Annotated in this window: 50 protein-coding genes and 1 pseudogene (1 of these 51 running past the window's edge); 24 read left to right on the top strand and 27 right to left on the bottom strand. The window is 69.8% G+C overall.

What is annotated here, in order from left to right; genetic code table 11:
- On the top strand, window positions 1-2,144 hold the 3' portion of the coding sequence (locus KBX34_RS20555) for a hypothetical protein (RefSeq protein ID WP_210926356.1). It extends 79 nt beyond the left edge of the window; 2,144 of the gene's 2,223 nt are visible here — the last part of the coding sequence; its start codon lies beyond the left edge, outside the window; it ends in the stop codon at window positions 2,142-2,144.
- A 2-nt stretch (window positions 2,145-2,146) separates the two neighbouring features.
- On the opposite strand, the gene KBX34_RS20550 is transcribed toward KBX34_RS20555, so the two are convergent.
- Window positions 2,147-2,926 carry an SDR family oxidoreductase gene (locus KBX34_RS20550; protein WP_307871450.1) on the bottom strand — a complete coding sequence of 260 codons (780 nt, stop codon included), beginning with the start codon at window positions 2,924-2,926 and terminating at the stop codon, window positions 2,147-2,149.
- Between the two features lie 96 nt (window positions 2,927-3,022).
- On the opposite strand from KBX34_RS20550, the gene KBX34_RS20545 reads away from it, so the two are divergent.
- The 3 genes from KBX34_RS20545 (at window position 3,023) to KBX34_RS20535 (ending at window position 5,944) form a co-directional block, all read left to right on the top strand.
- Complete coding sequence (locus KBX34_RS20545) at window positions 3,023-3,667, top strand: class I SAM-dependent methyltransferase (RefSeq protein WP_210926354.1); 645 nt, start codon at window positions 3,023-3,025, stop codon at window positions 3,665-3,667.
- Between the two features lie 287 nt (window positions 3,668-3,954).
- On the top strand, window positions 3,955-5,100 hold the full coding sequence (locus tag KBX34_RS20540; RefSeq protein WP_210926352.1) for an ice-binding family protein: 1,146 nt from the start codon (window positions 3,955-3,957) through the stop codon (window positions 5,098-5,100).
- 139 nt (window positions 5,101-5,239) lie between these two features.
- Window positions 5,240-5,944, top strand: coding sequence for a hypothetical protein (locus tag KBX34_RS20535; RefSeq protein ID WP_210926350.1), 705 nt, complete (start codon window positions 5,240-5,242; stop codon window positions 5,942-5,944).
- A 52-nt stretch (window positions 5,945-5,996) separates the two neighbouring features.
- On the opposite strand, the gene KBX34_RS20530 is transcribed toward KBX34_RS20535, so the two are convergent.
- Window positions 5,997-6,596, bottom strand: a complete 600-nt coding sequence (locus KBX34_RS20530) for an adenylate kinase (protein WP_307871449.1) — start codon at window positions 6,594-6,596, stop codon at window positions 5,997-5,999.
- 99 nt (window positions 6,597-6,695) lie between these two features.
- Here KBX34_RS20530 and KBX34_RS20525 point away from each other — a divergent pair, with 99 nt between their 5' ends.
- Entirely contained in the window at window positions 6,696-7,883 is a 1,188-nt protein-coding gene (locus tag KBX34_RS20525) for an RNA ligase RtcB family protein (protein ID WP_210926348.1), read from the top strand.
- Window positions 7,880-8,515 (top strand): peptide chain release factor H, encoded by a 636-nt coding sequence (gene prfH / locus KBX34_RS20520; protein ID WP_210926346.1) that lies wholly within the window; start codon window positions 7,880-7,882, stop codon window positions 8,513-8,515. The genes KBX34_RS20525 and prfH overlap by 4 nt, the downstream gene beginning before the upstream one ends.
- A 9-nt stretch (window positions 8,516-8,524) precedes the next feature.
- On the opposite strand, the gene KBX34_RS20515 is transcribed toward prfH, so the two are convergent.
- Entirely contained in the window at window positions 8,525-9,427 is a 903-nt protein-coding gene (locus tag KBX34_RS20515; protein WP_307871448.1) for an alpha/beta hydrolase, read from the bottom strand.
- A gap of 229 nt (window positions 9,428-9,656) precedes the next feature.
- On the opposite strand from KBX34_RS20515, the gene KBX34_RS20510 reads away from it, so the two are divergent.
- The 3 genes from KBX34_RS20510 (at window position 9,657) to KBX34_RS20500 (ending at window position 12,589) form a co-directional block, all read left to right on the top strand.
- Window positions 9,657-10,487, top strand: coding sequence for a PIG-L family deacetylase (locus tag KBX34_RS20510; RefSeq protein WP_210793433.1), 831 nt, complete (start codon window positions 9,657-9,659; stop codon window positions 10,485-10,487).
- A 342-nt stretch (window positions 10,488-10,829) separates the two neighbouring features.
- Window positions 10,830-12,023, top strand: coding sequence for an endo-1,4-beta-xylanase (locus KBX34_RS20505; protein ID WP_210793432.1), 1,194 nt, complete (start codon window positions 10,830-10,832; stop codon window positions 12,021-12,023).
- A gap of 224 nt (window positions 12,024-12,247) precedes the next feature.
- Window positions 12,248-12,589: a helix-turn-helix transcriptional regulator gene (locus tag KBX34_RS20500; protein ID WP_088947102.1), complete on the top strand. Its 342-nt coding sequence runs from the start codon at window positions 12,248-12,250 to the stop codon at window positions 12,587-12,589.
- Window positions 12,590-12,605: 16 nt separating this feature from the next.
- Here the strand turns inward: KBX34_RS20500 and argS are convergent, their stop codons facing one another.
- Window positions 12,606-14,324, bottom strand: coding sequence for an arginine--tRNA ligase (gene argS / locus KBX34_RS20495; RefSeq protein WP_210793431.1), 1,719 nt, complete (start codon window positions 14,322-14,324; stop codon window positions 12,606-12,608).
- Between the two features lie 342 nt (window positions 14,325-14,666).
- On the opposite strand from argS, the gene KBX34_RS20490 reads away from it, so the two are divergent.
- Window positions 14,667-15,431: a hypothetical protein gene (locus tag KBX34_RS20490; RefSeq protein ID WP_210793430.1), complete on the top strand. Its 765-nt coding sequence runs from the start codon at window positions 14,667-14,669 to the stop codon at window positions 15,429-15,431.
- Between the two features lie 33 nt (window positions 15,432-15,464).
- On the opposite strand, the gene KBX34_RS20485 is transcribed toward KBX34_RS20490, so the two are convergent.
- Entirely contained in the window at window positions 15,465-15,845 is a 381-nt protein-coding gene (locus KBX34_RS20485) for a hypothetical protein (protein ID WP_210793429.1), read from the bottom strand.
- A gap of 314 nt (window positions 15,846-16,159) precedes the next feature.
- Between KBX34_RS20485 and KBX34_RS20480 the strand changes: the two genes are divergently transcribed.
- Complete coding sequence (locus KBX34_RS20480; RefSeq protein WP_247672030.1) at window positions 16,160-16,588, top strand: DUF6223 family protein; 429 nt, start codon at window positions 16,160-16,162, stop codon at window positions 16,586-16,588.
- A gap of 7 nt (window positions 16,589-16,595) precedes the next feature.
- Here KBX34_RS20480 and KBX34_RS20475 read toward each other — a convergent pair whose 3' ends face one another.
- The 3 genes from KBX34_RS20475 to KBX34_RS20465 all read right to left on the bottom strand — a co-directional run bounded on the left by KBX34_RS20475 (window position 16,596) and on the right by KBX34_RS20465 (window position 20,382).
- Window positions 16,596-17,258 carry a response regulator transcription factor gene (locus KBX34_RS20475; protein WP_088947097.1) on the bottom strand — a complete coding sequence of 221 codons (663 nt, stop codon included), beginning with the start codon at window positions 17,256-17,258 and terminating at the stop codon, window positions 16,596-16,598.
- Complete coding sequence (locus KBX34_RS20470) at window positions 17,255-18,400, bottom strand: sensor histidine kinase (RefSeq protein WP_210793428.1); 1,146 nt, start codon at window positions 18,398-18,400, stop codon at window positions 17,255-17,257. The genes KBX34_RS20475 and KBX34_RS20470 overlap by 4 nt, the downstream gene beginning before the upstream one ends.
- 92 nt (window positions 18,401-18,492) lie before the next feature.
- The gene (locus tag KBX34_RS20465; RefSeq protein WP_210793460.1) at window positions 18,493-20,382 is read right to left on the bottom strand and encodes an ABC transporter ATP-binding protein; all 1,890 of its coding nucleotides are present in this window, start codon (window positions 20,380-20,382) and stop codon (window positions 18,493-18,495) included.
- A 312-nt stretch (window positions 20,383-20,694) separates the two neighbouring features.
- Here KBX34_RS20465 and KBX34_RS20460 point away from each other — a divergent pair, with 312 nt between their 5' ends.
- Both KBX34_RS20460 and KBX34_RS20455 read left to right on the top strand, forming a co-directional pair.
- Window positions 20,695-21,087, top strand: a complete 393-nt coding sequence (locus tag KBX34_RS20460) for a hypothetical protein (RefSeq protein ID WP_210793427.1) — start codon at window positions 20,695-20,697, stop codon at window positions 21,085-21,087.
- Between the two features lie 40 nt (window positions 21,088-21,127).
- Window positions 21,128-23,521 carry a DUF4132 domain-containing protein gene (locus KBX34_RS20455; RefSeq protein WP_210793426.1) on the top strand — a complete coding sequence of 798 codons (2,394 nt, stop codon included), beginning with the start codon at window positions 21,128-21,130 and terminating at the stop codon, window positions 23,519-23,521.
- Window positions 23,522-23,525: 4 nt separating this feature from the next.
- On the opposite strand, the gene KBX34_RS20450 is transcribed toward KBX34_RS20455, so the two are convergent.
- Window positions 23,526-24,017 (bottom strand): MarR family winged helix-turn-helix transcriptional regulator, encoded by a 492-nt coding sequence (locus KBX34_RS20450; protein WP_210793425.1) that lies wholly within the window; start codon window positions 24,015-24,017, stop codon window positions 23,526-23,528.
- 73 nt (window positions 24,018-24,090) lie between these two features.
- Here KBX34_RS20450 and KBX34_RS20445 point away from each other — a divergent pair, with 73 nt between their 5' ends.
- From KBX34_RS20445 to KBX34_RS20435, 3 genes are read left to right on the top strand one after another with little or no spacing between them, the layout of a single operon-like run.
- Complete coding sequence (locus KBX34_RS20445; RefSeq protein WP_210793424.1) at window positions 24,091-25,140, top strand: LLM class flavin-dependent oxidoreductase; 1,050 nt, start codon at window positions 24,091-24,093, stop codon at window positions 25,138-25,140.
- A complete protein-coding gene (locus KBX34_RS20440) occupies window positions 25,133-26,164 on the top strand; it encodes an LLM class flavin-dependent oxidoreductase (RefSeq protein ID WP_210793423.1) in 1,032 nt (343 codons plus the stop codon). The genes KBX34_RS20445 and KBX34_RS20440 overlap by 8 nt, the downstream gene beginning before the upstream one ends.
- Window positions 26,165-26,196: 32 nt before the next feature.
- The gene (locus KBX34_RS20435; RefSeq protein WP_210793422.1) at window positions 26,197-26,898 is read left to right on the top strand and encodes an NADPH-dependent F420 reductase; all 702 of its coding nucleotides are present in this window, start codon (window positions 26,197-26,199) and stop codon (window positions 26,896-26,898) included.
- An 89-nt stretch (window positions 26,899-26,987) separates the two neighbouring features.
- On the opposite strand, the gene KBX34_RS20430 is transcribed toward KBX34_RS20435, so the two are convergent.
- Window positions 26,988-27,653: a tetratricopeptide repeat protein gene (locus KBX34_RS20430; protein ID WP_247672029.1), complete on the bottom strand. Its 666-nt coding sequence runs from the start codon at window positions 27,651-27,653 to the stop codon at window positions 26,988-26,990.
- A gap of 263 nt (window positions 27,654-27,916) precedes the next feature.
- Here KBX34_RS20430 and KBX34_RS20425 point away from each other — a divergent pair, with 263 nt between their 5' ends.
- The 5 genes from KBX34_RS20425 to KBX34_RS20405 all read left to right on the top strand — a co-directional run bounded on the left by KBX34_RS20425 (window position 27,917) and on the right by KBX34_RS20405 (window position 31,771).
- Entirely contained in the window at window positions 27,917-28,366 is a 450-nt protein-coding gene (locus tag KBX34_RS20425) for an iron chaperone (protein WP_210793421.1), read from the top strand.
- A gap of 157 nt (window positions 28,367-28,523) precedes the next feature.
- Window positions 28,524-29,039 carry a hypothetical protein gene (locus KBX34_RS20420; RefSeq protein WP_210926342.1) on the top strand — a complete coding sequence of 172 codons (516 nt, stop codon included), beginning with the start codon at window positions 28,524-28,526 and terminating at the stop codon, window positions 29,037-29,039.
- Window positions 29,040-29,042: 3 nt separating this feature from the next.
- The gene (locus tag KBX34_RS20415) at window positions 29,043-29,849 is read left to right on the top strand and encodes an inositol monophosphatase family protein (protein WP_210926340.1); all 807 of its coding nucleotides are present in this window, start codon (window positions 29,043-29,045) and stop codon (window positions 29,847-29,849) included.
- A 144-nt stretch (window positions 29,850-29,993) separates the two neighbouring features.
- Window positions 29,994-30,398 carry a superoxide dismutase, Ni gene (gene sodN, locus KBX34_RS20410; protein ID WP_210926338.1) on the top strand — a complete coding sequence of 135 codons (405 nt, stop codon included), beginning with the start codon at window positions 29,994-29,996 and terminating at the stop codon, window positions 30,396-30,398.
- 62 nt (window positions 30,399-30,460) lie between these two features.
- Complete coding sequence (locus tag KBX34_RS20405; protein WP_099851767.1) at window positions 30,461-31,771, top strand: radical SAM protein; 1,311 nt, start codon at window positions 30,461-30,463, stop codon at window positions 31,769-31,771.
- An 18-nt stretch (window positions 31,772-31,789) separates the two neighbouring features.
- On the opposite strand, the gene KBX34_RS20400 is transcribed toward KBX34_RS20405, so the two are convergent.
- Window positions 31,790-32,704, bottom strand: coding sequence for an SDR family NAD(P)-dependent oxidoreductase (locus KBX34_RS20400; protein WP_210926336.1), 915 nt, complete (start codon window positions 32,702-32,704; stop codon window positions 31,790-31,792).
- A 101-nt stretch (window positions 32,705-32,805) separates the two neighbouring features.
- Between KBX34_RS20400 and KBX34_RS20395 the strand changes: the two genes are divergently transcribed.
- Window positions 32,806-33,471 (top strand): TetR/AcrR family transcriptional regulator, encoded by a 666-nt coding sequence (locus KBX34_RS20395; protein ID WP_141908564.1) that lies wholly within the window; start codon window positions 32,806-32,808, stop codon window positions 33,469-33,471.
- A 37-nt stretch (window positions 33,472-33,508) separates the two neighbouring features.
- Here the strand turns inward: KBX34_RS20395 and KBX34_RS20390 are convergent, their stop codons facing one another.
- The 7 genes from KBX34_RS20390 to KBX34_RS20360 all read right to left on the bottom strand — a co-directional run bounded on the left by KBX34_RS20390 (window position 33,509) and on the right by KBX34_RS20360 (window position 43,564).
- Window positions 33,509-35,074: a polysaccharide lyase family 1 protein gene (locus tag KBX34_RS20390; RefSeq protein ID WP_210926333.1), complete on the bottom strand. Its 1,566-nt coding sequence runs from the start codon at window positions 35,072-35,074 to the stop codon at window positions 33,509-33,511.
- Between the two features lie 498 nt (window positions 35,075-35,572).
- Complete coding sequence (locus KBX34_RS20385; protein WP_374223710.1) at window positions 35,573-37,966, bottom strand: RICIN domain-containing protein; 2,394 nt, start codon at window positions 37,964-37,966, stop codon at window positions 35,573-35,575.
- A 79-nt stretch (window positions 37,967-38,045) separates the two neighbouring features.
- Complete coding sequence (locus KBX34_RS20380) at window positions 38,046-38,897, bottom strand: sugar phosphate isomerase/epimerase (protein ID WP_210926331.1); 852 nt, start codon at window positions 38,895-38,897, stop codon at window positions 38,046-38,048.
- A gap of 7 nt (window positions 38,898-38,904) precedes the next feature.
- Window positions 38,905-40,086 (bottom strand): substrate-binding domain-containing protein, encoded by a 1,182-nt coding sequence (locus KBX34_RS20375; RefSeq protein WP_307871447.1) that lies wholly within the window; start codon window positions 40,084-40,086, stop codon window positions 38,905-38,907.
- 12 nt (window positions 40,087-40,098) lie between these two features.
- On the bottom strand, window positions 40,099-41,082 hold the full coding sequence (locus KBX34_RS20370; protein WP_210926329.1) for an ABC transporter permease: 984 nt from the start codon (window positions 41,080-41,082) through the stop codon (window positions 40,099-40,101).
- 2 nt (window positions 41,083-41,084) lie between these two features.
- Window positions 41,085-42,056, bottom strand: a complete 972-nt coding sequence (locus KBX34_RS20365; protein WP_088947080.1) for an ABC transporter permease — start codon at window positions 42,054-42,056, stop codon at window positions 41,085-41,087.
- Window positions 42,053-43,564 (bottom strand): sugar ABC transporter ATP-binding protein, encoded by a 1,512-nt coding sequence (locus KBX34_RS20360; RefSeq protein ID WP_210926327.1) that lies wholly within the window; start codon window positions 43,562-43,564, stop codon window positions 42,053-42,055. The genes KBX34_RS20365 and KBX34_RS20360 overlap by 4 nt, the downstream gene beginning before the upstream one ends.
- A 521-nt stretch (window positions 43,565-44,085) precedes the next feature.
- On the opposite strand from KBX34_RS20360, the gene KBX34_RS20355 reads away from it, so the two are divergent.
- Window positions 44,086-47,631, top strand: a complete 3,546-nt coding sequence (locus KBX34_RS20355; RefSeq protein WP_210926325.1) for a ThuA domain-containing protein — start codon at window positions 44,086-44,088, stop codon at window positions 47,629-47,631.
- 109 nt (window positions 47,632-47,740) lie between these two features.
- Here the strand turns inward: KBX34_RS20355 and KBX34_RS20350 are convergent, their stop codons facing one another.
- The 8 genes from KBX34_RS20350 to KBX34_RS20315 form a co-directional block, all read right to left on the bottom strand.
- The gene (locus KBX34_RS20350; protein ID WP_210926323.1) at window positions 47,741-48,721 is read right to left on the bottom strand and encodes an aldo/keto reductase; all 981 of its coding nucleotides are present in this window, start codon (window positions 48,719-48,721) and stop codon (window positions 47,741-47,743) included.
- Window positions 48,718-49,596, bottom strand: coding sequence for an amidohydrolase (locus tag KBX34_RS20345; protein WP_210926321.1), 879 nt, complete (start codon window positions 49,594-49,596; stop codon window positions 48,718-48,720). The genes KBX34_RS20350 and KBX34_RS20345 overlap by 4 nt, the downstream gene beginning before the upstream one ends.
- Complete coding sequence (locus tag KBX34_RS20340; protein ID WP_088947075.1) at window positions 49,593-50,354, bottom strand: SDR family NAD(P)-dependent oxidoreductase; 762 nt, start codon at window positions 50,352-50,354, stop codon at window positions 49,593-49,595. Before KBX34_RS20340 ends, KBX34_RS20345 begins: the two co-directional genes overlap by 4 nt.
- Window positions 50,351-51,376, bottom strand: a complete 1,026-nt coding sequence (locus tag KBX34_RS20335) for a zinc-binding dehydrogenase (protein ID WP_210926318.1) — start codon at window positions 51,374-51,376, stop codon at window positions 50,351-50,353. The genes KBX34_RS20340 and KBX34_RS20335 overlap by 4 nt, the downstream gene beginning before the upstream one ends.
- Window positions 51,377-51,481: 105 nt before the next feature.
- Window positions 51,482-52,705: a mandelate racemase/muconate lactonizing enzyme family protein gene (locus tag KBX34_RS20330; protein WP_099851741.1), complete on the bottom strand. Its 1,224-nt coding sequence runs from the start codon at window positions 52,703-52,705 to the stop codon at window positions 51,482-51,484.
- 1 nt (window position 52,706) lies between these two features.
- On the bottom strand, window positions 52,707-53,534 hold the full coding sequence (locus KBX34_RS20325; protein WP_088947072.1) for a carbohydrate ABC transporter permease: 828 nt from the start codon (window positions 53,532-53,534) through the stop codon (window positions 52,707-52,709).
- Window positions 53,534-54,514 (bottom strand): carbohydrate ABC transporter permease, encoded by a 981-nt coding sequence (locus KBX34_RS20320; RefSeq protein ID WP_172861986.1) that lies wholly within the window; start codon window positions 54,512-54,514, stop codon window positions 53,534-53,536. The genes KBX34_RS20325 and KBX34_RS20320 overlap by 1 nt, the downstream gene beginning before the upstream one ends.
- Before the next feature lie 4 nt (window positions 54,515-54,518).
- On the bottom strand, window positions 54,519-55,784 hold the full coding sequence (locus KBX34_RS20315) for an ABC transporter substrate-binding protein (RefSeq protein WP_210793407.1): 1,266 nt from the start codon (window positions 55,782-55,784) through the stop codon (window positions 54,519-54,521).
- Window positions 55,785-55,931: 147 nt separating this feature from the next.
- Here KBX34_RS20315 and KBX34_RS20310 point away from each other — a divergent pair, with 147 nt between their 5' ends.
- Window positions 55,932-56,702 (top strand): FadR/GntR family transcriptional regulator, encoded by a 771-nt coding sequence (locus KBX34_RS20310; RefSeq protein ID WP_088947070.1) that lies wholly within the window; start codon window positions 55,932-55,934, stop codon window positions 56,700-56,702.
- Window positions 56,703-56,801: 99 nt separating this feature from the next.
- On the opposite strand, the pseudogene KBX34_RS20305 reads toward KBX34_RS20310, so the two are convergent.
- Window positions 56,802-57,671 (bottom strand): annotated as a pseudogene (locus tag KBX34_RS20305) (glycosyl hydrolase); the annotation flags it as partial.

The following is a 57,671-nucleotide window of genomic DNA, read 5'->3' as shown; positions in this document are numbered from 1 at the left end:
TCGACCTTCAGCAGACGGCACAGGTCGCGGGTGACCGCAGCGGTGGCTTCTACCGGCCGCGGCCCCGGTGCGAGGACAGCACCGGCGCGCACGGGGTGACGCTGGAGGCGTACCGCTGGGGTGACCTGCCGTCCGGGACCGTGGCCCGCACCCTGGCAGTGGTCTTCCTGCTGCCCTTCATGCTGGTCAACGTCGCGATCTGGATGCGCCCGGCGAACCCTCGCTCCGAGGCGGTGGTCAAGTCGCTGTGCCGGCTGCTGGCGCTCACACTCACCGTGCTGTACGTGCTCGCCATCGCCGGCGTCGCAGTGGACCTGGTCGGCTGGAAATGCCTCTCCTCGCCGCGCTGCCTGGCCGGGCGCAGCTGGTTGTCCTGGCTGAGCGGACGACCGGTCGGACTGCGACTGGCGGTGCTCGCGCTGGTCCCGGCCGCCGCGATCGGCCTGATCTGGCGGATCAGCAACCGCCCGGGTCGAACGTTCGAGGCGTTTCGCGCACCTGATCGGGAGTTCTCCGGGTCGCGGCTCGGCACCGTCGGTCAGTGGGACGCCGAGCCGCTGGTGGGCCGGCTGCGCTCCATCCACGTCGCCGCCGCGTTCGCGACGCTGGACCTCACCCTGCTCCTGGCCCGGGCCGCGAGCGGCGCCACGGCGATCACGATCACGCTGACGGTTGTCACCGGAGTGGTCCTGGTGGTCTGCGCGGTGCTGCTCTGCACGCCACCGTTGATCGACCGGGCCGCCGGGGACCAGCGGCTCGACCGGGTCACCCGTACGCTGCGGACCGCCGCCGTCGTCCTGACCGTCGTCGTCCTGGCTCACCTGGCGACCGGTCCACCGCAGTGGCACGAGGGGCACGGACTGCCCGGCTACGAGACGCACCTGGCCGGGTTGTTCGTCGCACAGACGGCGCTGCTGGCCGCTCTGGGCGTGGTGCTGCTCTGCCGCCGGAATCGCGGTGCCACCCCGCTGTTCGGGCTGGGCGCCCTCGTGGTCGCGGCCACCGGGATCAGCCTGGCGGTGGCCTACTCCGCGGAGTTGGTCTACCGGGTGGCGGACTTCCTCGATCGCGACGTGCCGACCGGGGAGGGCATCGCGACCGGTCCGCCTCGGGCGTACACCTGGGCGATCTACGGCTTTTTCCGGGCCCTGCTGGCCACCCTGATCGTCGCCGGCCTCGTCATCGTGCTCTCCCGGCGCAGTCGGCGCCGAGCCGCGGCGGCGATCGTCGCCCACGACTACCCGGACGCCCCGGCCGAGGCCGGGCCGCGACTGCGGCAGGTCCGGGACGCGATCGCGCGGGCTCGCTTCACCGAGAAACTGGTGCCGCTGGCCGTGCTCTACGGCTGTCTCACCGGACTCGCCACGGCAACCACCACCGTCGGCCTGCTGGGGCAGTTCCCGGCCGACGTCATCGAGCGGAACCTCGGTCTGCCCGCGGACTCGGTCATCTTCGGCATCGCGTTCGGCAGCTGGGTGATCGCGGCGATCATCCTCGGCCTGCTCGTCGGGGGCACCTTCGCCTACCGGACCGTGCCGTTCCGTCGGCACATCGGTGTCCTCTGGGACCTCGGCACCTTCTGGCCTCGGGCCGCCCACCCGTTCGCGCCGCCCTGCTATTCCGAGCGGGCCGTGCCGGAGCTGGCCCGCCGCATCACGTACCTCGTCGAGCGCGGCGACGCGGTGCTGCTCACCGGGCACAGCCACGGCTCGGTCCTGCTCGCCGCGACGGTGCTCCAGTTGCCGCCGCACGTCGGCAGTCGGGTCGCTCTGCTCACCCACGGGTCACCGCTGCGCCGCCTCTACGCGCGGCTCTTCCCCGCGTACGTCGACGACGCGGCGCTGCACGAGATCGGCCACCGGGTCGGTTGGCGGTGGGTGAACCTGTGGAGTGACGCCGACCCCATCGGCGGCTGGATCTTCTCGGCTCACCGGCCGCACGCGCCGACCGGCGCCAGCGGCCCGGCCGCCACCGTGGATCGCCGGTATCGCGACCCTCGCGACGTGGTGACGCCGCCCAGCGACAGCGTCCCCCCACCCATCCAGGGACACTGGCCGGCCGAGTCCGACCAGCACTTCACCGAGGTGGTCCGGGAGTTGGTGCAGCGTCTCGGGCGAGCCGATCCGCCAGACACCCCGACGTAGCGTCAGCGACCGCCGGCCGTCCGGGCACGCCAGTCGTCGAGACGCATACCGGCGATGCGGGCGCCGTCGGTGGGAACGAGGGAGCGTTCGCCCAGCTTGGCGCCGAAGTAGCGGGCGTCGGGGTCGGCCACCACCGAACGAGGGTCCTGCCGGGCGGCGAGCATCGACCGGCCCAGTTCGTCGAGACGGAACTGCTCCGGGCCGGCGACCTCGACCACGGCGTTGGTTGGCGCTGCGACCGCGGCCTCGGCCACCGCGGCCGCGACGTCGTCCGCGGCCATCGGCTGGATGAGCACCGGCGCGAGGTGCACGGTGTCACCGTCCGTGCCGGCGTCGATGATGCCCTGGAGGAACTCGAAAAACTGGGTGGCGTGCACGATCGAGTACGGGGTTCCGGACGCGACGATGAGCTTCTCCTGGGCGACCTTCGCCCGCATGTAACCGCTGTCCGGGATCCGGTCACAACCGACGATGGAGAGCGCGACGTAGTGGCCCACCCCTTCGTCCGACGCGGCGGCGAGGAGAGTCCGGGTGGACGTCTCGAAGAACTCCAGCACGGCCTTTTCCTCGAACGACGGCGAGTTCGACACGTCCACGACGACCTCGGCGCCGGTGAGCACGTCGGCGACTCCCTCGCCGGTCAGTGTGTTCACGCCGGTCTTCGGCGAAGCCGGCACCGCCTCGTGGCCCTGTCCGGCGAGGCTGTCCACGAGCTTGGAACCGATGAGGCCGCTGCCTCCGATGACGACGATCTTCATGGTCGTACCACGTCCTGTCTGCACCTGGTCGAATCGTGCTGCCAACCAGTAAGACGGAAAGCGTGCGCCGATGCAGGACAATCGCGGGAGAACTGTTCCACCCGCTTCCCGGAGGTCGACGTGGCTTCGGTGTCCCACCCGGTGTTCGCCCGGGTCTACGAGCGGCTCAGCGTCGCCATGGACCGTGCCGGCACGGCGGAGTTCCGACGGGACCTGGTCGCCGGTCTGTCCGGCCGGGTGATCGAGGTCGGCGCGGGCAACGGGCGGATGTTCTCCCACTACCCGCCGGGGGTGAGCGAGGTCGTCGCGGTCGAGCCGGAACGCCGGCTACGGGCCGCCGCCGAGCGCGCGGCACCGACCGCGCCGGTTCCGATCACTGTCGTCGACGGTCTGGCCGAGAGCCTGCCGGCCCGCGACGGCGAGTTTGACGCGGCGGTGGTCGCGTTGGTGTTGTGCACCGTGCCCGATCAGGCGAGCGCGCTGGCCGAGATCGGCCGGACGCTACGCCCCGGTGGCGAGTTGCGGTTCTTCGAGCACGTCGCAGCGGACGAGGCCAGCAGGCTGCACCGGACCCAGCGGCTGCTCGACGCGACACTGTGGCCGAAGCTGTTCGCCGGCTGCCACACCGGCCGGGACACCATCGCCGCGATCACGGACGCGGGATTCGTGATCGAGGAGTTGCGCCGGTTCCATTTTCCGGCTGGCAGCAACAGCCCGTCCTCGCCCTGCGTACACGGGCGCGCGACCTGGCCGGCAGCCCGATAGTGGAGGCGGCCGACCGGAGGCCGTGAGATCGGGCGGCGCGAGGCCGACGCGGCACGGGTCGTCGTGGCAGTGGGCCGGGGCGCAAACGCGAGGCCGTCGAACGCGAACGTGAGACCCGATCCTCTTTGTACGGACGGCTGCGGTCGATTATTCCGTTTTGCGGGCATTCACTCGGTGTGCGTGATGTGGTGGTCAGCGCCGCTTGTCGGTGCCATATCGGCCGTATCGCGCGCAGGACGCGGCTCACGAGACGCGTTCCCGCGAGTAGTACCCACGGAGGATGTTCAGTGACAGTGAAACCGAGACTCGGCCTACGCCGGCGGGTGGTGTTGCCGGCGCTCGCGGCCGGAGCCGCCGCGACAGTCGCGGCGAGCCTACTGCTCTTCAGCTCGACTGCCGCCAGCGCGCAGGAAGCGCCGGTGAACCTCGGGACGGCGGCGAACTTCTCCGTCCTGGCCGGGGCCGAGCCCACCAACACCGGCGCCAGCTTCCTGGCGCAGAGCCTCGGGCGGTTCCCAGGAAACACCGCGGCCGGCTTCGAAACGGCGACCATCGGCGGCGAGATCCACCTCGGCGACGCGGTCGCTCTCCAGGCCCAGAGCGACCTGACCATCGCCTTCAACGACGCCGCCGGTCGAACCCCGTTCACCAACCTGCCCGCGGAACTCGGCGGCAACACGCTCAACGAAGGGGTCTACCGGATCGGGGCAGCCCAGCTCACCGGACCGTTGACCCTCAACGGGCAGGGCGACCCGTCGGCCGTGTTCATCTTCCAGGTCGACTCCTCATTGACGACGGCGTCGAACAGCAGCGTCGTGTTGATCAACGGCGCTTCGGCCTGCAACGTGTTCTGGAAGATCGGCAGCTCGGCGACGATCGGCACGGGGACGACCTTCGTCGGCACCATCATGGCGCAGGCGGCGATCACGATGGCCACGGGCGCGACCCTCCAGGGCCGCGCGCTGGCACGAACCGAGGCGGTCACTCTCGACACCAACGTCATCAGCGCACCGGTGTGTGCGGGACCGACCGGTCCGCCCGGACCAACTGGCCCCGCCGGCCCGTCCGGCCCGCCCGGCAGCCCAGGAGCACCCGGTAGCCCCGGAGCACCCGGCTCTCCTGGCGCGCCCGGCAGCCCCGGCGCACCCGGTAGCCCAGGAGCACCCGGCAGTCCCGGTGCACCGGGAGCGCCTGGCAGCCCTGGAGCACCTGGAGCACCCGGCAGCCCTGGGGCACCCGGCAGCCCTGGAGCACCCGGCAGCCCTGGAGCGCCTGGCAGCCCCGGAGCGCCGGGCAGCCCTGGTGGCAAGCGCCCCATCCTGCCGGTGACCGGCGGCAGTGTGGTCCCGGCCATGACGGGCGTTGGAAGTGTGATGGTCGTGCTGGGCGCGTTCGCGTTCTTCCTCGCGCGGCGTCGACGTCAGGAGTCCTGATCGGTGGTCCGGCCGGTGAACTGCCGGCCGGACCACTCCAGGCACTCTCCATTCTGCGCTGACGCCGGCGGTGCAGCCCAGCCGGCAGCCATCCATGGTTGATCTTGACGGGCATCCTGCGATGAATCATCGTGATCAGATGACGTCGCGGGTGTGGCTGCACAGGGACAAGGACTTCCGCCCGGGCGTGGAACTCTTCCGGAGCGACCGGCACTTCTCACTGTGGTCGTACTCGGCGACCCACGGGCAATTGCTCTTGCGGGCGGATCAGCTGCCCGGAGTCGAGGGCCGACTGCCCACGACCATCGAGGTGCTGTTCAGCCCAGTCGAGGCGATGCGGATGCAGAGCGACTACCGAGGTCTCGTCCTCCGCTGCGCCACCGAGGACGAGGCCGCGCGGGTCGCGCGGGACACCTCCCACCACAGCCCCGAAAACGCGCGCGTGCTCATCCTTGAGAGCGAAGGTGTGACCGGGTACGTGGTGACTCTCGGCGTCGGGTGGAGCGAGGGCGCGCTGTCGTACCTGGAGCCGTCACTCTTCAACACCTTCAGCCGATACGACCCCATCTGGCCGAGCAAGCCGCTCTCCGGCGTCGGCGGCGAGCTCGACATCGCCTCGCCGCAGGAGGTCGCCAAGGCGTTCCTGGCCGGACTCCCCGAGGGCGTACGCAGGCCGCGACGGCACACCGTGCACCTGCTCACCGCGAGCATCGAGGAGGACGGCCGCCGAAGCCGCCACAACGTCGGTGTCTTCCTCACGGAGGCGGACGCCGAGGAGGCCAAGCGGTTGGTCGAGGCACACACAGCGACCTGCTGGGTCGAACCTCTCCCGGTGGTTTTCTAGGGTCCGCCGACGGTCTGTGGCTGGCTGTCGTTGGTCGAGGGCCGGCGGGGCTTCAGTTCCGGGGCAGTTCGGCCAGCCAGTCGTCCAGTTCCGCCGGGGAGCGCAGCAACACCACGGGCGGCACGGAAGCGTCGCTCCGCCAGGCCCGCATCCGCCGTCGCGTCCGACCGAACGCGGTGGCGTGCCACAGCAGGATCGAGTCCCCGGACAGCACACTGCCCAACGACTCACGGTTGCCGTTGCAGATCTCCTCACCCGTCACCACCCGGCGTACGGTGCGCCGCAGCAGCTGCCAGAACGAGCGCCACCGTGGATAGTCCAGGCCGACCACCAGGTCGGCACGGGCCAGCGGAACGTCCCGCCAGCCGTGGTAGGCCCCGTCGATGATCCAGCGGTCCCGTCGGCAGACCTCCTCGATCCGGCCGCGCTGCTGGGCGACGGGCACCTCGACCCAGCCCGGCTGCCAGACCAGGTCGTCCACCGGATACCAGGGCAGCCCGAGGTGGTCGGCCAACCGCGCCGCGAGGGTGGACTTGCCGGAGCCGTACACGCCGTAGATCAGGATGCGACGCGGTGCGCTCATCGCGGCAGCGTACGACGCGAAGGAAAATCGTTTGTCGTACCCGGTGCGCTCGGCGAGAGTGGCGTCCATGACGTACTGACGGACTCCCTCCCCGCTCCGCCCCCGGTGACGCCTCCCGGCGGTGTGACGTCGTCCGTTTCCACCTTCTCAGCGAGAAGTGAGTACCTTTTGTCTGAGCACCACCCCCCTCGAATTTCCACGCCCTCCCCCACCTGCGCCTCGGTCACGGTGTTCGCGTCGGCCGCGAGTTGGATCGAGTCCGCTGCGCTCGCGCAGTGTCAGCAGGTGGCCGCCCTCGACGGCATGGTCCACGTTGCCGCGATGCCGGACCTGCACCCGGGCAAGGGCGCCCCCATCGGTGCGGCCATGGCGTCGACGGTGCTGTACCCGTTCCTGGTCGGATCGGACATCGGCTGCGGCATCGCCGTGTTCCCCATCAAGCTCAAGCGGGCCGTACCGGAGCGGCTGGCCTCCCGGTTCCCCGACCTCGACCGCGCCCTGGACCCGGAGCGGGACGCCGACGACCCGGCCTGGACCGTCGTTCAGGGCGACGTCCCGGCCGGTCACCTCGACGGCCTGGGGACCGTCGGCCGAGGCAACCACTTCGTCGAGCTGGCCCGTGTCGGCGCCGTCCTCGACCCGGGTCACGCGAGTCGGCTCGGGCTCGACGCCGGCGATCTCGTGCTGGTCGTACACAGTGGTTCGCGCGGTCTGGGCGAGCGGATCCTGCGGGCGCACACGGAGGCCCACGGCGCCGGTGCCGCCCCAGACCCCGCCGCCTACCTGGCGCGGCACGACGACGCTGTGCGCTGGGGTTCGCTCAACCGCCGGGTGCTGGCGGCCCGGGTCGCGTACGCGTTGGGGGCCGAGCCCACCGACCCGATCGTCGACCAGTGCCACAACCTGGTCGAGATCCGCGACGGGGTGTACCTGCATCGCAAGGGTGCGGCGCCGGGTGACGGCCGCGACGTCCTCGTCGCCGGGACGCGGGGGACGGCGTCCTACCTGGTGGCCGCCCACGCAGGGCCGGAGGCCAACCACTCCGTGGCGCACGGCGCCGGCCGCAAGATGTCACGCGCCGACGCGCTGCGCCGGGGCCGCGCCAAGCACACGGTCGAGGAGCTGCGCCGCACACCGGTGGGCTCGCTGGTGGTGTGCGGCGACCGTCAACTGCTCTTCGAGGAGGCGCCCACCGCCTACAAGCGCATCGAGCAGGTGATCGCCGACCTCGTCGAGCACCAGCTCGCCACGCCGGTGGTCACCACGATTCCCCTGGTCACCTACAAGACGCCCGACCTCGCTTCCACGGCGCGGTCCGACCGGCGGGGCCACCGCGGCAGGCGAGGCGGGTCGTGAGCACGCTCCTGCTGCTGTCCGCCGGACGCGGGCCGCGGGAATGCGCCTGGGCGCTGACCCAGCTCCTGCACCGCCTCAACGCCGACGGCAGCCGGCGAGGTCTCACCATCCGGCAGGTCAAGGCCGTGCCCGGTGACCGGGCCGGCACCTACCGGTCGGTGCTCATCGAGATCTCCGGCGCCGACGCGGAGACGTTCGCCGGGTCGTGGACCGGGACACTCTGCTGGCAGGCCCCCAGCCCCTACCGGACAAGCGTCGGTCGGAAGAACTGGTACGTCACCGCTCAGACGCCCCGCCTCGACGCCGCGCCGACGACGTTCTCGGAGGCCGATGTCGACATCGTCGCCTGTCGCACCGGCGGGCCCGGCGGTCAGCACCGCAACAAGGCCAGCACGGCGGTGCGGGCGACGCACCGTCCGTCGGGCATCGTCGTGGTGGTGGACGAGGAGCGGCAATTCAGCCTCAACCGGCGGATCGCCCTGCAACTGGTGCGGCAACGCATCGAGCAGGGCGACGAGACAGCGCGGCGTGCCGTCACGACCGCGCGGTGGCGCATCCACGACGAACTGGTACGCGGCGACCCCGTGCGGGTGGAACGTCCGGAGCCGCAGCGTCCGGGCCGCCGAGGCTGACGCGCCGGGTCAGACCTCCAGCACCGCGCCCGCGAATGCCTGCGGGGCCTCCTGCGGCAGGTTGTGCCCGACACCGCCGCCGATGGTCCGGTGCTCGTAGCGCCCGGAGAACTGCTTGCCGTAGACGCTGGGCTCCAGGTGCGGTGCGCCGTTGGCATCCCCCTCCAGGGAGATGCTGGGCACGGTGATCTTCGGCTTCGCGGCCAGGCGTTTCTCCACCTCGTCGTACTGCGGCTCGCCGGCAGCGAGGGCCAGTCGCCACCGGTAGTTGTGGATGACGATGTCGACGTGGTCGGGGTTGTCGAGCGCCGCAGCGCTGCGGTCGAACGTCGCGTCGTCGAACATCCACTGGGGGGATGCGGTGTGCCAGATCAGCCTGGCGAAGTCGCGCCGGTTCCTGTCGTAGCCTTCCCTGCCGCGCTCGGTGGCGAAGTAGTACTGGTACCACCAGGCCAGTTCCACCTTCGGCGGCAGCGGCACCTTGCCCGATTCCTGGCCGTCGATCAGGTAGCCGCTCACCGAGACCAGACCCCGGCAGCGCTCGGGCCACAGCGCGGCCACCACGTCCGCCGTACGCGCACCCCAGTCGAACCCGGCCAGCTTCGCGGTGTCGATGTGCAGGGCGTCCATGAGGGCGATGAGGTCGAGCCCCATGGCCGCCGGTTCGCCGTTGCGCATGGTGTCGTCGGAGAGGAAGCGGGTGGTGCCGTAGCCGCGCAGGTACGGGACGACGACCCGGTGGCCGGCGTTGGTGAGCAGCGGTACGACGTCGACGAAGCTGTGGATGTCGTACGGCCAGCCGTGCAGGAGGATCACCGCGGGCGCGTCCGGCGGCCCGGCGTCCACGTAGCCCACGTTCAGGACCCCGGCGTCGACCTGTTTCACCTCGGCGAACGACCCCGCACCGGCCACCGCGATCGACCTCTCCCCGCGTCCCGAACTGCTCCGACCTGCTGGCCCTGCCGAATGTAGGGGCCGGTGACGGGCCTGATGGCGCTTTGCGGCAAGGACCGCTGCACGGACGCCGAGCTGGGTATGATGCCGGCCCGAAGTCAGCCGGACGCCTGCCACGAACGCGGGACGCGAACCGGACGACGGTGGAGGTCGTGGGGCCGTCGGGGGATGACCGTAGGGTGAGTGCATGGCTGAGCGACCTCTGACCCTGATGGCGGTGCACGCCCACCCCGACGACGAGGCGACGAGCACCGGTGGCGTGCTGGCCCGCTACGCCGCGGAGGGCATCACGACGGTGCTGGTGACCTGCACCGACGGGCGGTGCGGCGACGGCCCCGGCGGGGTCAAGCCGGGCGACCCGGGGCACGACCCGGCCGCTGTCGTGGCGATGCGCCAGGCCGAGTTGGAGGCCAGCTGCGCGGTGCTGAAGGTGAGCCGCCTGGAGACCCTCGGTTACGCCGACTCGGGGATGATGGGCTGGCCGACCAACGACCAGCCCGGCGCGTTCTGGACGACGCCGGTCGCGGAGGCCGCGGGTCGGCTCGCGGAGCTGATCCGGCAGCACCAGCCGGACGTCATCGTCACGTACGACGAGAACGGTTTCTACGGCCACCCGGACCACATCCAGGCGCACCGGATCACCATGGCCGCCGTCGAGATGACCGACAGCCCGGCGAAGGTCTACTGGACCACCGTGCCGCGTACGGCGTTCGAGCAGTTCGGCCGGATCATGCAGGAGCTCGGCGTGGAGTGGTCCGAGCCGGACCCGGCGGCGGAGCCGATGCCGCAGCTCGGTCTGCCCGACGACGAGATCAGCACCTGGGTCGACACGAGCAGCTACGGCGGGCAGAAGTTCGACGCGCTGGCCACCCATGCCAGTCAGACCGAGAACATCTTCTTCCTGCAACTGGGCCGCGAGCGGTTCACCGAGCTGATGGGTGTCGAGACGTTCGTGCGGGTCCGGGACCGGACCGGCGCGCCCATCCCCGAGGACGACCTCTTCGCCGGTCTGCGCTGACCGCGCGGGTCTGCTCCCGTAACGCCACCAGGCATCGTCGGCCACCCGGTCGACGGTGCCTCGTTGCGTGGCAACAGCACGCTCACCGGCCTCCGAAAGTTTCGCCGACACACCAGGCGATCCCCCGCAGGTCATATGACGAATTTCCGGAAGTTTTCAGCGTTGACGCCCGGACATAGACGGCCTTAACGTTTCGAGCAGGTTTCCGGTCACCGACCGGAACTACCGGCCCCTCGCCCGGACCAGGGCGCTCGATTCCGAACCCCGCTCCCCACCCGCCCACACCGGACCCGCACCTTCTTGATCGACACTTGTCGATCAAGGGTCTGGAAAGGAAGGCACATGAAGCTGAGACAGTGGACGACCGTCGCCGTGGTCGCCGTCGCGACCGTCGCGGCGTTGAACACGGTGCCGGCCACCGCGAGCCGGCCCTACGACCCCACGGCGCAGAGCCTCGGCGCCCTCGGTCTGCGCCACGGCCTCCACGTCGGCACCGCGGTCAACATGGATGCCCTCAACGACGCCGGTGACCCGCAGTATCGCGCGCTGGCCTCCTCCGAGTTCACCTCGGTCACCGCCGAGAACGTGATGAAGTGGGAGGTCCTGGAGCCCACCCGCGGCACCTACAACTGGGCGGCGGCCGACCAACTGGTCGAGTTCGCCAAGCGCAACCGGCAGAGCGTGCGCGGCCACGTGCTGGTCTGGCACAACCAACTGCCCGCCTGGCTGACCGCCGGTGTCGCCGACGGCTCCATCAGCAAGCAGGAGCTGCGCGAGATTCTGCGCAAGCACATCACCACCGTCGTCAACCGTTACAAGGGCAAGATCTGGCAGTGGGACGTGGTCAACGAGGCGGTCAGCGACCCGTGGGACACCCCGTCGACCCTGCACTACAAGGGCTTCTGGGCGCAGAACCTCGGGCCCGGCTACATCGCCGACTCGTTCCGCTGGGCGCGGGCCGCCGACCCGAAGGCCCTGCTGTTCTACAACGACTACAACATCGAGGCGTTCGGCTCCGGCAACCCGGCGGACGACAAGACCCAGTTCGTCTACGACATGACCAAGGGGCTGCGCGCACAGGGTGTCCCGATCGACGGCGTCGGCTCCCAGGGCCACCTGGGCACGCAGTACGGCAACTTCGACACCCTTCAGGTGACCGCCGCGCTGAAGAAGTTCAGCGGGCTCGGCGTCGCCACCGCGTTCACCGAGGTCGACGTCCGCAGTCAGATGACGGCAGGTGTCCAGGCCGGCAACTCGGAGGAGATCAACCCTCGGCTCCAGGCGTCGGCCGCCAACTTCAGCGTGCTGATGAAGGCGTGCCTCGCGGTGCGCAGCTGCCTGTCGTACACGGTCTGGGGTTTCAGCGACAGGTACTCCTGGGTGCCGGACTGGTTCGACGACCCGCCGGAGGGCCTGGCCACCATCTACGACGAGAACTACCAACCCAAGCGGGCGTACCAGGAACTGAAGTCGGACCTGATCCTCGCTGGACCGCCGTACGTCCTGCCGCGCAGCACGCCCAGGCCCCGCCGCTGACCCGCGGGCCCGGCTGATCCGACGGCACGTATGCCGGCGTAGGGCCGTGTGGGGCGCGGCGGAGCCCCACACGGCCCGTACGTCACCACGGACGTCGAGGTTCGACTCACGTTCGGACGTACCGGGCGGCCATCCGGACGCCATCGGAGGACTGGTGCCGGTTCTACCGGCTTATTGATGGTGTTGGTGTCACTATGGCAGGCGTGGGAACTGCGAAAACTGCCATGCCTGCGATCTCGCCGCTCACCGGCGACCCGATCAAGCGGGCCGATGCCGAGCGGCTTGCGGGGGTGCTGAAGGCCTTCGCCGATCCGGCGCGACTCCGGCTGCTCAGCCTGATCCAGTCCGCCCCGGAGGGTGAAGCGTCCGTCAGCGACCTCACCGCGGCGCTCAACCTCTCCCAGCCGACAGTGAGTCATCACCTGCGGATCCTCACCGAGGCTGGCCTACTCGAGCGGGACAAGCGCGGGGTCTGGGCGTACTACCGCCTGGTGCCCGCCGCGATCGCGCAGATCGCCGATCTGCTGACGCCGCCTCGAAAGCGGGCCACGAAGAAGGCCCGCTGACCCGGCGGCTGCCCCGTCACATCCGCTCCAGGGTGCGGATGCCGAGCAGGTGCAGCCCCTGCCGCAGGGTCCGGGCCGTCAGCTCGGCCAGCAGCAGCCGACTCTCCCGCAGCTCGTCCGGCGCGCGCAACACCGGGCAGCGCTCGTAGAACGCGTTGAACGCGGTCGCGAGCCGATGCAGGTAACCGGCGAGCTGGTGGAAGTCGAGGCTCCGCTCCACCTCGGTGACCACCGCGCCGAAGCCGAGCAACTCGACAGTCAGCGCCCGCTCCGCCGGCTGCGCGAGCACGATGGGGGCGTCCCTCCGCGCCTCCGTGCCGGCACGCCGGAACACCGACCGGATACGGGCGTACGCGTACTGGAGGTAGGGCGCGGTGTTGCCGTCCAGGGAGAGCATCCGCTCCCAGTCCAGCACGTAGTCCTTCCTCCGATCGGTGGACAGGTCGGCGTACTTGACGGCGCCGATACCGACGGCCCGCCCGATCTCGGCGGCGGCCTCGGCGTCCAGCTCCGGGTTCCTGCTCCGGGCCAGGTCGGTGGCGCGGGCGACCGCTTCCTCCAGCAGCCCGACCAGCTTCACCGACTCGCCGGTCCGGCTGCGCAGCATCCGCCCGTCGGCGCCGAGGATCGACCCGAAGCCCAGATGCTCGGCCCGGACCGGCGGGCACAGCCAACCGGCCGCCTGGGCGACGGCGAACACCATCGCGAAGTGCTGCCGCTGCGGTAACCCGACCACGTACAACAACCGGGTCGCTCCCAACTCACCGGTGCGCTGCCGCAGCGCGGCCAGGTCGGTGGCCGGATAGCCGTACCCACCGTCGCTCTTACGCACGATCAGCGGCAACGCTTCGCCGTCCCGCCCGGTGAACCCGGGTGGGAAGACGCAGTCGGCCCCGCCGCTGGAAACCAGCAGCCCCAACCGGTCCAGGTCGTCGACGACGCCCCGAAGCAGGTCGTTGTAGGCGCTCTCGCCCCGAAAATCGTCCTCGGACAACGTCACGTCGAGCAGGTCGTACACGGTCAGGAAGTACCGCTCGGACTGCTCCACCAGCAGCCGCCACAACCGCAGCGTCCGCTCGTCGCCGCCCTGCAACGCGACCACCCGCAGCCGCGACCGTTCCCGGAACGCCTCGTCGGCGTCGAACTTCACCCGTGCCGCCCGGTAGAAGCCGTCCAGGTCACCCATCGACAACTCGTGCGCCGCTTCGGCTTCACCGAGGTCGGCGAGGTGCGCGATCAGCATCCCGAACGGTGTCCCCCAGTCACCCAGGTGGTTGACCCGCACCACCCGGTGCCCGAGCCAGTCCAGCAGCCGCACCGCCGCGTCGCCGATGACGGTCGAGCGCAGATGCCCGACGTGCATCTCCTTCGCCACGTTCGGCGCCGAATAGTCGACCACCACGGTCTGCGGTGCTGCCGCCAGCGGCACGCCGAGCCGGGCGTCGGCTGCCAGCCCGGCGACCAGGTCGGCCAGTGCCCGGTCGGCGATGGTGAGGTTGAGGAAACCCGGCCCGGAAACCTCCGCCGACACGCAGACGTCGTCGAGCACCGCGTGCTCCAGCACCGCGGCGGCGATGTCGCGCGGTGGGCGGCCGAGCCGCCGGGCCAGCGCCAGCGGCGCGTCGGACTGGAAGTCCGCGCGCGGAGACCGCCGCACGAGCGGGTCGACAGGGGCGCCGGCCACCGCCGCGAACGCCGGTGCCAGCCGGTCGGACAACAACTTTTCAAGATCCATGAGTACGCCGATCTCACTCGTACCCGCGCCGTCACGCGAGTCGTTGAAGGGGGAGATGCGGGCGGACCGAGGACGACCAGCGGATGACCGGCGGCTCGATCCGCCGGTCGCAGGAAACAGGTCAGCGGGGGCGGGCGACGGATCGCCGGCGTCGCCGCGCACCGACCAGGACGTCACACGACGGTCCGGTGCGGTGGGCGCTCACGCTGGTCATGCGGGGCAGCCTAACGGCCCGACCGCAGTGGCGGCACCCCGTTTCCCGAGGCCCGGTCCGGCCTCCGCCCACTGTCGTTTCGGACGACTCGTCGCAGGGAACTGCGTCGGAACAGACAAGGGGTGACCATGAGCCGACACGTGACACTGCCGACCTCCCGTACGCGAAGTCTGCTTGTGCTGGTCCCGCTGCTCGGCAGCATCGCACTCGCGAGTGCCTGCACCACGGCTGAGGACTCGCCCGACGCGACCCCGTCGAGCGCGGCGCCGACGACCGCGGGGGCGGCAACGAACCCGAGCGACCCGCCATCGTCGAGCGCGAGCGCTCCGGCGACCATCCCGACGTCAGCCTTCGTCGAGCTGCCCACCGAGCTGCGGAAGTCCCCCCGACGGACGACGCCCGTCGAGGAGGCCCTGCCGAAGCTGTGCGCCAACGAGTTCGGCACCGGAGGTCGACAGGTCACCGCCAGCGCCGCGATGACCGTCACCTACAAGAAGGCCGGCGAACCAGAGACCAACGTGCCGCAGGGGATGATCCACCAGACCATCTTCACCTTCGAGGGCGACGGCGCCTCGGCGTACATGGCGCGCCTGCGTACCGCCGTGCAGGCGTGCCCCTCCTACGACCACTTCGGGAGCCCCGGCACCGTGAAGAGCCGGGCCCTGTCCGGCGTCGGCGACGAGGCGCTGCTGCTGGACCGGACGTGGGCCGGGACGAACCTGAACGGAGACCGCACCGGCGGCAGCTCGTCCAGCCAGATCGCCGTGGCGCGCGTCGACACCACGGTGACGGTCTTCGACGACCAGGGGTGGGAGGGCACCAACGGCGACCCCGCCATGGTGGACCGGGTCCTCCGCGACGGCGTACGCACCATCGACGCCTGGCAGCGGTAGATCAGGCGTTCCTGCTGGCGACAGCCGATCAAGTCAACGGTTGAAGGCGACGTAGAGCCCCAAACCGAAGTTCACGACCAGGATGATTGCGCCGAGGACGGCGAACCAGCGCTGCCATGCCGTCCACCGGACCGTCCGCTGGGATGTGACGATGTCCGCCTCCTCGACCCGGGCCGCGGCGATCCTCTCCCGCTCAGTGTCGTCCCGGCGATCCGAGGTAACGGTGGCGCGGAACGCGGCGGCATTGGCACGTAACTCCTCGGTGAGGGCATGCAGCGCCCGCGTCATCGAGTCGATCGAACCGTTGATCTGCCGCAGGTGTTCATCGTGCCCCTGCAGACGCTGCTCGATGCGTCCCGCGCCGAGACCGCGGTTGTAGGCAGCCGTGTTCTCGGTGTCCTCCGGGCCCGTCACGATGGTCTCACCGGTCGCAGTGGTGGGGCGCTGAACTCGAACACTGACGTGACCATTGCGTCACCCCGATCGGTGGATGCTTCAGTCGTACCACTCACAGACCACGAAAGCCACTGCTCGGATCTGACAAAACCGCAGGTCAAGACCGCTTTTGGCCAGCCGGCGCTGATCACGGGAGACAACTGCGGCGGTACGCCGGGCGGTGTGCGTACATCCCCTGGGGTAGGCCCATCGACATCGTCGGCATGACGACTCACGCGCACTTCGGTTCATACGCTGCGGCGGTAACCGTCGTGGGACCGAAGGGAAACGTGATGTCGATCCGTCGCCTGCTCACCGCCGCCGTTGCCGGCGCTACCGGGGCAGTCGCCCTGGCCGCGCCGGCAGCCGCGCACGCCTCCGTCCAGCCGACCGCCGCCATGACTATGAGCTCCGGGCGACTCGGCGCCAGCGTGGGCGTACTGCTGGGGTTGGTCGGTGCGGTCATCGGTGGGCTGGCCCTGGCCCGCCCCGCCGGTCGCCTCGGCACCGGCTCCGGGCTGCTCGGCGCCGTCCTGGCCCTGGCGGCGGGCCTGCTCGGTCTGGCGCTCGGAGGGTTGGTGGTGGCCACCTCCGACAGCGGCATCGGCACCGGCAACGGGCGGGGCGGGGCGTTCGTGGCCGTGGCGGTCGGCCTGGTCGGCGTGCTCCTCGGTGGGCTGGCGCTGGCCCGCGCCCGCCGCACCGGCCGGCTGGCCGCCTGAGAGTGGCTCAGGATCGGGTGAGCCAGCCGGGAACGGTCAGACCCGACTCATAGGCGAGGATCACCAGCTGGGCTCTGTCCCGCACCTGCGCCTTGGTCATGATCCGGCTGACATGCGTCTTGGCGGTGGCCGGGCTCAGCACCAGTCGCGCGGCGATCTCGTCGTTGGACAGGCCCGCGGCGACCAGTGTCAGCACCTCACGCTCCCGCTCGGTGAGCACGCTCAGTCGCGGCCCCGGGTCCGGATGCCGGACCCGGGCCGCGAACTCGGCGATCAGTCGACGGGTGATCGCCGGCGCGATCAGCGCGTCACCGCGGGCGACCACCCGCACCGCGTGGATCAGCTCCGCCGGCTCGGTGTCCTTGACCAGGAAGCCGCTCGCGCCGGCTCGCAACGCCCCGTAGACGTACTCGTCCAGGTCGAACGTGGTCAGGATGATGACGCGGGCATCGGTGCGCGCGACGATCTGCCCCGTGGCGGCGAGGCCGTCCAGCACGGGCATCCGGATGTCGATGAGGACGACGTCCGGCCGCAGCCGCACGGCGAGCCGCACCGCCTCCGCCCCGTCGGCGGCCTCACCGACCACCTCGATGCCATCCTCACCGTCCAGGATGGAGCGGAAGCCGGCGCGGACCAGGGTCTGGTCGTCGACGAGCAGCAGCCGGATCACGCCCGCTCCCCCACCGGCGTCGGGTCGGGCCGCAGCGGCAGGCGGGCGCGGACCCGAAAGCCGCCGTCCGGCCGCGTGCCCGTGGTCAGCGACCCGCCCAGCGCCCGGGCCCGTTCGCGCATGCCGAGGATCCCACTGCCGGGCGTGCCTGGTGCGCCGGTGCCGTCGTCCTCCACTTCCACCAGCACGTCGTCGCGGTCGGGTCGGACGCGGACCACCGCGTTGGTGGCGCCTGCGTGCCGGGCCACGTTGGTGAGTGCCTCCTGGACGATCCGGTAGACCGCCAGGTCGACCTCCGGCGGCAGCGCCGGGATCTCCGCGAACTCGGTGCGGATCTCCAGCTCGGAACGCCCCGCCGTGGTGATCAGGTCGTCAAGGCGGTTGAGGCCCGGCGCGGGCACGATCGGCGCCTCACTCTCCTGCCGCAGCACGCCCAGCGTCGCCCGCAACTCACGCAGTGTCTCCTTGCTGGTCTCCTTGATCGCGGTGAGCGCCTGCTCGGACCGGGCGGGGTCCGGTCGGTGCAACGCGGCACTGGCCTGCACGTTGATCAGCGAGAGATGGTGGCCGAGCACGTCGTGCAGCTCGCGGGCGATGCGCAACCGCTCCTCGGTGGCCCGTCGCCGGGACTCCTCCTCCAGCCTCTGCTCGGCGGCAACCGCCCGGGCCTGCGCCTCGGCGAGGTAGGCCCGGCGGTTTCGGGTCACCCCGACGATGACCGCGACGAGCCAACCGGCGTGCAGCAGCGTCGCACCGTTCCTGGTATCCGGGGAACGGTTGCCGCTGTCGGCGACGGCGAAGGCGATCACCGAGGCGAGGCCGAGCCCGATGGCGGCCCGGAGATGGCCCTCGTCGACAACGGTGTAGAGCGCCACGACGAACACCAACATGATCGGGCCGGTCTTGTGCAACAACGCCCCGTACGCGCCGACGGCGACCAACGCCACCACGCCCACCGGCACCGGGTGGCGGCGGCGGACGTACAGCGCACCGGAGGAGGCCAGCACCGCCAGCAGCGCCGCCGACTCGGCTGCGGTGTCGATGCCGCGCGACTGCACCACCAGGCCGACGAGGGCCACCAGCCCGACGCCGAGCACCAGGCCCGCGTCCGCCGCCCGGCCACGCCACCGCGACCCTGACATGGTCCGAAGCCTAACCTCCGGCGCACAGGCGGGAGTACGCCCGAACCGTCGAACGTGGCCGGCGCTCGTGCCCCCTTTCCCCGCGTCGTTGTTCAGTGGGAGGTCGCGGTGCCCTGGTGCGGAAGCTGGGGCTCCCTGGTCAGGTTGGCGTCGTAGCCAGCGGCCTGGAGGGCGAACAGTTCGGCGTACCGACCGCCGGTGGCGACCAGCTCGTCGTGGGTGCCGGCCTCGACCAGCCGGCCGTGGTGCAGGACGAAGATCCGGTCGGCGTGGCGGACGTTCGCGAGCCGGTGCGTGATGAGGATCGTGGTGGCCCGGCCACGACGGTCGCGGATGGCCTGGAACAGCGCGTCCTCGGCTCGGGGGTCGAGAGCGGAGGACGGCTCGTCCATGATCAGCAGTTCGGCGTCGCGCAGGAACCCGCGGGCCGCGGTGATGCGCTGCCACTGACCGCCGGACAGATCCTGACCTCTCGCGAAGGTACGGTCGAGCAGCGTCTCGTACCCGTGCGGAAGCTCGTTGATCATGTCGTGGGCGACCGCGCGGGCGGCGGCGGCCTCGATGAGGTCCTGCCGGGCCTCGGTGTCGACGTCGCCGATGGCGATGTTCGTCGCCGCGGTGAACGGCCACTTGTGGTATTCCTGCGTCACCACAGCGATTCGGGCCCGCAGCCCGGCGACGTTCCACTCCGACAACTGTCGGCCGTTCCATTCGATGCTGCCCTCGGAGGGGGCCCGGAGGCCGGCGATCATCGCGGCGAGGGTCGTCTTGCCCGAGCCGTTCTCCCCGACGAACGCGACCGTCTGGCCTGCGGTGATCGTCAAGGTGACGTCGTCCACGGCGGGGGTGTCCCGGTCCGGGTAGCGCAGGCTCACCCTGCTGACGGTCAACTCCCGCAACCGTTCCGGACCGGCGGCGGCGGGTCGTGTCGCGTCCGGCAGGTAGGCGTCGGCGCGGGTCATGAAGCCGGTGTAGTCGCCGAAATGCTGGCCCTCGGTGTAGACGTGGTCCACCTGAAAGGTGGCGATGGCCAGGGACCGCTGCGCGGACTGCACCGCGATGACGCAGGTCGCGGCGGCGGCGAGCGGGATCTGCCCGTCCAGGAGCAGCAGGCCGAGCAGTGCGTAGACGGTGCCCGTGGCGAGACCGCCGATCATCGCCCCGATCGTGGTGGTCGTGGTGACCCGACGGGCCAGGGCGAGTTGGATGTCGGTCTCCACCTGCATCACCCGGTCGTACTGATCGAGCAGGAACCCGCGCAGCCCGTACGAGCGCAGTTCCGGGGCGGAGGCCCGTTCGGCCATCAGCTTGTGCAGCAGCCACAGTCGACGTCTGCGCACGGATCCGGCGGTGTACGTCTGGTAGCGCAGGTGCCCGGCCCGCAACGACGCCCACGCGTTGGGCACCGTGGCCACCAACAGTGCCAGCAGCAGCAGTGGGTGGATGATGACGACGGCGGCCGCCACGGCGAGCAGCCCGGCCAGCCCGGCGAGCAGGTTCATCGACGCCTGCACCAGCCCGATCGTCGACTCGGTGCCCCGGGAGGCGCGCTCCATGTCGTCGGCGAACGCGTCGGCGTCGAACGCCTCCAGGCGTACCGCGGTGGACACCTCGAACAGACCCCGTTCCACCTCGCGGCTCACCCGCGGCGTCAAACCGTTCTGCGCGTACCCCGTGGCGATGCCCATCCCCGCCCGCAGGGCGACCGCCGCGGCCAGCACGGCCAGGGCGGGCATCGCCGCCCGCACCTTGTCCGCGGTCGGCCCGCCGGCGAACAACTCCACCAGCACCCGCTGCGTGGCCAACAGGCCGAAGGCGGCCATCACCCCCGCGCCGACCGTCGCCGCGGCCACCACGCCGGTACGCAGTCGGTCGGCGCGCCAGCTGATGCCCAGGGCTGTCCGTACGAGCCTGGGCAGCTCGGCGAAGACGGCGAAGACACCGGCCTCGGCTCGGGCCCGCACCCCCGTCTCCCACCACATCTCCCGCAGCTCCGGCAACACCGACTCGGTGCGCCCGGGGCCGGGGCGACCTGACCGGGTGCGGTGGGGCTCTGCGGCGGCGGTCTCGATCATGGTCGTACCTCCCGGGGCGGCGCAGCCGTCGCCGTCTCAGCCAGGACAGGCGGATTGGCGGGTTCCTTGAGGATTGGACCACTCGGAGATAGCCGCTAGCAATTGCCTGATCACTCGCAGTCATGAGTGAAGGGATGGTTGACGGAAGGCCGCGCCGCTCCATTCCGTCGGACGCTCGTGCCATGATCGCGCTCACTTCACAGCAAGGAGCATGACGGCATGGCCACGGCGATCGTTCGGGACGAGACAGCGACGGGAAAAGCCATCGACCACTGGCCGTTGACCGGGCTGCCGGAGCGCATCTCCGCTCGGGAGCTGGTCCGGCTGCGGGTCCGTGAGGAGGTCGCCCGGTTCAACGCCCAACAACCTCGGCACTTCCGAGGTCTGGTGCAGCCGACTGACACCGAGGCCACGTTGAACGGTTACCGGGTCACCCCGGGCAGGCGGCTCGACTGGGAGCAACAGGCGGATGCCGCCTGTGCCGCCTTTGCCCGCAACGGTTTCCTGCTGCTGGTCGGGCACCGCCAGATCGAGGACCTCGACGAGGAGATCGACCTGCTCGCCGACCCGGATGTGGCGTTCGTGCGACTCGTTCAGCTGGTGGGTGGCTGACGTGGAGGACTGGGCAGCGCTCCTTCCCACACTGACCGACGTGGACCGACGTCGCGTGGAAAGTGATCTCAACGAGGCCGACGCTCGGATCAGGGCGGTTCTGCACGTCGCCAGCACGTACCACTGGGGGTCCTCGATCACCAGCGTTCCGGAATGGAGCGCGGTCGAGTCGTGGCCGGTCGAGGCACGCCGCAGCGCCGCACTGGCCATGCACCTGGAGGCGACGACCAGTTCGACTCCCACCGCGCTCAACGACGTGGTGCGCGCTCTGGCCGACGGCGCCCTGCCCTGGACGCGGGCGGATCTGGTGTGGTGCCTGGAGGTCGTCGCGCGGGGAGAGTCCTATGACAACGGGGCTCACCTGGAGTTGCCAGCCGTGATCGCCGCAGCCCTGCCGCCGACCGAGCTGGGCGACCTGGTGCCGGCCCTCGACGCCCTCGTCAGCGAACTGGTCGGCGACCATTTCGTCGCGGTGGAGCCTCGACGACGCGCTGTCCTGCTGATCGGCCAGGGCCTCGATCGCGCCACCGGTCGACGCGTGCCGTCCTGGCTGCTCCACGACGGAGACGGGTTCGGGCCATCAGCCCGCGCTGAGCTCGGTGCCGTCCTCGCCGCGCCGGGCGTACCGGAGCTGCTCGCGCACTGCGCCTCGCTGGCGAAGCCGGCAGCGCCCACGAAATGGCAGCGCCGCGTCGGCGAGCTCCTCGACACCACACCGGTTGGCGCCACGGCCGTGCGATCGATCCTCGAAGCGTTCGCCTCCTACAACCGGCCCCTGCACGACGACACCGACCGCCTGCTCCGCGGGCTGGTCTGGGCACTGTCACGCCAGCCGGACGAGCGGGCAACGGACCTGTTGGCGCGGGTCACGGCCGCCGCGGCGGCAGCGCCACGACAGGCGTCCGGCTATCCCCATGCCCAGAAGACGGCAGTGGCGGCCATTGCGCTGCTCGCGGCACGGGGCGGCGAGGCACCGGTACGCACGCTGGCGAGGCTGGCGGTCACGGTCCGGAACAAGGCGGTGCAGAGCCGAATCCAGGCCGCGCTGGCCCACCTCGGGGCGCTGCGCGGGTGGTCGCTCAGCGAGGTGCTGGAACTCGCCGTCGACGACCACGGGCTCGGTCCCGACGGGCGACTGTGCACGCGGATCGGGCCGTACGAGGCGGCGGTCGAGGTGACCGGGGAGAAGGCGCGCCTGACCTTCGCTCGTGACGCCGTCGCGCTCAAGGGCGTTCCGGCTCCGGTCAAGCAGGCGTACGGCGACGAGCTCAAGGAGCTGCGTGACCTCGCCAAACGCGTCGGTGCGACCCTCACCGCCGAGCGCCAGCGGGTGGAGGGGCTGCTGTCCGAGGAGCGCACCTGGTCACACTCGGACTGGTCGTCCCGATTCCTCGAACACCCGATCACGGCGGCCTACGGGCCTCGGTTGGTGTGGGAGACCAGCACCGACGGCCACCGGTGGACGGCGGGTCTGCCCCGACGCGACAGCGACGGGTGGACGATCGCCGACCGGGAGGGCCTGGCCATTCCCGGCGACCGGGTCAGACTCTGGCATCCCGCCCGGGCGACGACAGACGAGGTCCTCGCCTGGCGTGAGCACGTCATCGCCACCGGTCTGGCGCAGCCGTTCAAGCAGGCCTTCCGGGAGGTCTATCTGCTCACGCCCGCCGAGGAGCGGACGCACACCTATTCCAACCGGTTTGCCGCCCACATCCTGCGTTACCGGCAGGCGAACGCTCTCATGCGCGCCCGGGGTTGGCAGGCGGGATACCTCGGCACCTGGGACGGCGGCTACGAGACCGAAGCCACCAAGCCCTTCGGCGGTGGTGCGTGGCGGGTGTCGTTCCACCACCAACTGGTCGACAACGCGGATGAACGCCGCTACGACGTCGAGTACTGCTCCACCGACCAGGTTCGTTTCGCCCGACGCGACGGCGCGACGTGGCAACCGACGCCGGTCGTCGACGTGCCACCGTTGGTGTTCAGCGAGTCCATGCGCGACGTGGACCTGTTCGTCGGCGTCACCTCGATCGCCAGCGACCCGCAGTGGGCCGACCGCGGCGAGGACCGCTTCCACGCCTACTGGCACAGCACGGCCATCGCGGAGTTGACCCCGTCCGCGCAGGTACGCCGAGACGCGCTGGCCCGGCTGCTGCCACGCACGACCATCGCCGACCGGGTGAGCCTCTCCGAGCGGCACCTGCACGTCCGCGGCACCATCCGCGCGTATCGGATCCACCTCGGGTCCGGCAACATCCTGATGGAGCCCGACGACGCGTACCTGTGCATCGTCGCGGCGCGCGACCGCACCGGCCGGCTGCACCTGCCGTTCGACGACGACCCGATGCTGTCGACGATCCTGTCCAAGGCGTTCATGCTGGCCGCCGACGACACGATCAGCGACGCCACGGTGCTCGCACAGCTCGCCAGATGAGAGATCAGCCCTTGCCCACGACGTCGAGGCGCGCTCGCAGCGCCGCGGCGATCTCGCCCGCCGCGACGATCTGATCCGGTGTGAGGGCGTCCACGAAGAGTTCACGGATGGCGCGCAGGTGCGGAAAGGTGGCCCCGGCGAACGCGTCGGCTCCGACCTTGGTGAGCAGCACCTCGGCTCCCCGGGGCACGGTGGCGCACTCCTGGCGCCGGATCAGGCCCCGTCGCTCCATCCGCCCCAGGTGGTGGGAGAGGCGGCTCCGCTCCCAGCCGATGTGTGACGCGAGTTCGGAGGACCGCATCGCCTGGCCCTGCGCCTCGCTGAGAGCGAGCAGCACGGCGTAGTCCCCCGTCGACAACGCAGAGTCGCCCTGCAGGCGGGACTCCAGGCGCGAACTCAGCGCTGCCGTCGTCTCGATGAAGTCCCGCCAGATGCGTAGCTCCTCGGCGGTCGGGAGCTGGCGTCCTCCCCGCCGGCCGGGTGTGGTGTCCGTCATGTCATTCTCCCGGGAATTGACGTGTCAATCGCCAAGTTAGCATGATTGACACGTCAACCGGCAGGAGGAGACGATGGCAGCAACAGGCTTCGAGCTGGGGCTCAACTCGTTCGGGGAGGTGGCCACCGACGGCGGCCGCGTCCTGAGCGACGCCGAGACCGTCCGGCTCCTCGTCAACGAGGCGCGACTCGCCGAGTCGGTCGGGCTCGACGTGTTCAGCGTCGGCGAGCACTACCGGGAAGGCCACAACGACTCGGCGACACCCGTCCTGCTCGCGGCGGCCGCGACGGCCACCGAGAGGATTCGCCTCGGCACCTCGGTCACGGTGCTCAGCACGAACGACCCGGTACGCCTGTACCACGAGTTCGCGACCCTCGACGCGGTGTCCAACGGGCGCGCCCAGATGGTTCTCGGACGCGCGTCGGCCACCGAGTCGTTCCCGCTGTTCGGCTACGACCTGACCGACTACGAGCGGTTGTTCGAGGAGAAGCTGGACCTCTTCCTGCGGCTCCAACGGGACGAACCGGTCACCTGGTCCGGCACCGTGCGAAGTGCTCTGGTCGAGCAGCGCCTGCACCCACGGATGCAGCCGGGCGGCATCCCGACGTGGATCGGCGTCGGAGGAAGCCCGAACTCGGTGATCCGCGCCGCCCGGCACGGACTCCCACTGATGCTCGCGATCATCGGCGGGCGACCCCAGCGGTTCGCCGGCCACGTCGAGCTCTACACCAAGGCGCTGGAACAGTTCGGGCATACCCCGCAGCCAATCGGGCAGCACTCTCTCGGCCTTGTCGCAGACACCGACGAGGAGGCGGTGGAGACGTGGTGGCGATACTGGCAGCCGGTGGTGGCCGCGCTGGCCGAGGAACGCGGCTTCTACAAACCCGACCGCGCGCGCTACGAGGCCGAAATCGACCACGGGGCGCTCTTCGTCGGGTCACCCGAGACGGTGGCGCAGAAGATCGCCACGGTCGCCCGCGACCTGCGACTGAGCCGCTTCGACCTGAAGTACGACATCATGCACCTGCCCCGCGAGGCACGCGCGCGCACCATCGAACTGCTGGGCAGTGAGGTCGCGCCGCGGGTCCGGGAGCTGCTGGCGAAGGAGCCCACCCATGTCTGATCTGTTGTTCGGCCTCGACACGTTCGGCGACGTACCGGAGGACGACTCCGGCAAGCTCGTCTCCCACGCCGCCGCGATCCGGCAGGTCGTCGACGAGGCGGTGCTCGCCGACCAGCTCGGCGTCGACGTCATCGCCCTGGGCGAGCACCACCGGCCGGAGTACTCGGTGTCGACGCCGGAGACGGTGCTGGCCGGTATCGCCACCCGTACGTCGCGGATCCGGCTGGCCTCCGGCGTGACGGTGCTGAGCTCCGACGACCCGGTCCGGGTGTTCCAGCGCTTCGCCACCGTCGACGCGCTGTCCCACGGCCGGGCCGAGGTGATCCTCGGTCGCGGGTCGTTCACGGAGTCGTTCCCCCTCTTCGGCTACGACCTGCGCGACTACGACACGCTGTTCGAGGAGAAGATCGAGCTGTTCGTGAAGTTGCTGGACGAGAAGCCGGTCACCTGGAGCGGCACCCTGCGTGCGCCCCTGGAGAACGCCGACGTCTTCCCCAAGACGGAGTCGGGTCACCTGAGCACCTGGGTCGGCGTCGGTGGCTCGCCGCAGTCGGTCGTCCGCACCGCCAAGTACGGCCTTCCGCTCATGCTCGCCATCATCGGTGGCGCGCCCGAGCGCTTCGCGCCCTACATCGACCTGTACCGCCGGGCGGCCGATCAACTCGGCACGACGGCGCACCCGGTCGGAATGCACTCGCCGGGCTTCATCGCCGACACCGACGAGGAGGCCAAGGAGGTGTACTGGCCGCACTACCGCGTGATGCGCAACCGCATCGGCGCGCTGCGGGGCTGGCCACCGATCCGCCGCCAGGAGTTCGACTCCGAGGTGGAGAACGGCTCGCTCTACATCGGCTCCCCGGAGACCGTGGCCCGCCGGATGGCCCGCGCGATCCGCAGCCTCGGCGTCGGCCGGTTCGACCTCATCTACTCGGCCGGGGCGCAACCGGTGAGTGCCCGGATGCGCGCCGTGGAACTGTACGGATCCAAGGTGATCCCCATGGTCCGCGACATCCTGGCGAGCTGACCATCGCACGCACTTCGTACCGGAAGGACGACATGTTCGACAACGACCGGAGCCGGCCGGTAACCCTCGGCATCCTCGGGGCCGGCAAGGTGGGCACTGTGCTCGCCCGTCTCGCCGTCGCCGCCGGCTACCGGGTGCTGGTCGCCGGCTCCGGCGACCCCGCGAAGATCGCCCTCACCGTCGAGGTGCTCGCGCCGGGGGCGGTAGCCACCACCGCGGGTGACGCGGCAGCGGACGCCGACATCGTCATCCTCGCCCTCCCGCTGGGCAAGTACCGCAGCGTTCCCGTCGACGCACTGCGCGGCAAGCTCGTCGTCGATGCCATGAACTACTGGTGGGAGATCGACGGTATCCGCGCGGACCTCACCGATCCGCACACGTCGTCGAGCGAGATCGTCCAGGCCTTCCTGTCCGACTCGCGCGTCGTCAAGGCCTTCAACCACATGGGCTACCACGATCTTGAGGATGAGGCGCGGCCGGCGGGGACGACCGGCCGCAAGGCCATCGCGGTCGCCGGCGACGACACCACCGCCGTCACGGCGGTCGCCTCCCTTGTGGACGCGCTCGGCTTCGATCCGGTCGTCGCGGGCCCCCTGGCCGAGGGGGTACGGCTCGAACCGGGCAGCGAGATGTTCGGCGCGAACGTCAGCGCCGACGAGGTACGCGCCATGCTCGACCGTTTTCCCGAGTCGGAGCGCGGACGGACCATCGCGGCAGCCCGAGAGGCGTCGTAGTCGACAGTGGCCTCGCCCGTCAGACATCGCGCCCTGGGGCGTACCGGACGTCGGTCGACGCCTGACCGGCGACCAGCGGTCACCGGCCCTCAGCGCTGGTCGCGCGCGAAGGCCGCCCGTGGTTCGAGGCCCTGACCCGCCGCGTACTCCGCGTCGAAGGCGGCGCGGCCGAGCGCCTCGATCGCGGCGGTACGCATCGTGGCGAGGTCGGCCGCGTCGTCCGGGTCCGGCACCTGGCCCAGGGCCGTGAACGCGGCGTCCGCGACACCGATCATCAGCGCCGCCCGCGCGTGATCGCCCTCGGCCGTCGCGAGCGCGGCGCCCGCGACGCAGACGTACGGCACGAAGTCTGCCCAGCCGTTGGCGAACACCCGCTCGCGGTTCTCGGCGAACAGTGCCCTCGCCGTTTCGAGATTGCCCAGCCCCAGCTCACAGAACGCGAGGTTGTGGAACTCGGAGTTGACCATCATCGGCCGGCCCAGCGACTCGTTGAGCGCGATGCTCTCCCGGTACAGGTCCCGAGCCCGCAGCAGATCGCCGGACATGCGCGCCACGCCGGCCAGCACGTGCCTCGGCCGTTCCTCCAGGCTGCGGTCGCCGGAGCGCAGCGCCACCTCCAGAGCTTCCCGGGCCCGCGCTTCGCCGCCCGCCAGGTCGCCGCCGCGGATCGCCACCCGGGCCAGGCTGTAGCGGGCCTCCACCTCACCCGCCGGGTCACCGGCCGCCTGGGCCCGCTCGATCTCGGCCTCACTCATCCGCACCACAGCGTCGGTTTCACCACGCCGAAAGGCCGAACGCACGCTCTCACTGAAGGTCACGAAGCCTCTCCCCCACCCATGTGTCCGAATCACCGCCCGGACGCCCTGACGGTGCCTGCCGCCCCGCCGTCCCGAGCTCGTGTCCGTCCGAGCGGCGAAACCGATCAGGAATCGAGAAGCCCGACGGGCACGACCCGGCCTAGCCTTTTCCCAGGTCACCGGCAGCGCGCCTGACCTGACCAACGAGAGGGAGCCTAGATATGTCCGCGAAGACCTCCACGACCACCTCCGACGGCTTCAGCGCCGACGAGCGGGCCGCGATGAAGGAGCGCGCCGCCGAGCTGCGCGCCGAGGGCAAGAAGGGCGCCAAGAAGGCCGACGGGCTGCAGGCGATCCTCGACCGGATCGCGCAGATGGAGCCGGACGATCGCGCGCTCGCCGAGCGCGTGCACGTGACGGTGACCGCGGCCGCCCCGGAGCTGACGCCCAAGACCTGGTATGGGATGCCCGCCTACGCGAACGCGGACGGCAAGATCGTCGTCTTCTTCCAGGACTCCGGCAAGTTCAACTACCGGTACTCGACGGTGGGCTTCCAGGACGCGGCCAACCTCGACGACGGAGACCTGTGGCCGGTGGCGTACGCGTTGCAGAAGTGGAGCCCCGCGGTGGAGAAGAAGGTCACCGAGCTGGTGAAGGCTGCGGTCTCCTGACCTACGCCCCGCTGCGTCCGCCCCTCGGCACGGACGGCGTCCGGCCCTCGCTGACCGGACGGCGGTGACGTGGACGATGATCAGGGGCCGGAGGCTGAGGGAGGCAGGCAGTGCGAACGATGTGGCACAGGCCGACAGCGGTGGGACGGGTCGCCCGGTGACGGGCCGGGCCGGTGAGGTGTTCGACACCACTCGGGCGGTGTCCGACATCGAGACGTTGCTCGCCGCGGATCTGCCCACCAGCGGCGCGACGGTCAGCGAGGGTGACCCGGCCACCGGGGAGTGGACCGGCACCCGGGGCGCGGGTTTTCGGATCATCCCGCTGTGGGAGAGCGAAGCCCTCACGGGCGTGTACGGCGCCGAATGGAACCAGGCCGAGGATGCCGCCGAGGCGAACCTGGCTCTCGTCGTCCGGGAGTCGGACCATCGGTGGGGCCCGCACCGCAAGGTCTCCATGCGCGTGCCGCTGTTTCGGCACCAGGCCCGCGCACCCCTGCCGGCACTGTTCCAGGCGCTGGGCGACCTGGACTGCTTCGGCGACCTGACGGTCTGGGGGCCCACGGCGACCGGAGGCCGATGGATCGCGGTCTCGGTCAACCAGTGTGACGGCGACGCCCCAATGATCATGACTGCGGTCGTCAGTCATGCCCCGATCACCGAACCGGCGGAGTGACCGTTGTCCACCACAGACCATGCGCTGGCCATCGAGGCGGCGGAGGCCGGAGCCGCGGTGGTCCGTTCGCAGTACGGATCCTCGCTGACGCGCTTCGCGAAGATCGGCACCGACTTCGCCACCACCGCCGACATCGAGGCGGAGAAGGCCATCCTCGACGTCCTGCGGGCGCCACGTCCGGACGACGGCCTGCTGGGCGAGGAGAGCGGACGCACGGGCACCGGCGGAAACGGACGTACCTGGCTGGTCGACCCGTTGTGCGGCACGCTGAACTACAGCGCGCGGACGATGCTGGTCTCGGTCAACGTCGCTCTACGCACCGGCACACACCTCGCCGTGGCCGCCTCGGCGGACCCGTTCAGCGAGGAGGTTTTCTGGACCGACGGCGTCGCCTCGTACGTCCGACGCGCAGGGACGGACCAACGACTCGTGCCGTCGGCCGAGTCGACGCTGGTCGACGTCAATCTTGATCCACCGTTTCCTCACCGGGACGTGTTCCTGGCCGCCCGGATGCTCGCCGACGACGGCTTCATCGCACAGTTCCGCCCACGTGTGGTCTCCACCACCCTGGCCGTGGCCTGGGTCGCTGCCGGCCGACGCGCCGCCTACGTGACGGACGGCCGCGACCTGCGCCAGAGCGTCCACTTCGCGGCCGGCATCGCCCTCTGCGAGGCGGCCGGTTGTGTGGTGACCGGGATCGACGGCCGGCCGTTGCACGCTGGCGGCGAAGGCCTCGTCGCCGCCGCGGACGAGCAGACACATGCCGCTCTGCTGGCTCTCATCCGCAGACAGCGCACCGAAAGGGACTGAAGGCCGAGGCCTGGGCCCGGCAGCTTGACATGAACCGCGGTTCAGGTTCTAGCGTCGGGTGGTGGATCACGTTGACGGCCGGAAGGCGGACGAGCTGTTTCGCCGGACGTCCGTCACCCCAGCACTGCCGCCGGAGGAAATCTGATGTACCTGCCACGCCTTCTGCGCCCGCGCACCGTCGCGAGCGCACACTGCGACCTGCCCTGCGGCGTCTACGACCCGTCGCAGGCCCGCATCGAGGCCGAGTCGATCAAGGCGATCTCCGAGAAGTACCAGGCCAGCGACGACCCGGAGTTCCGCACCCGATCGCTGCTCATCAAGGAACAGCGGGCCGAGCTGGTCAAGCACCACCTCTGGGTCCTGTGGACCGACTACTTCAAGGCGCCGCACTTCGAGAAGTACCCCGAGCTGCACAGCCTCTTCAACGAGGCCACCAAGCTGGCCGGCGCCGGTGGCGCGAAGGGCGCCGCTGACCCGGCCGTCGCGGACCGGCTCCTCGGGAAGATCGAGGAGATCTCGAAGATCTTCTGGGAGACCAAGCAGAGCTGAACCGACCGGGACCGGGTGGCGCGGGCCACCCGGTCCGGCGTACCGCCTTTCAGGAGGACCGCATGACGTCGCGCACAGACCTCGTCGAAGAGCTGATGAGCCGCTTTCCGCAGGTGCCACGAGAGGCGGTCCTCAAGGAGGATCTGCTGCGCGGCGGGCTCGCCTTCGACGACGCGGCGCTGACCGACAACGAGAGCGGGACGGTCAAGCCGAAGTCGTACTTCATCTTCTCCTTCGATCATCGGACGCTGCCGGAGTTGGGGACGGCCGCGCTGCGTCGGCCGCCCGAGGAGATCGTGCTCACCGGGGGTCCGTACGAGCTACGTCGTACCGTCGTTTCGGTCCGCATCAATCCGAGCTCGCCGTACCGGGTCGGGACCGACGGCGACGGTCGACTGCGGCTGTTCCTGGACGGACGGCCGATCGCCGATGTCGGGCTGCCGCCCATGCCGGCCTACTACCGCCACACGCTCGCCAACGGCAAGTCGGTGATGGAGGTCGCCCCGACGATCCAGTGGGGCTATCTCATCTACCTGACCGCGTTCCGGGTCTGCCAGTACTTCGGTGCCAAGGAGGAGTGCCAGTACTGCGACATCAACCACAACTGGCGCCAGCACAAGCAGGCGGGTCGGCCCTACACCGGTGTCAAGCCCGTGGACGAGGTGCTGGAGGCCCTGGAGATCATCGACCGGTACGACACCGACCGCGCCTCGCAGGCGTACACGTTGACTGGCGGGAGCATCACCTCGCAGGTCGACGGGCTGGCTGAGGCGGACTTCTACGGCCGGTACGCGCAGGCGATCGAGGAGCGGTTTCCCGGGCGGTGGATCGGCAAGGTCGTCGCCCAGGCGCTGCCGCGAGCCGACGTGCAGCGTTTCCACGACTACGGGATCCGCATCTACCACCCCAACTACGAGGTGTGGGACAAGCGGCTGTTCGAGTTGTACTGCCCGGGCAAGGAGCGCTACGTCGGCCGGGAGGAGTGGCACCGCCGCATCCTCGACTCCGCCGAGGTCTTCGGGCCGGGCAACGTGATCCCGAACTTCGTGGCGGGCATCGAGATGGCGGCCCCGCACGGCTTCGCGAGCGTGAGCGAGGCGATCGACTCCACCGCCACGGGGCTCGAATACTTCATGTCGCGTGGCATCACGCCGAGGTTCACCACCTGGTGCCCGGAGCCCACCACGCCGCTCGGCCGAGCCAACCCCGAGGGTGCACCGCTCGAATATCACGTCCGCCTGCTGGAGGTCTACCGGGCGACGATGGACGCCAACGGCCTGTCCAGCCCACCCGGATACGGCCCGGCCGGACCGGGCCGGGCCGTATTCTCGGTCAGTTCCTTCATGGACACCCTGCCGGCCACGCCCTCGTGACGGGTGCCCGTGGCACGGTCACGCCGCGACGGCTGCCTGACCCACCGGGAACCGCACGCCGGTGAGATCTTCCGAGACGGCCCAGAGGCGTTGCTGCACTGTCACGTCGTAGGACTCGGGGCTGGACGTGACCAGCCTCGGGTGGCCGCGCACCTCGCCCAGGCCGTCGGGGCCGTAGTACTGCCCGCCGAGGACGGACGGGTCGGTGGCGGCCCGCAGGGTGGGTAGCGCGCCCGCCGTCGCGGGCTGCGTGATCACCGGGGCGAGCCAGGTGACCGGCCGGCGGACGACCGACGGGGTGTTGCGGGTCAGTTCGGTGTTGGAGACGCCGGGGTGTGCGGCCACCGCGACGGTGGTGCCGTGTGCGGCGAGCCGACGCTGCAGCTCGTAGGTGAACATCAGGTTGGCGAGCTTCGACTGGCCGTAGGCGGCAGCCCGGCCGTAGGACCGTTCCCACTGCAGGTCGTCGAAGTGGATGGCCGCGCGGATGCGGTGGCCGGTGCTGCTGACCGTGACCACCCGGGAGCCGGGCACGGGCAGCAGCAGGTCGAGCAGCAGGCCGGTGAGGGCGAAGTGGCCCAGGTGGTTGGTGCCGAACTGCATCTCGAAGCCGTCGCGGGTGGTCTGCTTCGGGGTGTACATCACGCCGGCGTTGTTGATGAGCAGGTCGATCCTCGGGTGGGCGGCGCGCAGGCCGTCGGCGGCGGCGCGTACCGACTCCAGCGAGGTCAGATCCAGCTCCCGTACGGAGACGTCGCCGTTGATCCGGGCGGCGGCCAGCTTGCCCTTCCCGGTGTCGCGCACGGCCAGGACGACTGAGGCCCCGCGCTCGGCGAGCAGCCGGGCGGTCTCGAAGCCGAGTCCGGTGTTGGCGCCGGTGACCACGGCCACCCGGCCGTCCTGGCGTGGAATCTGCTGCTCGGTCCACTTCATTTCAGGCTCCCCAATGTACCGCCGGTAGCTTATGCTCGAACGGTAATGTACCGCCGGTACGATGTCAAGGGACCGCCGGTACCTAAGCTAGGGTTGACGTCATGACGTTCCAGCGGGCGCGCAGCGAGGAGCAGCGTGAGATCCGGCGCCGGGCGATCCTGGAGACCACTTCGGCGATGCTCGACGAGATGCCGGTCGCCGAGGTGACCCTGAACGAGCTGAGCCGGCGGGTCGGCCTGGCCAAGACGGCGGTGCTGCGCTATTTCGAGTCCCGCGAGGCGGTGCTGCTCGACCTGATGGACGACCGGACGACGACCTGGCTGGCCGAGCTTGACCAGGAGTTGGCCCACGGCGTCGACCTGGGCCGGTCCGCGTTGGAACGGGCGGAGCAGGTGGCCGACGTGCTCAGTCGGTCGCTCGCCGCCCAGACCGTGCTCTGTGATCTCTATGGCGCGCAGGGCGGGGTGCTTGAGCACAACGTGTCGGTCGAGGTGGTCCGCCGACACAAGCGGGCCTCGCTGGGCAACCTCGCGGTGATGGCCGACCTGGTCCGGCGGCACCTGCCCGAGGTCGGCGACCGCGCCGAGCTGTTCTGCCTGAACGCCCTGCTCGTGGGTGGCGCGCTGTCCGCCTACACCTCGCCACCGCCGAGCCTGCTCGCCGTCTACGAGTCCGAGCCGGCGCTCGCGGTCCACCAGGTCGACCTGCGGACAGCCCTGCGGGTCGCGATCATCACGTCGCTCGTGGGCATGCTGCCGCGCTCCTGAGTCCGGAGCGCGGCAGCGCCCGCGATCGGAAACCGCCCTAGCTGGCGTACGTCTCGAACTCGCCGACCCGGGGCGTACCGCTGGAGCTGTTGATCTTGAAGGTGATCTTGCTCAACGACGTAGCGGAGAAGCTGATGGAGCCCGCCCCGCTGCCCGAGGCCAGGACGGCTCCGGTGTCGTGGTTGACCAGCTGCCAGGACCCGATGGAGCCCTGGGTCCCCGACGGCTCACGAATGATCACTCGGGAAACCCGGGTGGCCGAGCCCCACTTGATCGAGATGGAGCCGGTCGAGCCGGCCGGTGACCAGTAGCTGCTGATGTTGCCGTCGCGCACGTTGCCGTAGCTCGTTCCGCTGGCCTTGCTGGAGCCGTCGGCACTGGCACCCAGGCTGAGGTTGGTCCCACTGGGCGGAGGTGTGGTGGGTGGGGGCGTGGTCGGCGGCGGCGTGGTGGGTGGGGGCGTGGTCGGCGGCGGTGTGGTCGGCGGTGGGGTCTGCGGTGAGCAACTGCCGTTCGACACCCGCAGACCCGTGTTGGCGCCCACCGTCTGCCGAACGATGTCCGGCACGCAGCTCGCGCCGTCGAGGCTGTACGGGTACGGGATGCTGACAGTGGTGGTGGACGTCAGGTTGGGGCCGGCGGGGTAGTTCTCGCTGCCGGTGCCAGACCAGGTCACGTTGTCGAGGATGTTGCCGCTGACCTGCCAGAAGCCGCGCTCGTTGGTGTAGAAGGTGCCGAGGACGTCCTTCGAGTCACGGAAGTAGTTGTTCTCCACCTTGGCCTTGGCGCCGGCCCGCGAGTTGATGCCGGACTCGTGCAGGCTCACGTAGTGGTTGTTGTAGATGTGGGCCGTGCCGCCGCGCAGCAACGGCGTACGGGAGTCGATGTTCTCGTACAGGTTGTGGTGATAGGTGATGAAGCCGTTCGAGAGGTCGCTCTCGCTGGAGCCGACGAGGCCGCCGCGACCGGAGTTGCGCAGGATGCTGTAGGACAGGGTCACGTACTGCGTGTTGTCCTTCATGTCGAAGAGGCCGTCGTACCCCTCGGACTCCCCGCCCGACGCCTCCAGGGTGACGTGGTCGACCCAGACGTTGCGGACCGTGCTCTCCATGCCGATGGCGTCTCCACCGTTGGAGGTGGGTGAGCCGGACTTCTTGACGTTCCGGATGGTCACGTTCTGGATGATGATGTTGCTGGAGTCGCGGATGTGGATGCCGAGCTGGTCGAAGACGGCTCCGCTGCCGACCCCGATGATGGTGACGTTGCTGATCTGCTTGAGCTCGATCACGCCCGCCGCGGTGTTGCAGCTCGACCCCGACACCTTGGTGGTGTTGCCGTGGTTGATGGTCCCGGTGACCTCGATGGTGATCGGGGTGCTGCTGCTGGCCCGGCCGCACAGCGCCGCGTGGATCGCCGTGCCGGTCGTGGCCCGCACCGTCTGCCCACCCGCTCCGCCGGTGGTCCCACCGTTCTGGGTGGCGTAGCCGGTGGCGCTGCCGACCGCCGCCGACGCCTGAGGGGTCGGCATGGCAACCACGACCGCGATTCCCACGGCTGCCGTGGCCAGCGCTGCCGGTAGTCGTACCGAAACTGCTCGTCTCATCTCGCCTCACTTCGCATTCGTCTGGTCTTTGCCGACGCAACGCGACGGCCGTCGCGACCGGCCGGAACCTCGCGTCTCAGAAATTGGCGGTAGTAAATCGCCAGGCTGTCCTCGACATCCCCTTGCCCCTGGTGAACGCAGTGGGCGTCGCGCAATCGGCACCCACTGCTGGCATCGCCCTAAATGCGATCACCCGGGCTCATGAATGAAACATCGATGTAACGCAATCGTAGGAAAGCGGTTTCCCTCAAGGCAAGGGTTAGCGCTTGCAGGTTTGTTGCAGTGGTCGACGGGGAGCCCTCGTCGTTGTTCTCCACCGACGCCACCAGCAGCGCTAGCCGTGACGACCACCGGATCTGGGTGGCGACCGACGAGACCATGCACGGGCCTACGGAACGGCTCCTCGACCGGGCTGAGCGTGGTCGAGGAGCCGTAACCGCGCAGGCCCGGGCGGGGCGGTGTCGCCCCGGCCCGGACCTGTTGACGCACGCCGCAGTATCAGCTGCGCAGCTGCCACTGCTGGTTGGTGCCGCCGTTGCAGGACCAGAGGATCAACTTCGTGCCGTTCGCCGTTCCGGCGCCGTTCGCGTCGAGGCACAGGCCCGACTGCACGCCGGTGATCGTGCCGTTGGCGTTGACGTTCCACTGCTGGTTGGCCTGGCCGTTGCAGTCCCAGATCACCACCGTGGTGCCGTTGGTGGTCCCCTGGCCGGAGGCGTCCAGGCACTTGGTGCCGTAGACCATGAGCTGCCGGCTGGCGGTGTGGGTCCACCGCTGGTTGGTGACGGAGCTGATGCAGTCCCAGATCTGGGCCTGCGTGCCGTTGGTCGTGCTGGAGTTGCCGATCTCGGCGCACCGGCCCGACTGGACGCCCACGATCTGCACGTTCTGCGGGTTGGTGCTGCCGCCGCTCTGCACGCCAGCCGTGTTGATCACCGTCTGCGCGCCCGACGGCCAACTGCCGTTGCTGACCGTGACGTTGCCGTTGACGACGTTGCCGCGATCGCCGTTGGTCACGTTCGTGGAGTTGTTCGTCGACCAGTTGTTGGTGACGGTGAAGTTGCCCATGTTCTCCGCGTACCAGTAGTTGGCGGTGGCCCAGGTGCCGGTGGAGGAGAACACGTTGTTGCGGGCGGTGTAGTAGCGGGAACCCTCGTCGAAGTAGAGCCCGAACCAGCCGTTGGTCCGCAGGCAGTAGTTCTCGTTGATGGTGCCGCCCGGGTTCGCCGACAGGGTGTAGATGCACCCGCCGTCGGTCATCTGCTGCATCACGTCGTGGACGTAGTTGCCGATGACCTGGTTGTTGGCCGCGGTGGTCGCCGTGGTGTAGCGCGGCTGGTAGTTGTACAGGCCCCGGTTCGCGTAGTGCTGGCTACCGCCGGCGTCGTTGGCGCCCCAGCCGTAGCCGACCGACAGACCGGTGTACGGCATGTTGTAGACCTCGTTGTGCGAGATCAGCGACGTGTTCACGTAGGTGGTCAGGATCGAGACGACCCCCCGGTACTCCAGGCCGAGATCGTGCACCCGGTTGTTGCTCACGGTGATGTTGCGGTTGACCATCCGCTGGTCGCCGGGGTGGTGCGCGTCGGCGCGTACGCCGCCGACCACGATGCCGCCGGCGGAGTTCCGGGCGATCTCGGATCGGGTGACGGTGATGTTGCTGGCGCCCAGGCCGACACCGCTGGCGTGGGCGTTGGCGTCGTTACCGATGCCGATGGCCGTCTGCCCGAGGTTGACGAACTGCGAGTCGCTGAAGGTGATGGTGTTGGCCGCCGACACCTGCACGGCGGCGGGCATCTGGTTCCAGTTCGGCCGGGTGGCCTCGAACTGGGGGCAACCGGCCTGGCAGGAGGTCAACGCGTCGGACGGACGCGCCCAGGTGCCGGTGATGTGCGCGCCGGTCTGCTGGTCGGCGAAGCCGTTGCTGCTGCTGGGGCCGAGCCAACTGGTGCCCGTGAAGGTGATGCCGCTGAACGAGATGTGGTGCGCGGGCGCGTCGTAGGTGCCACCGACGTTCACCAGGGACTGGAGTTGCGGCAACTCCACGCTGACGGAGCTCATGTTCTGCCCCGCGAGCGGGATGTAGTTGAGCTGACCGTTGCCCGGGTTGAGATACCACTCCCCCGGTGAGTCCAGGAACTCGTACGCGTTGGTCAGGTAGAAGGGACCGGCGCGGTGCGGGCTGGAGAGGGTGTCGAACCCGAAGGTGTTGTTGTTCCACGCGGGCTGCTGCATCGTGAGGAAGTTGCCGCTGATGCTCTGCACCGGCGAGTACCGGTCGGTGAACGAGCCGACGCTCTCCACCTCGACCCGGTTCTGGTTGCCGAGGTTGTTGAGATAGTTGAGAGCGCTGTTGCTGAACCGCATGCCGGCCGTGGTGAAGGTGAAGTCGGAGCGGTTCACGGCGGTGCGCGCCCGGGTGGCGACGGCCCCGTTGACGTAGAGCTGGCGGGAGTCGAGCCCCGCGCCGACGTTGGCACGCCAGATGTTCCTGCCGGAGTCGACCTGCGACCAACCGGTGACGGCCCGGGCACCGGTGATCGTCGGACGGGCGGACGGCGCCGCCCGCCAGATCACCTGATAGCCGTTGTTGCCGGAGTCGGCAGCGGTCAGGCGCATCGGCGACGAGAGCCGGTACACGCCATCGGCCAACTGCACGACGATGTCACCGGACATCGTGGCGTTGCTCGCCCGGACCGCGGCCTGGGCGGCGGTCAGCGAGCACGGTTGGCTGGCCGAGCAACTGGTGCCGGTGCCAGCGGGCGACGCGTAGAGGGTGGTGGTGGCAGCGGAGGCCGGGGACGCCGAGGCGGCCACCACGACCAGCGCGGTCAACGCTGTCGCGGCGGCGCCGGCCAGCATTCGGCGCAGCGGCGGAAGGGACGAGGACACGGGACGGTGCTCCTGACATGACAAAGGGATGGGGGTGGCGGATCGCCTCAACGAGCGCGGGGTTGGCGCGCGGCGCCGGTCAGCCGAGGATCTCCCGGAGATAGCGCAGGCCGTCCGTGGCGAGGCGGTCCTGGGAGGGGGCCAACGGGCGCCAGATCGCCGCGGCGGTGGCGATGGTCTCGTTCTCCGCCGTGAACGACTCGATGCAGATCGCGCCCTGGTAGCCGGTGTCCCGCAGGACCGTGAAGAACCGGGGCCAGTCGAAGTGGTCGGCACCGGGAGCACCCCGGTTGGTGCCGCTGACCTGGACGTGCTTGATGTGCGGGCCGGCGACCGCGAGGGCCGCGTAGGGGTCGGCCTCCTCGATGTTCATGTGATACGTGTCGATCATGATGCCGACGCTCGGCGGTAGGCCGTCGATCAGCTCGACCGTCTGCTCGATCGTGTTGACGACGCTCGTCTCGTAGCGGTTCAACGCCTCGACGCCGATGCTCACCCCGCACTCGCCCGCCCGCTCGGCCACCGGCGCCAGGGCCCGCCGGAAGTCGGCGTAGCAGGCGGCGCGAGCCGTCGGTGACATCCGCCAGGTGCGGCCGACCGAGGCGTACACCGGGCCGCCGACGCACGGGGCGCCGACGGCCGCGGCGCTCGCCACGCATCCCTTGAGGTACGCCACTGTCGACTCCACGACGGCCGGTGCGGCGTCCACCAGGTCCCGCCCCGGCGGGGTGACCGCGCAGACCCCGGCGGCGGCGAGGCCGTGCGCGGCCAGCAGGTCCCGGGTACGGACCGGGTCCCAGTCACCGGGCTGCTCGATCGGCAGCTCGACGGCGTCGAAGCCGAACTCGGCGATCCGTGGGATCAGCTCGGCCAGGGCCTCGTCGTCGACCGGCGAGGCCCACACCCAGGGGTTGACACCGATGGCGTACACCCGGAACCTACTTCCAGCGCTGCGGGTAACCGGGCAGGTCGGTGCAGCCGCACATCGCGTAGTGCAGCGGCGGCATGCTCGGATCGAGGTACCGGTCCAGGTTGTCCTGGGTGACGGTCGGCTGCGGCAGCTTCCACGGGTTGGAGACCTGCTCGCCGTCGAGGATCCGCAGCGCGGCGATGATCGGCGTACGCCACTGGTAGGTCGGGTAGGTCGGCGCGATCGCGGTGAGCTGCTTGTCCTTCCAGATCTTCAGGAAGTCGAGCTGGTCCTCACCGTTCATCGGCGGAACGGGCTTACCCGCGTCCTGGAACGCCTCGACCGCCGCGACGGCCACCGCTCCGGCGTCCATCCAGACACCGTCGATCGTCCCGTAACGCTGAATGTAGTCATCCACGATCTTCTTCGTCTTGGCCGGGTCACCGTCGGTGAACTCGACACCCACGACGTCGACCTTCGCCTTGTCGAACGCCACCTTCGCCGCCGACCACCGGGTTTCCAGAACGTCGACACCAGGCAGGATCCGCAGGGCGAGGACCTTCCCGCCGGGCTTCATCTTCTGACTGACGAACTCAGCGCCGACGTGACCGAACCCGTAACCCCCGATGGGGTTGATGAAGGTCACCGGGCACTTCGTGTTGACGCCACGGTCGAAGACGATGACCGGCAGACCCGCCTGGCAGGCCGCCTCGACGGCCGGGGTGAGAGTGGCGGTGGTGTTGGGCGAGACGATGAGCGCGTCGCAGCCCTTGCCGAGCAGGTCGTTGATGTCCGCGATCTGCTTCTGGTCCTTGCCTTCGGCGTCGACGTGCACGAACTCCTTGATGCGGCTCTTCTGTGCCTCGACCTCGGCCTGCATGGTCTTGAACCCGACCTGCCGCCACGGGTTGTTCAGGGCCGCGTTGGAGAAGCAGATCTTGTGCGGGCCCTTCTTCTTGAACTTGGCGGTGTCCACCATCGTCGGGTTGAGCACCTGCTCCCACGGCTTGTCGGCCGGGCCCGTGGCGGCGGCGTCGAGCAGCGCGAGCTCCGCGTCGTAATCGGCCTGCACGAAGAACTTCGACTGGTCCCCGGTGCCCGAACCGGCGGCGGGGGCACTGCCCGAGGGGCCGGCGGCCGGCTCGTCGGTGGAACAGGCGGTGACGGACAGCAGGGTGACAGCGGCCAGCGCCGCCATGAAACGTCGCACTATGGTTCCCCTTTATCTCGACGAAGAACGAGTTGCGGAGACCGCCACGGCGAGCAGGATGATCCCGCCCTGGACGGCCGACCTGAGGGCGCCGGAGACGCCGTAGAAATTCATGAGGGCGAAGAGCAGTTCGAGGGTCAGCGCCCCGAGCATCGCGCCGACGACCGCGCCGCGGCCCCCGCCCAGAGCGACGCCACCGAGGACGACCGCGGTGATGGCACCGAACTCCAGGCCCGCTCCGGCCTGGAACGAGACGCCGCTGTAGCCGCCCAGCAGGATCGCCGCCACGGCCGCCGCGAGCCCGCTGAGGATGAAGGCGATCGTCCGGGTACGCCACACGCGTACGCCGCTCAACTCGGCGGTGCGCGGATTGTCGCCGACGGCGACCAGCGTCCGGCCGAAGTCGGACCGCATCAGCAGCACGGCCACCACCGCCAGGACCAACAGGACCAGCAGCGCGTACGGCATGCGGCCGAGCACCGGCACGTCCTCGAACGCGCGCCGGCCGAACCGCCGGAACTCCTCGGAGAGCCCACCCTTCGGTGCACCGTCGGACCACAGGTAGACCGCCCCGACCAGGATCAGGAACATGCCGAGGGTGGTGATGAACGACGGCACCCGCAGCCGGGTGGTGATGAGGCCGTTGACCAGCCCGACGAGTGCTCCGAAGGCGAGCAGGAGCAGCACCACCGGCCAGGTACGCGCCGGGTCTCCGTCGATCAGCCGGGCGGCGACGACCACCTGCGCGGTGACCAGGGAACCGACCGAGAGGTCGAACTCACCGGAGACGATCACGAAGTACTGACCGGCGGCGAGCAGGATGATCGGCGCCGAACGACCGAGGAAGGACATCAGCGACGGCGGGGACAGGAAGTCGGGCTGCCGGATGCCGACGAGCACCAGCAGCACCGCGAGGATCGCGAGGATCGGCAGGACACCACCGGGGCGCACCCGCGGCAGACGCCGCGGCAGCGAACGGGGCTGGACGGTCTGCACGGTCAGGCCGCCTTTCGCATGGCCCTGCGGGCGTAGACGGCGACCGCGGCGATGATGATGACGCCCCGGATCACCTGCTTGAAGAAGGCATCCACCTCGAGCTGGTTGAAGATGGCGTCGATGCTGGCGAGCAGCAGCACCCCACCGACGGTGCCGATGACACCGCCGCGCCCGCCGGCGAGGGCGGTCCCGCCGATCACCACGGCGGCGATCGACTCCAGGTCGTAGAGACCCTCGGTGCCCACCCGGGGAGCACCCGAACCGAGCCGACTGGCCAGGTAGATACCGGCGAGCCCGGCACACATCGAGCAGAGCACGTGGGCGGTGACCAGGATCCGGTCGTTGCGGACACCCGAGAGCCGGGCCACCTCCGGGTCGCCGCCGACGGCGACCAGGTGATGGCCGAAGCGGGTCCGCGAGAGCGCGAACCAGGCCGCCGCGGTCACGGCGATCAGCAACAGGAACGACAGTGGCACCGGGCCGACGCGCTGGTAGCCGAGAGACTGCACGAGCGTGGGCGAGGTCGTGCCGGCCGGGCCGTCGTAGCCGTTGTCGAGGTAACCCTTGAGCAGCAGCCCGACGCCGAGGGTCGCGATGAACGCGTTGACCCGGAACTTGGTGACGAGGAGCCCGTTGAGCAGCCCGACACCGGCGCTGACGGCGAGCGCCAGGCCGATCGCCGGCACCAACGCGCCGTCGCTGCCGTTCATCGTCTCGGCCGCGACGAGGGTGCTGAGGCTGATCACGTACGCCACCGACAGGTCGAGCGAGCCACCCAGGATGACCAGGGTCTGTCCGACGGCGACGAGTCCGAGGCCGGCGGCGACGTGCAGCAGACTCACCGTCGTGGACTGGTTGAACAGCTGACCGCCGTCGACGAGGACGACCAGCCAGCCGATCGCGAGGGTGAGGGTCAGGGCCACGAACACGCCCGGTACGGGACGGCGGGCCGGAAGGAGCGACAGGGCGCTCATGCAGCTGCCTCCCGCGCGGTCCCGACCGCCAACGCGACGACGTCCTCCTCGGACGCGCCGGCGGGCAACTCGCCCACGATGCGGCCGTCGCGCAGGACGACGATCCGGTCACTCATCCCCAGCAGCTCCGGTAGGTCGGACGAGATCATCAGCACGGCCGCGCCGTCGCGGGCGAGACGGCGGACGAGATCGTGGATGGCGGACTTCGCGCCCACGTCGATGCCCCGGGTCGGCTCGTCGAAGAGCAGGATCCGCGGGTTGAGCGCGAGCCATCGGGCCAGCACGACCTTCTGCTGGTTGCCCCCGGACAGAAAGCGGATCTCCTGGTCGTCGCCGGCGCCACGGACCTCCACGGCGGCGAGCAGCTCGCGGGCGCGGACGGTGCGGGCCGCGTGGCCGGAGCGGATCGCGAACACGGCCCGGCTGGCGAGCAGCGTGTTGTCGAGGACCGACTGTCGGGGGACGATCCCCTCGCCCTTGCGGTCCTCGGTGACGTAGGCGATGCCGGCCCGCATCGCGGTGCGTGGCGAGCGCAGCCGCACCGGCCTGCCGTCGAGCGTGACCTCGCCGGTCGTGAACGGCGACACCCCGAAGAGCGCGCGGGCGAGCGCCGAACGCCCGGAGCCCTGCAGGCCGCCGACGCCGAGCACCTCGCCGGCACGCAACTCGAGGTTGACGCCGCGCAGCTTCCAGTTTCCCGCGTCGCGGACGGTGACCCGCACCGGGCCCAGGTCGTCGGGGCTGGCCCGGTCGGGGTAGTAGCTGGAGAGCTCGCGGCCGACCATGTGCCGCACCAACTGGTCGGCGGTGGTGTCGGCCGTGTCCACTGTGGTTACGCGGCGGCCGTCCTTCAGGACGGTGATCCGACTGGACAGGTCGAAGACCTCGGCGAGCCGGTGCGAGACGTACAGCAGGCCGATGCCCCTCTCCTGGAGTCGGCGCACCAACCCGTAGAGCAGCTCGACCTCGTGGTCCGCCAGCGAGGCGGTCGGCTCGTCCATGATGAGCAGCCGCGCGTCCAGGGCGAGCGCCTTGGCGATCTCGACGACCTGCTGCTGCGCGACACCGAGCTGCCCCACCCGGGCGTCCGCCGGCAACGTGGTCTCCCCGATCGAGGCGAGCAGCCGCGTGGTGCGGTCGAGCATCGCCCGGCGGTCGACCAACCCGCGGCGGACCGGCTCGTGGCCGAGGTAGACGTTCTCGGCGACGGTGCGCTCCGGGAGCAGGTTGAACTCCTGGTGGATGATGCCGACGCCGGCCTGTTGCGCGTCTCGCGGGCCACGGAACACCCGGGGTTCCCCGGCGAACTCGACAGTGCCCTCGTCCGGCGAGTATCCGCCCGAGACGATCTTCATGAGGGTCGACTTCCCTGCGCCGTTCTCACCGACGACGGCGTGGACCTCGCCTGGCGCCACATCGAGGTCGACTTCGCCGAGAACGCGTACTCCGAGGAAGGACTTGCCGATACCCCGAAGGGTGAGCAGCGGCACCGGCCGCGAGTCTGACATCCCGAGTGCCCTCACAGACAGTAGTTATCGACAGCATTCAATGCCACACTACGGCGACTTTGAAGCGCTGGACATCAAACTTTCGTAGGAACGGAGGCGGCTTCGGTTCGCGCGTTGCAAACATTCTCTTGACATTGGCGAAACATCACACGTATGAAGATAGATGTTTGGATGCGGGTCCGCAATCCTCGATCTAGGCCGACTCCCAGGCCGGTCCATGATCGACAGTGGCACCGCAGCCAGGGAGCCGCTCGCGGCCGTCGTCCACCGGGCAGGACATCGGACGTTACCCTCGTTGATTGACATCCATCGATCTCTAGCTCATCCTGACCTCGTGGGCCACGGGACGACAACCACGGCCATCATCACGCTGTGTGACGTCCTGCCGGTCTGACTGCCGTTTCGGCGAACGGCACGAGGACAGCCCAGCGCGCGCTCGTGCCCGCCCAGGCGTCCAGGCAGAACCTGACGCACCGTAGGGCCGTGATCGCACCCCACCACCGCACAACCTAGGAGACGGCATGCGTCGCAATACATTGATCATCGCGGTGATCGCCGGCCTGTTACTGTCGCTCGGACTCGCCCCACCCGCATCGGCGGCCCCGGCCTTCCGTGCCCTGCTGTTCACCAAGACCGCCGGCTACCGGCACGACTCGATCCCCGCCGGAATCGCCATGTTCCAGCAGCAGGCGGCGGCGAACAACTTCGAGCTGGTGGCGACCGAGGACTCCAGCGTCTTCACCGCCAGCAACCTGGCGACCTTCGACGTCATCATCATGTTCCAGACCTCCGGCATGGTCTGGACCTCGGCGGCGCAGCGCCAGGCGGTGGAGGGCTACCTCGCCAGCGGCAAGGGCATCGTCGGCGTCCACAACGCCACCGACATGGGCATCGAGTCGGAGTACCCGTGGTGGGACCAGACCATCAACGGCGGCGCCCACATGCCCGAACACTCCCCCGGCGTGCTGCCCGGCACCGCAATCGTCGCCGACAAGCAGCACCCGTCGACGGCCGGTCTGCCGGATCGCTGGAACCGCAGCGAGGAGTGGTACAACTTCGACACCAACCCGCGCGGCAACGTGCACGTCCTGGTGACCGCCGACGAGCGCACGTACAACCCGGGGTCCCGGGCGATGGGCCCGGACCACCCGATCTCCTGGTGCCGCAACGCCGGTGGTGGGCGGGTGTGGGCCACCGCGATGGGCCACGCGATCGCCTCGTACAGCGAGACGAACTTCCGCAACCACGTCCTCGGTGGCGTCCGGTGGGCCGCCGGCAGCGTCGCCGGCGACTGCGGCGGCACCGTCTGGGGCAACTTCGAGAAGCGCACCCTCGACGACAACACCGTCGACCCGATGGCGATGGCAGTGGCCCCCGACGGGCGGGTGCTCTACGCCCAACGCGGCGGGCAACTGAAGATCTTCAAGCCCTCCACCAACAGCACTGTCACCGCCGGCACGCTGAGCGTCTACACCGGCGGCGAGGACGGTCTCACCGGCATGGCGCTGGACCCCAACTTCGCCACCAACGGGTACGTGTACCTGTACCACTCGCCGGCGAGCAGCACGACCGACGTCAACCGCGTCTCCCGCTACACGCTCTCCGGCGACACGTTGAACATGTCCAGCGGTGTGACGATCATCGACATCCCGGCCTACCGTGACCGGACGTTCCCGGAGCCCGGCCACACCGGCGGGTACATCGAGTTCGGTCCGGACGGCAACCTCTACATCGGCACCGGCGACGACACGCCGCCGAACCTCGACCCCAACTGGCAGGGCTACGCCCCGCTGGACTGGCGGTCGGGCAAGTCCAACCTCGACGCCGCCAGGACCGCCGGCAACACCAACGACCTGCGCGGCAAGCTGCTGCGCATCCGCCCCGGTGCCAGCGGCAGCTACACCATCCCGACCGGCAACCTCTACCCGCAGGGCACCGCGCAGACCAAGCCGGAGATCTACGCGATGGGCTTCCGCAACCCGTTCCGCTTCTCGATCGACCCCGCCAACGGCTGGGTCTACCTGGCTGACTACGGGCCGGACCGCAACCCGCCCACCACCAACCGCGGCCCCGAGGGCCTGGTCGAGCTCAACGTGATCAAGACGCCCGGCAACTACGGGTGGCCGTTCTGCCACGGCGACAACCAGCCCTACGCGCCGTTCAACCCGGACACCGGCGTCGTCGGCTCGAAGTTCAACTGCTCGGCACCGGTCAACAACTCCCCCAACAACACCGGCCTGACCAGCCTGAAGCCGGTCGTCGCACCCAACATGTGGTACGGCTACGGCACCTCGCCGACCTTCCCGGAGCTCGGCTCCGGCGGCTCCGCGCCGATGGGCGGGCCGGTCTACCGGTATGACCCCGCGAACCCGTCCGCGACGAAGTTCCCGCCCTACTACGACGGCGTCCACTTCTTCTACGAGTGGTCGCGCAGCTACATCAAGGAGGTGCACTTCGACTCCGCCTCGGCGGTGACCCGCACCAACCCGTTCCTGCCCACGGCCCGGTTCAACAAGCCGATGGACATGGAGTTCGGCAAGGACGGCTCGCTCTACCTGCTGGAGTGGGGCACCAACTTCGGTGGCGGCAACAGCGACTCCGGGCTCTACCGGGTCGACTACATCCAGGGCGGCCGGTCGCCGATCGCCAAGGCCACCGGCACACCCACCAGTGGCACCGCCCCGCTCACCGTCCAGTTCAGCAGCGCGGGCACGGCCGACCCGGACCCCGGCAACACGCTGAGCTACCAGTGGACGTTCGGCGACGGCACCAGCTCCACGGCCGCGAACCCGTCGAAGGTGTACACCGCCAACGGCAACTACACGGCGCAGTTGAAGGTCACCGACAACACCGGTAAGACGGGCTTCGCCAACGTCCAGATCACCGTCGGCAACAGTGCCCCGGTGGTCACCATCACCACACCATCCAACGGCGGCATGCTCACCTTCGGTGACAAGGTGTCGTACCAGATCAACGTGACCGACCCGGACGGCGGCACTGTCGACTGCTCGAAGGTGGTCCTCAACCCCGCGCTCGGTCACGATGACCACGCGCACGAGACCACCGAGTACCCGGGCTGCTCGGGCACCATCTCCACCGACCTGCTCGGTGGTCATCCGGACGGCGCCAACCTGTTCTACGTGCTGAACGCTCGCTACACCGACAGCGGCGGTGCGGGGGGCGCGGCTCCGCTCACCGGTACCGCGCAGGCGATTCTCCAGCCAAAGCACAAGCAGTCCGAGTACTTCAGCAGCCAGTCCGGCATCCGGGTCGTCGACCAGGCGGCGGCGGAGAGCACCAAGCGCGTCGGTGACATCTCCACCAACGACTGGATCGCGTTCAGCCCGATGAGCCTGTCGGGCATCTCGACGGTCAGCTACCGGTTGTCGTCGCCGTCCGGTGGCGGCACGATCGAGCTGCGCGCCGGCTCGCCGACCGGCACCCTGCTGGCCACCACCACGGTGCCCAGTACGGGCGGCTGGGACAACTACCAGTCCACGACTCCGGTGAGCGTCTCCGCGCTCAGCGGGACACAGACGCTCTACATGGTGTTCAAGAACAGCAACAACTCGTTCGATCTGGACTCGCACACCTTCGGCGGCAACGGCGTCGGAACACCCGGCACCGGTGGTGGCCTGGCGGGCAAGACCTGGACGGTCACGGCCCAGCACAGCGGCAAGCTGATGGACGTCAGCGGTGTCTCCACCGCCGACGGCGCTCAGATCACCCAGTGGGCGGCCACTGGGGGCAACAACCAGAAGTGGCAGGCCGTCGACGCCGGTAGCGGTGCGGTCTACCTGAAGGCCGTGCACAGCGGCAAGTGCGTCGAGGTGGTCGGCAGCTCCACGGCGGCGGGTGCCTTCCTCCAGCAGGCCACCTGCAACAACGGCAACCAGCAGAAGTTCACCGCGACCGCGACGGGAACCTCCGGGGTCTACACGGTGCGCAGCGTGCTGAGCGGGCTGTGCGTGGACGTCAACGGCGCCGCCACCACCGACGGCGCCCGACTGTTGCAGTGGACCTGCCACAGTGCGGCCAACCAGCAGTGGCGGTTCACGGCGGTGTGACCCGCGGCTGTCGCCGTAGCGAATGACGTCCCGGTCGGGACCGGTATCCGATGAGCGGAGCCGGTCCCGGCCGGGACGTCGTCCTCGAGCTGAGAGGGAGGGCGTCGCCCTAGTGCGCCGTGGCGAGCAGCCCCGCCGCCGCCAGCGCGTCCCAGAGTTCCTCCGCCACGACGGCCTCCGAGCGTCGCACCGCCTCGGCGGCCTGGGAGGTGTTGCGCACACCGACCACCGTCGACACCACCGCCGGATGCCGGCGGACGAAGGCCAGTGCCGCCTGCGGCAGGGTGACGCCGTACGTCTCGCAGACCGTCGCGATCCGCCGCGCCCGCTCGATCAACTCTGCCGGGGCCTGCTGGTAGTTGTAGACGGCGTCAGCCGGCGGCCGGTCCCGCGACAGCAGCCCCGAGTTGTAGACACCCGCGATGACCATGCCCACCCCGCGACTCTGGGCGGCGGGCAGCAGGTCATCGGCCGCGCCCTGCTCCAGCAGGGTGTACCGCCCGGCGCACATCATCACGTCGACGTCGGCTTCCCGCACGAACCGGGCCAGCATCTCCGACTGGTTCATGCCAGCGCCGATGGCACCCACCACGCCCTGGTCACGCAGCTCGACCAGGGCCGGCACGGCTTCACTGGCGGCCCACTCCCAGTGGTCGTCCGGGTCGTGGAGGTAGACGATGTCGATCCGGTCCAGCCCGGTGCGATCCAGGCTGGCCTCGATCGAGCGAAGGACGCCGTCGCGGCTGAAGTCCCACACCCGCCGGTGGCTCGCGGGGACATCGAACCCGTCGGAGTCCCGCAGGTGGGCGTCCTGCGGCGACGGCACCAGCAGTCGCCCGACCTTCGTCGACACGACGTACTCGTCGCGCGGGCGGTGCCGCAACGCGGCGCCGAGTCGGCGCTCGGACAGACCGAGCCCGTAGTGCGGCGCGGTGTCGTAGTACCGGACGCCCGCCTCCCACGCGGTGTCGACCGCCGACGCGAACTCCTCGTCCGTCGTGGCCCGGTACAGGTTGCCACCCTGGGCCGCACCGAAGCCCAGCTCGGTGAGACGCACCTCCGGGCGACGCGGCAGTGCTCGCACCCTCACGACGCCTCCAACCGATAGACGCGCCGCGCCGTGTCCCCCCAGAGCAGCGCCTGGTCGGCCTCGTCGTGGTCGCCCAGCAACTCCGCCAGCGCCTCGACCCATCGCGGGTACGAGCTGGCGAGCAGACAGACCGGCCAGTCCGAGCCGTACATCAGTCGGTCCGGTCCGAACGAGTCGAGCGCGCCCTCGACGGCCGGTCGGAGGTCTTCCGTCGTCCAGGGCGACCGCTCCACTTCCGTCACCAGACCGGAGAGCTTCGCCGTGGTGTTGGGCGAGGCCGCCAACGCCCGCAGACCGCGAGTCCACTCGGTCATCTCCGGACGGCCCAATGCGGGCTTGCCCAGATGGTCGAGCACGAAGCGCACCTCCGGCAGGTCGTGCGCCAGGCGTGCGGCCATGGGCAGCTGGTGTTGGCGGACCAGCAGGTCGAAGACCAGGCCGGCCGCGCCGACCGCCGCGATCCCCCGGCGGACGTCCGGGCGGTCCAGGTACGCCGGGTCGGTCTCGCTCTGTACGAGGTGGCGGATGCCGACGAGGCGTTCCCCGCCCGGTGCGGCCCGCAGGCCTTCGAGGCGCTGGGCGACGTCGTCGGCGGTCAGGTCCACCCAGCCGACGACACCACGGACGAGGGTGTCCCCGGCCGCGACGGCCAGCAGGTCCACCGTCTCCGCCTCCGAGGCGATGGACTGCACCACCACGGTCGCGGTGACCCCGGCGGCCCGGGCCACCGGCGCGAGATCCGCGGGTTCGAAGTCGGCGTCGATGGCCGCCATGGTCACCGGGTCGATCCACGGCTGGGGGTGCCGTGCGCGGACCCAGAGGTGGTGGTGCGCGTCGACGATCCCGGCTCGTCCGGGCACCTCTGCGCCCGTCATCGGCCCAGCCAGCCGCCGTCGACGGGCAGGACGATTCCGTTGACGTAGTCGGATGCCGCCGACGCCAGGAACACCGCGGCGCCACCGAGGTCGTCGGCCCGGCCCCACCGACCCGCCGGGATCCGGGTGAGGATCGCCGGGGCACGGTCGGGGTCGTCGCGCAGCGCCTGGGTGTTGTCGGTGGCGATGTAACCGGGGGCGATGGCGTTGACGTTCACCCCGTGGGCCGCCCACTCGTTCGCCAGCGCCTTGGTCAGACCGGCCACCCCCGACTTCGACGCGGCGTAGCCGGGGACGGTGATGCCACCCTGGAAACTCAGCAGCGACGCCGTGAAGATGATCTTCCCTCGGCCCCGCTCGACCATCGTCCGGCCGATCTCCCGGCTCAGGACGAACTGGCTGCTGAGGTTCACCTCGATCACGTGGTCCCACATCTCGTCCGGGTGCTCCGCGGCCGGAGTACGGGCGATCGTGCCGCCGTTGTTCACCAGGATGTCGATCGGCCCGAGAGCGGTGATGTCCCGGGCCAGCCGGTGCACGGCCGCGCGGTCGCCGAGGTCGGCCCGCAGCGCGGTGAACCCGCGGCCTGCTGCCCGCACCCGGCGTTCCACCTCGCTGCCGGTCGCTTCGAGCTGGGCGGAGACCCCGACGATGTCGGCACCGGCCAAGGCCAGGGCCTCGGCCATGGCGAGGCCGATGCCGCGCCGCGCCCCGGTCACGACGGCGGTCCGTCCGGACAGGTCGAACAGGGCGGTCACTGGTTGCCCTCCCGCAGGTCGAGCAGCACCTTCATGACACCGCCACCTTCCAGGGCCGTGAAGGCGTCGGCGGCCGCCTGGACCGGTTCGACACGGGAGATGAGCTGTCGCGCCGGGATCGCGCCCGAGGCGACCAACCGGATCGCCTCCACCATGTCGTCGCGCTGGTACAGCCGGGCACCCAGGAGTTCCAGCTCGCGCCAGAAGAACCGGTGCAGGTTCACCTCGCGAGGCTTGGGGTGGATCGCCACCATCACCAGCCGACCCCGGGTGGTGAGGACGTCGACCGCCGTGGTGACGCCGGCCGCGGAGCCGGACACCTCGAAGGCGATGTCGGCGCCCGCGCCGTCGGTGCGGTCGTTGACCAGTGCCACGACATCGGTCGATCCCGGGTCGACGGCCTCGATCCCGATCCCGCCCGCCACCTCGCGGCGGAACGGGTCCGGCTCGACGAGGAGCACCCGTGCGCCGCGGCTCTGCGCGACGGTGGCGATGAGGACACCTACCGGCCCACCGCCGACCACGACCACCTGGTCGTCGGCGGTCACGTTCCCCCGCCGGACGTCGTGCACGGCGACCGCGACCGGCTCGACGAGCGCCGCGTGGTCGAGCGGCAACTCCTCGGGCAGCGGCAGGACCAGCTCCACCGGCACGTTCCAGGAGGACTGCATGGCGCCCGGTGAGTCGATGCCGAGGAAGTTCATGGCGTGGCAGACGTGGGAGTTGCCGCGCTCGCAGGCGGCGCACTGCCCGCACGGCCGGGTCGGCATCACGGTGACGGGCTGGCCGACGCTCCAGCCGTCGACGTCCTCGCCGAGGGCCGCGATCCGCCCGGACATCTCGTGGCCGATGATCGCGGAGTCACCGACCCGGGCGTCCATGTCCCCGTGGTAGATGTGCAGGTCCGTGCCGCAGATTCCGGTGTAGGCCACCTCGATCCGCACCTGGCCGCGACCGGGTGGCACCGGTTCGCGTTCTTCGATTCCGAGGTGACGCGCCCCCCGGTAGACGACTGCCTTCATCGATCCTCCGTCTCGACGGTCGGTACGTCGGTCGTGCCGACCGGCATGGTCATGGGTGCACCGCCGTGGCGGTGCACCCACGCTCCCTTTGATGTGGTGGTCAGCTCAGTGCCGCGCGGTGGGTGCCACGTCGTTGTGCGAGTTCAGCGACACGACGGGCACCTGGCGGCCGGGGACGATGCCGTCGACCCCGGCCAGCAGCCGACGGCCGGCGCGCTCCGGCCGGACGTTGGGGCTGTCGGCCGTCTGCGGCTGCGGGCGGCGGTTGGCGGCACGGATCAGCTCCTCGTCGACCCGGACACCCAGCCCGGGTGAGTCGCCGAGGACGAAGGCACCGTCCTCGACGTGCAGGTCGATGGAGACCCCGACCGGTCGGTGCAGGTCCTGCAGTTCGCTGGTCAGATGGTTCGGCACCGAGGTCGCGGCGTGCAGCAGCCCGATCGGGCTGTTGCCGATCGGGCTGACCGGCAGGTCGTGGGCGTGTGCCAGGGCGGACGCCCGCAGGAAGTGGGTGACCCCCCAGACGGCGGCCATCTGGACGACGTCGACCGCGCCGGCGGCGATCAGCGGGCGGTACTGTTCGAGCCCGGTGAGGTTTTCCCCGGTGGCGACCGACGCGCGCACTCCTCTGCTCACCGCGGCGTTGCCCTCGGCGTCCCAGCGTCGGACGGGCTCCTCGATCCAGATGAGGTCCAGGCTGCGTTCGAGTTCGCAGACGTGCCGAACGGCCTGTTTGCGGGTCCATGCCTCGTTCACGTCCAGCATCAGACCCGGCCGCCGGCCGTGGCCGGCCTCGGTCAGGACGTCCCGGACCAGGCAGAGCCGGTGCCGGTCGCGCTCGATGTCGAGGCCACCCTTGAGCTTGGCGGCCCGCAGGCCGTGGCTGGCGTAGACCTCGTACTCGGAGACGAGCTCGTCGTCGGTCAGCCCGATGTCCAGGCCGGACGCGTAGGCGGGAACGCGCCGGTCACGTCCGCCCAGCAGCCGCCACAACGGCTCACCGGCGGCCTGCGCCTTGATGTCCCAGAGTGCGGTGTCGAGAGCGCCGATGGTGCCGAACACCGGGCCCGCGTGGCCCGCCTTGAACGTGTGCCGCAACATGCGGTCGTAGAGGGTCGTCACCGCGCGCGGGTCCTCGCCCTCGATGGCGGCGAAGACCCGCTCGATCTCGACGTGCGGCCCGAGGCCGACGCCCGAAATGCCCTCGTCGGTGTCGACGACGACGATCGAGACCGGGACCACCCCGTCGGCGAAGACGCCGTTGGCATCGCCGACCGGCCGCCCCCATTCCTGGACCGTGGTGAGCGTCCGATATCCCGTGATGCGCATGTCAACCCTTCGTGGAACCGGCGGCTACACCGTCGGCAATTTGGCGCTGGAGGAACAGGTAGACCAACAGGACGGGTATCGCGGCGATCAGCACCCCGGAGGCGAAGGTGGGGATGTTGTCGGAGTACTGCCCGCGCAGCGAGGTCACCCCGATCATCAGCGTCCGGTGTTCGGCCGACGGCATCATCACCAGTGCCATGAGGACGTCGTTCCAGCAGAACAGGGCGTTGAGGATGCCGACCGACAGCAGCGCCGGGGTGCCCAGGGGCAGCATGATCCGGCGGTACACGCCGTACACGGTGTTGCCGTCGATGCGGGCCGCGTCGACGATCTCCGACGGGATGCCCTTGTAGTAGCTCGTCATCAGGAAGACGGTGAAGGGCAGGAACTGGGCCACGTAGACCAGGATCAGGCCCGGGTACGTGTCGATGAGCGCGGTGTCGGCCATGATCCGGGCGAGCGGCACCATGATCACCTGGAACGGGATGAAGAGCCCCGCGAGGCAGCCCAGGAACAACGCCGACGAGCCACGGAACCGCAACTGGCTCAGGGCGAAGCCGGCCATCGACCCGAGCAGCAGCAGCAGGAGCACCGACGCCGTCACCACGAACAGCGAGTTGACGAAGTAGCGGCCCATCCCGACGCTGTTCCACGCCGTGCTGATGTTCTCCCAACGCAGAGCGTCGGTCAGGGAGAACCGGTCGAGGATGTAGTCACGGCGCGTCTTCATCGCGACGTTGGCGGTGAACAGCAGGGGGTAGATCGTCGCCAGGGCGAGCAACGACATGGGGATGGCGATCAGCCACCAGCCCAGGCGGAGGCGAGACATCAATCCTCCTTTCCGGATCGTTCGAGCAGCTTGATCTGCAACAGCCCCACCACGAGCATGATCATGAAGAGGATCGTCGACGCGGCCGACGCGAGAGCGGGACGGTTCATCTGGCCCTGCTGCTTCCAGATGTAGAACTCCGGCAGGTACGTCGACCCCTCCGGCCCGCCGCTGGTCATGACGTAGAGCAGCCCGAACATCGAGGTCAGCATCCCGATCATCGTGGTCACGAAGACGAACTGGATGGTGCGCGAGAGGCTCGGGACGATCACGTGCCAGACCACCTGGCGCAGCGACGCCCCGTCCACGCGGGCGGCGTCCAGCAGCGCGGGGTCCAGCGTGGCGAACCCGGCGAGAAACACCACCAGGGCCATGCCGAAGGTGGCCCAGATGTGCACGCCGACCACCATGAACATCGCGATGCCCGGGTCACCGAGCCAGTCGATCGGATCGACACCGACCGAGGAGAGGACGGCGTTGAGGGGGCCGTCGAAGGCGAGCAGCAGGTTGAAGATCGCACCGACGATGACCGGTGAGAGCACCGCGGGAAAGAAGTAGACGCTGCGGTAGAAGCGGTGACCGGGCACCCGCAGGTAGATGAACGTCGCGAGCAGACCGGGGATCGCCACCGCCACCGGCAGCAGCAGCACCAGCAGCCCGACGTTCTTCAGCGCGGTCTGGAACAGCGGGTCGGCGAAGAGCTCCCGATAGTTGCCGAAACCGACAGCCGTCCCGTTCTGCGCACCGTCGCCGGTGAAGGAGAAGTTGACCCCGAGGATCAGCGGGTAGAGCCGCAGCAGCACGATGATCAGGACGGCTGGGGCGACCAGGATGTAGGGGGCGAAGCGTTCGGCGCGCAGCCCTCCCCGGTCGGGACGGGGGCGTACGCCACCCCGGTGCGCGGCGGGGGTGCCCGCCGCCCCGCCGGCCCGTCCGGCCGGAGCCAGACGGACCGACGGTTGCGTGTTTCCGATTGGCACGAGGTCAGCCCGCCTGGTCGGAAGCGGCCAACTGCTTCACCACCTCGTCGACGGTGATCGAACCGCTGAGCAGTTGCTGGGAGAGGCGGCCCATCAGGTCGAGCGTCTTCGAGGAGAGCGCGACGTGCAGCGCGGGCTTGCCACTCTTCAGCTCGTTGACGATCGTGGAGACCGCCGGCCCGCCCTGCGACACGTCGATGGTGGTGTCGGCGGCGATCGCGCCGGCGTCGGCGTAGAACGCCTTCAGCGCGTCGGCCGAACTCAGGGAGCGCACCAGGTCGGCGGCCACCTTCGGGTCCTTCGTCCACTTGGCGACCGCGTAGCCGATGCCACCGTCGTACGGGAGGCTCGGGGTGGTGCCGGCGGTGACGACCGGGGCCTTCATGACGCCGAGCTTCTCCGGGGTGAGGAACTCGTTGAAGTCCTGCCAGTGCCCCACGTCCGACATCAGGCCCATGACGTGCGCGGCCTTGCCGGACTGGAAGAGTGCGAAGGAGTCGTTGAACATAGCGGTCGAGTTGGCCCCGTCGCTGTTCATCTTCTTCTCACCGGTCTCCTTCCAGAGTTGGAAGACCCGCTTGACGTTTGCCGAGTTCCAGTCGCGCTTGCCGGTGATCCAGGCGTCGTACTCCGCGGCGGTGAGGGTGGTCGAGCCCATGCTGGAGAGCCAGAACTGGATGCCGACGCCCTCCTTGTTGCCGAGGGCGAAGCACTTGGAGCCGGCCTTGGCGATGGCGGCGCAGTCGGCGACGAACTTGTCCCACGTGGTGGCCGGGCTCGCCGGGTCGAGGTTCGCCTTCTGGTAGACCGCCTTGTTGTAGTAGATGGGGTAACCCTGCAGCGTCACCGGTGCGGCGTAGGTCTTGCCGTCCTTGGCGAACGCCTCCCAGCCGGCCAACCGCTGCTTGTCCTCGGCCACGTAGTCGTCGAGCGGCACCAGCGCGTCCACCCGGTCGCGGATCTGGCCACCGCCGTTGAACAGCATGACGTCCGGGCCCTTGCCGGACTGGATGGCCGCACCGAGCAGCGTGTAGTACTGGTCGAAGGGCTGCGCGACGAACTCGACAGTGACGTTGGCGTGCTTCTTCTTGAAGTCGGCCTTCGCCTTGTCCAGGTACGACTTCGCGAACGGCTCGCCGGACTTCCAGTCCCACACCACCAACTTGTCGTCCGAGCCGCCGCTGGACTTGCCCGAATCGCTGGCACTGCCACAGCCGGCCAAGGCCAGTCCCACAACGAGGACGGCCGACCACATTGCGCGCTGTCTCATCAGTTGTCACCTCTGAACGTGGGGTGGCCGACGGGCGGGCCGCCATGCCATTGTTGATCGGAAAGTAACTCGTATGACGTGTGACGTCAATAGTCGGCCGTAGACTGATGTCGACGTCGTGCCACGGCGAGCCATTCGGAGGGGGACATGACGCCAGCGCAGGAGACAGCCCTGAACAATCCGGGGACCCCGGAGTGGGTGCGTCGACCGACCAACCTCGCCAGGGCGGTCACCGCCGAACTCGTGCAGCGCATCGTCCGTGGCGTCCACCCGTCCGGGACGTCCCTGCCACCCGAACCGGTCCTCTGCGACACCTTCTCCGTGAGCCGGACCGTCGTCCGGGAAGCCGTCAAGATCCTTCAGGAGAAGGGGTTGGTGCAGGTCCGCCAGGGTGCCGGCACCATGGTCACCCCACCGTCACACTGGGACATGCTCGACGAGCTCGTCCTCGCGGCCACCATCGCCGAGGACGACAGCCTCGCCATTCTCGACGACCTCGTCGTCACCCGGCGGGTGCTGGAGTCCGACATGGCGAACGTGGCCGCCCGCCTCGCCGACGCCGAGACCGTCGACCGGCTGCGCGCCATGGTGGACCGGATGGACGAGCTCGTCGACGACCACGTCACGTACCACGACCATGACCGGGCCTTCCACGACACGATCATGCAGGCATCCGGGAACCGCATCGCCCGCGGCGTCGTGCGGGCACTGGAAAGCCAGGTCATCAACACCGCCCGCTACATGGGCCGCACCGAACGCTCGCTGTGCGTGGCATCCAACAAGGGCCACCGACGCATCTACGAGCGCATCGCCGCCCACGACTCCGAGGGCGCCGCCCAGGCGATGTTCACCCACATCACCGAGGCCTGGCTGGTCCGCCGCAGCGGCTCGGGCAAGCCGGTACGTCTTCAGCGCTGAAGGGCGCAGCTCCAACGCTGAGGGCGGCAGCGCCTGCTCCCGCGATCTCGGAGCAGGCGCCACCGCCGATGTCAGCGCCGGCCTCGCCGGCGACCGGGATCAGGAGAACTGCGCGAAGAACCTCCAGATCTCACCCTTGGTCCAGGTCGTGATGCCGCTCTCGGCGTAGGTGCCGTCCACCGGACCGGGCATGTGACCGTTGTCGTACGCCGCCCACTGCACCGGGTAACCGGACCGGCAGCCCGAGTAGGTGGTCGTGATGTGGGTGCGGCTGCCCGCGCCCGGCTCGGGCGGGTTCTGCGCGGTGCACCCGTTGTTGCGGACGAACGTGTCCCGCAACGACCGCCCCTGGGAGATGCTCAGGACGTTGTCCGAGATGCCGTGCAATCCGAAGTACGCGATGGGCTGCGTGCCGCCGCTGCAGCCGCTGATCTGCCCGCCGGAGATGACCGCGACGGCCCGGAAGACGGTGGGCCGCGCGCAGGCGATGGCGTAGCTCATGCCGCCGCCCCAGCTGAAGCCGAGGGCGAAGCGCTGCCTCGGGTTGACGCAGAGGCTGCTCTCGATCCGGGTGATCATGTCATCGACGAAGGTGATGTCCTCACCGCCGGCGTTGCCCCAACCGTTGCCGAACCCCTGGGGCGCGACCAGGATCGCGCTGTTGTTCGACTGCTCCTGCTGCCCGTAGTAGGACCACGGGGTCCCGCTCGTGCCGCCGGAGGAGATCTCCTGCATGGTGCCGCCTCGCCAGTGGAACGCGAAGATCAGCCGGTACGGGTTGCTGTTGTTGTAGTTCGCGGGCACCCGCAGGATGAAGGTGCGGCTCTTGCCGTTGGTCTGGATCGTGTGCGTGCCACTGGAGAGCGTCGGCGCCTTGCCGCACCCGCTGCCGCCCGTCGGCGGCGGGTTGCCGCTGTCCGTGGGGACGAGTTGCCACTGCTGGTTGGCGCCACCCCAGTCGGCGTACTG

This window comes from Micromonospora sp. M61, assembly GCF_018070245.1.
In the GTDB taxonomy this organism is placed as follows: domain Bacteria; phylum Actinomycetota; class Actinomycetes; order Mycobacteriales; family Micromonosporaceae; genus Micromonospora; species Micromonospora zamorensis.
The sequence above is the reverse complement of the archived record's forward strand: the minus strand, read 5'-3'. Positions and strand labels throughout refer to the sequence as shown.

Bases quoted from the DNA above. Each gene is read 5' to 3' on its own strand.
- KBX34_RS20510 (WP_210793433.1), top strand. From the start codon at position 9,657: ATGGCTGAGCGACCTCTGACCCTGATGGCGGTGCACGCCCACCCCGAC.
- KBX34_RS20325 (WP_088947072.1), bottom strand. From the start codon at position 53,534: ATGTCTCGCCTCCGCCTGGGCTGGTGGCTGATCGCCATCCCCATGTCG.
- KBX34_RS20335 (WP_210926318.1), bottom strand. From the start codon at position 51,376: ATGAAGGCAGTCGTCTACCGGGGGGCGCGTCACCTCGGAATCGAAGAA.
- KBX34_RS20425 (WP_210793421.1), top strand. From the start codon at position 27,917: ATGTCCGCGAAGACCTCCACGACCACCTCCGACGGCTTCAGCGCCGAC.
- KBX34_RS20445 (WP_210793424.1), top strand. From the start codon at position 24,091: ATGGCAGCAACAGGCTTCGAGCTGGGGCTCAACTCGTTCGGGGAGGTG.
- KBX34_RS20530 (WP_307871449.1), bottom strand. From the start codon at position 6,596: ATGGACGCCACTCTCGCCGAGCGCACCGGGTACGACAAACGATTTTCC.
- KBX34_RS20365 (WP_088947080.1), bottom strand. From the start codon at position 42,056: ATGAGCGCCCTGTCGCTCCTTCCGGCCCGCCGTCCCGTACCGGGCGTG.
- KBX34_RS20500 (WP_088947102.1), top strand. From the start codon at position 12,248: ATGCCTGCGATCTCGCCGCTCACCGGCGACCCGATCAAGCGGGCCGAT.
- KBX34_RS20535 (WP_210926350.1), top strand. From the start codon at position 5,240: ATGACGTCGCGGGTGTGGCTGCACAGGGACAAGGACTTCCGCCCGGGC.
- KBX34_RS20330 (WP_099851741.1), bottom strand. From the start codon at position 52,705: ATGCGCATCACGGGATATCGGACGCTCACCACGGTCCAGGAATGGGGG.
- KBX34_RS20440 (WP_210793423.1), top strand. From the start codon at position 25,133: ATGTCTGATCTGTTGTTCGGCCTCGACACGTTCGGCGACGTACCGGAG.
- KBX34_RS20400 (WP_210926336.1), bottom strand. From the start codon at position 32,704: ATGAAGTGGACCGAGCAGCAGATTCCACGCCAGGACGGCCGGGTGGCC.
- KBX34_RS20470 (WP_210793428.1), bottom strand. From the start codon at position 18,400: ATGTCAGGGTCGCGGTGGCGTGGCCGGGCGGCGGACGCGGGCCTGGTG.
- KBX34_RS20505 (WP_210793432.1), top strand. From the start codon at position 10,830: ATGAAGCTGAGACAGTGGACGACCGTCGCCGTGGTCGCCGTCGCGACC.
- KBX34_RS20345 (WP_210926321.1), bottom strand. From the start codon at position 49,596: ATGACGGGCGCAGAGGTGCCCGGACGAGCCGGGATCGTCGACGCGCAC.
- KBX34_RS20430 (WP_247672029.1), bottom strand. From the start codon at position 27,653: ATGAGTGAGGCCGAGATCGAGCGGGCCCAGGCGGCCGGTGACCCGGCG.
- KBX34_RS20395 (WP_141908564.1), top strand. From the start codon at position 32,806: ATGACGTTCCAGCGGGCGCGCAGCGAGGAGCAGCGTGAGATCCGGCGC.
- KBX34_RS20390 (WP_210926333.1), bottom strand. From the start codon at position 35,074: ATGAGACGAGCAGTTTCGGTACGACTACCGGCAGCGCTGGCCACGGCA.
- KBX34_RS20460 (WP_210793427.1), top strand. From the start codon at position 20,695: ATGGCCACGGCGATCGTTCGGGACGAGACAGCGACGGGAAAAGCCATC.
- KBX34_RS20310 (WP_088947070.1), top strand. From the start codon at position 55,932: ATGACGCCAGCGCAGGAGACAGCCCTGAACAATCCGGGGACCCCGGAG.
- KBX34_RS20405 (WP_099851767.1), top strand. From the start codon at position 30,461: ATGACGTCGCGCACAGACCTCGTCGAAGAGCTGATGAGCCGCTTTCCG.
- KBX34_RS20480 (WP_247672030.1), top strand. From the start codon at position 16,160: ATGTCGATCCGTCGCCTGCTCACCGCCGCCGTTGCCGGCGCTACCGGG.
- KBX34_RS20465 (WP_210793460.1), bottom strand. From the start codon at position 20,382: ATGTGGTGGGAGACGGGGGTGCGGGCCCGAGCCGAGGCCGGTGTCTTC.
- KBX34_RS20490 (WP_210793430.1), top strand. From the start codon at position 14,667: ATGAGCCGACACGTGACACTGCCGACCTCCCGTACGCGAAGTCTGCTT.
- KBX34_RS20435 (WP_210793422.1), top strand. From the start codon at position 26,197: ATGTTCGACAACGACCGGAGCCGGCCGGTAACCCTCGGCATCCTCGGG.
- KBX34_RS20315 (WP_210793407.1), bottom strand. From the start codon at position 55,784: ATGAGACAGCGCGCAATGTGGTCGGCCGTCCTCGTTGTGGGACTGGCC.
- argS (WP_210793431.1), bottom strand. From the start codon at position 14,324: ATGGATCTTGAAAAGTTGTTGTCCGACCGGCTGGCACCGGCGTTCGCG.
- KBX34_RS20360 (WP_210926327.1), bottom strand. From the start codon at position 43,564: ATGTCAGACTCGCGGCCGGTGCCGCTGCTCACCCTTCGGGGTATCGGC.
- sodN (WP_210926338.1), top strand. From the start codon at position 29,994: ATGTACCTGCCACGCCTTCTGCGCCCGCGCACCGTCGCGAGCGCACAC.
- KBX34_RS20450 (WP_210793425.1), bottom strand. From the start codon at position 24,017: ATGACGGACACCACACCCGGCCGGCGGGGAGGACGCCAGCTCCCGACC.
- KBX34_RS20355 (WP_210926325.1), top strand. From the start codon at position 44,086: ATGCGTCGCAATACATTGATCATCGCGGTGATCGCCGGCCTGTTACTG.